General features: G+C 72.0%; 49 protein-coding genes, 1 pseudogene and 1 riboswitch (2 of these 51 cut by a window edge). Of the genes and pseudogenes, 25 read left to right on the forward strand and 25 right to left on the reverse strand.

Translation table 11 applies throughout. The annotated features are described in order from the left end of the window. Positions 1-486, reverse strand: the 5' end (the start) of a protein-coding gene (locus tag NDW01_RS30520) for a Vgb family protein (RefSeq protein WP_252827784.1). The gene continues 1,263 nt to the left of window position 1, outside the view; only the first 486 of its 1,749 coding nucleotides appear in the window; its start codon is at positions 484-486; the stop codon falls past the left edge of the window. A gap of 231 nt (positions 487-717) precedes the next feature. Between NDW01_RS30520 and NDW01_RS30525 the strand changes: the two genes are divergently transcribed. Continuing rightward, entirely contained in the window at positions 718-1,506 is a 789-nt protein-coding gene (locus tag NDW01_RS30525; protein ID WP_252827785.1) for a TetR/AcrR family transcriptional regulator, read from the forward strand. On the opposite strand, the gene NDW01_RS30530 is transcribed toward NDW01_RS30525, so the two are convergent. After that, positions 1,473-2,306: a TetR/AcrR family transcriptional regulator gene (locus NDW01_RS30530; protein ID WP_252827786.1), complete on the reverse strand. Its 834-nt coding sequence runs from the start codon at positions 2,304-2,306 to the stop codon at positions 1,473-1,475. The two genes, NDW01_RS30525 and NDW01_RS30530, sit on opposite strands and share 34 nt — an antisense overlap. Positions 2,307-2,736: 430 nt before the next feature. Between NDW01_RS30530 and NDW01_RS30535 the strand changes: the two genes are divergently transcribed. From NDW01_RS30535 to NDW01_RS30550, 4 genes are all read left to right on the forward strand, one after another. Then, positions 2,737-3,426 carry a glycoside hydrolase family 12 protein gene (locus tag NDW01_RS30535; protein WP_252827787.1) on the forward strand — a complete coding sequence of 230 codons (690 nt, stop codon included), beginning with the start codon at positions 2,737-2,739 and terminating at the stop codon, positions 3,424-3,426. Positions 3,427-3,522: 96 nt separating this feature from the next. Continuing rightward, on the forward strand, positions 3,523-5,001 hold the full coding sequence (locus tag NDW01_RS30540; RefSeq protein WP_252827788.1) for an MFS transporter: 1,479 nt from the start codon (positions 3,523-3,525) through the stop codon (positions 4,999-5,001). Between the two features lie 97 nt (positions 5,002-5,098). Continuing rightward, positions 5,099-5,356, forward strand: coding sequence for a hypothetical protein (locus NDW01_RS30545; protein WP_252827789.1), 258 nt, complete (start codon positions 5,099-5,101; stop codon positions 5,354-5,356). Positions 5,357-5,444: 88 nt separating this feature from the next. Continuing rightward, positions 5,445-7,991 (forward strand): ATP-dependent Clp protease ATP-binding subunit, encoded by a 2,547-nt coding sequence (locus NDW01_RS30550; protein WP_252827790.1) that lies wholly within the window; start codon positions 5,445-5,447, stop codon positions 7,989-7,991. Between the two features lie 76 nt (positions 7,992-8,067). Here NDW01_RS30550 and NDW01_RS30555 read toward each other — a convergent pair whose 3' ends face one another. Together NDW01_RS30555 and NDW01_RS30560 are read right to left on the reverse strand one after the other, a co-directional pair. Next, complete coding sequence (locus NDW01_RS30555; protein ID WP_406567773.1) at positions 8,068-9,348, reverse strand: RNA polymerase sigma factor; 1,281 nt, start codon at positions 9,346-9,348, stop codon at positions 8,068-8,070. A 264-nt stretch (positions 9,349-9,612) separates the two neighbouring features. Further along, positions 9,613-9,951 (reverse strand): YciI family protein, encoded by a 339-nt coding sequence (locus NDW01_RS30560; protein WP_252827791.1) that lies wholly within the window; start codon positions 9,949-9,951, stop codon positions 9,613-9,615. A gap of 296 nt (positions 9,952-10,247) precedes the next feature. On the opposite strand from NDW01_RS30560, the gene NDW01_RS30565 reads away from it, so the two are divergent. Beyond that, positions 10,248-10,703 (forward strand): DoxX family protein, encoded by a 456-nt coding sequence (locus tag NDW01_RS30565; RefSeq protein WP_252827792.1) that lies wholly within the window; start codon positions 10,248-10,250, stop codon positions 10,701-10,703. Positions 10,704-10,761: 58 nt separating this feature from the next. Here NDW01_RS30565 and NDW01_RS30570 read toward each other — a convergent pair whose 3' ends face one another. Further along, complete coding sequence (locus tag NDW01_RS30570; RefSeq protein ID WP_252827793.1) at positions 10,762-11,049, reverse strand: WhiB family transcriptional regulator; 288 nt, start codon at positions 11,047-11,049, stop codon at positions 10,762-10,764. A gap of 219 nt (positions 11,050-11,268) precedes the next feature. Here NDW01_RS30570 and NDW01_RS30575 point away from each other — a divergent pair, with 219 nt between their 5' ends. Then, entirely contained in the window at positions 11,269-12,276 is a 1,008-nt protein-coding gene (locus NDW01_RS30575; RefSeq protein WP_252827794.1) for a DUF5914 domain-containing protein, read from the forward strand. Positions 12,277-12,323: 47 nt separating this feature from the next. Here NDW01_RS30575 and NDW01_RS30580 read toward each other — a convergent pair whose 3' ends face one another. From NDW01_RS30580 to NDW01_RS30610, 7 genes are all read right to left on the reverse strand, one after another. Then, positions 12,324-13,877 carry an FAD-dependent oxidoreductase gene (locus NDW01_RS30580; RefSeq protein ID WP_406567774.1) on the reverse strand — a complete coding sequence of 518 codons (1,554 nt, stop codon included), beginning with the start codon at positions 13,875-13,877 and terminating at the stop codon, positions 12,324-12,326. Beyond that, positions 13,874-14,590 (reverse strand): class I SAM-dependent methyltransferase, encoded by a 717-nt coding sequence (locus tag NDW01_RS30585; RefSeq protein WP_252827795.1) that lies wholly within the window; start codon positions 14,588-14,590, stop codon positions 13,874-13,876. The genes NDW01_RS30580 and NDW01_RS30585 overlap by 4 nt, the downstream gene beginning before the upstream one ends. Then, a complete protein-coding gene (locus tag NDW01_RS30590; RefSeq protein ID WP_252827796.1) occupies positions 14,587-14,910 on the reverse strand; it encodes a lycopene cyclase domain-containing protein in 324 nt (107 codons plus the stop codon). The genes NDW01_RS30585 and NDW01_RS30590 overlap by 4 nt, the downstream gene beginning before the upstream one ends. A gap of 64 nt (positions 14,911-14,974) precedes the next feature. Next, entirely contained in the window at positions 14,975-15,316 is a 342-nt protein-coding gene (locus NDW01_RS30595) for a lycopene cyclase domain-containing protein (RefSeq protein WP_252827797.1), read from the reverse strand. Between the two features lies 1 nt (position 15,317). Next, the gene (locus NDW01_RS30600; protein WP_252827798.1) at positions 15,318-16,313 is read right to left on the reverse strand and encodes a phytoene/squalene synthase family protein; all 996 of its coding nucleotides are present in this window, start codon (positions 16,311-16,313) and stop codon (positions 15,318-15,320) included. Continuing rightward, complete coding sequence (crtI, locus tag NDW01_RS30605; RefSeq protein WP_252827799.1) at positions 16,310-17,848, reverse strand: phytoene desaturase family protein; 1,539 nt, start codon at positions 17,846-17,848, stop codon at positions 16,310-16,312. Before crtI ends, NDW01_RS30600 begins: the two co-directional genes overlap by 4 nt. 187 nt (positions 17,849-18,035) lie before the next feature. Further along, positions 18,036-19,232, reverse strand: a complete 1,197-nt coding sequence (locus NDW01_RS30610) for a trans-sulfuration enzyme family protein (protein ID WP_252827800.1) — start codon at positions 19,230-19,232, stop codon at positions 18,036-18,038. 111 nt (positions 19,233-19,343) lie between these two features. Here NDW01_RS30610 and NDW01_RS30615 point away from each other — a divergent pair, with 111 nt between their 5' ends. The 5 genes from NDW01_RS30615 to NDW01_RS30635 all read left to right on the forward strand — a co-directional run bounded on the left by NDW01_RS30615 (position 19,344) and on the right by NDW01_RS30635 (position 28,439). Beyond that, the gene (locus NDW01_RS30615; RefSeq protein WP_252827801.1) at positions 19,344-20,780 is read left to right on the forward strand and encodes an extracellular solute-binding protein; all 1,437 of its coding nucleotides are present in this window, start codon (positions 19,344-19,346) and stop codon (positions 20,778-20,780) included. A gap of 133 nt (positions 20,781-20,913) precedes the next feature. Then, positions 20,914-22,260 (forward strand): extracellular solute-binding protein, encoded by a 1,347-nt coding sequence (locus NDW01_RS30620; RefSeq protein ID WP_252827802.1) that lies wholly within the window; start codon positions 20,914-20,916, stop codon positions 22,258-22,260. Between the two features lie 37 nt (positions 22,261-22,297). Next, positions 22,298-23,218 (forward strand): carbohydrate ABC transporter permease, encoded by a 921-nt coding sequence (locus tag NDW01_RS30625; protein WP_252827803.1) that lies wholly within the window; start codon positions 22,298-22,300, stop codon positions 23,216-23,218. 2 nt (positions 23,219-23,220) lie between these two features. Beyond that, on the forward strand, positions 23,221-24,066 hold the full coding sequence (locus NDW01_RS30630) for a carbohydrate ABC transporter permease (protein WP_252827804.1): 846 nt from the start codon (positions 23,221-23,223) through the stop codon (positions 24,064-24,066). A gap of 17 nt (positions 24,067-24,083) precedes the next feature. Beyond that, a complete protein-coding gene (locus tag NDW01_RS30635; RefSeq protein ID WP_252827805.1) occupies positions 24,084-28,439 on the forward strand; it encodes a glycoside hydrolase family 38 N-terminal domain-containing protein in 4,356 nt (1,451 codons plus the stop codon). 57 nt (positions 28,440-28,496) lie between these two features. On the opposite strand, the gene NDW01_RS30640 is transcribed toward NDW01_RS30635, so the two are convergent. Both NDW01_RS30640 and NDW01_RS30645 read right to left on the reverse strand, forming a co-directional pair. After that, entirely contained in the window at positions 28,497-28,706 is a 210-nt protein-coding gene (locus tag NDW01_RS30640; RefSeq protein WP_252827806.1) for a hypothetical protein, read from the reverse strand. 545 nt (positions 28,707-29,251) lie between these two features. Next, positions 29,252-30,163 (reverse strand): DNA-processing protein DprA, encoded by a 912-nt coding sequence (locus NDW01_RS30645; RefSeq protein ID WP_252827807.1) that lies wholly within the window; start codon positions 30,161-30,163, stop codon positions 29,252-29,254. Positions 30,164-30,415: 252 nt separating this feature from the next. On the opposite strand from NDW01_RS30645, the gene NDW01_RS30650 reads away from it, so the two are divergent. Beyond that, complete coding sequence (locus tag NDW01_RS30650; protein ID WP_252827808.1) at positions 30,416-30,670, forward strand: hypothetical protein; 255 nt, start codon at positions 30,416-30,418, stop codon at positions 30,668-30,670. Between the two features lie 78 nt (positions 30,671-30,748). Here NDW01_RS30650 and NDW01_RS30655 read toward each other — a convergent pair whose 3' ends face one another. Next, entirely contained in the window at positions 30,749-31,546 is a 798-nt protein-coding gene (locus tag NDW01_RS30655) for an SDR family NAD(P)-dependent oxidoreductase (protein WP_252827809.1), read from the reverse strand. After that, positions 31,546-32,919: a cytochrome P450 gene (locus NDW01_RS30660; RefSeq protein WP_252827810.1), complete on the reverse strand. Its 1,374-nt coding sequence runs from the start codon at positions 32,917-32,919 to the stop codon at positions 31,546-31,548. Before NDW01_RS30660 ends, NDW01_RS30655 begins: the two co-directional genes overlap by 1 nt. Positions 32,920-33,118: 199 nt before the next feature. On the opposite strand from NDW01_RS30660, the gene NDW01_RS30665 reads away from it, so the two are divergent. Both NDW01_RS30665 and NDW01_RS30670 read left to right on the forward strand, forming a co-directional pair. Continuing rightward, positions 33,119-33,610 (forward strand): SPW repeat protein, encoded by a 492-nt coding sequence (locus tag NDW01_RS30665; protein ID WP_252827811.1) that lies wholly within the window; start codon positions 33,119-33,121, stop codon positions 33,608-33,610. 49 nt (positions 33,611-33,659) lie between these two features. After that, a complete protein-coding gene (locus NDW01_RS30670; protein WP_252827812.1) occupies positions 33,660-34,031 on the forward strand; it encodes a hypothetical protein in 372 nt (123 codons plus the stop codon). An 11-nt stretch (positions 34,032-34,042) separates the two neighbouring features. Here NDW01_RS30670 and NDW01_RS30675 read toward each other — a convergent pair. The 5 genes and pseudogenes from NDW01_RS30675 to NDW01_RS30695 form a co-directional block, all read right to left on the reverse strand. Continuing rightward, a pseudogene (locus tag NDW01_RS30675) lies at positions 34,043-34,728 on the reverse strand (class I SAM-dependent DNA methyltransferase). 11 nt (positions 34,729-34,739) lie between these two features. Beyond that, positions 34,740-39,686: a DNA repair ATPase gene (locus NDW01_RS30680; protein ID WP_252827813.1), complete on the reverse strand. Its 4,947-nt coding sequence runs from the start codon at positions 39,684-39,686 to the stop codon at positions 34,740-34,742. A gap of 7 nt (positions 39,687-39,693) precedes the next feature. Then, positions 39,694-41,769: a flotillin family protein gene (locus NDW01_RS30685; RefSeq protein ID WP_252827814.1), complete on the reverse strand. Its 2,076-nt coding sequence runs from the start codon at positions 41,767-41,769 to the stop codon at positions 39,694-39,696. A gap of 24 nt (positions 41,770-41,793) precedes the next feature. Beyond that, entirely contained in the window at positions 41,794-42,372 is a 579-nt protein-coding gene (locus NDW01_RS30690; protein WP_252827815.1) for a hypothetical protein, read from the reverse strand. 197 nt (positions 42,373-42,569) lie between these two features. Then, positions 42,570-42,779, reverse strand: coding sequence for a hypothetical protein (locus NDW01_RS30695; RefSeq protein WP_252827816.1), 210 nt, complete (start codon positions 42,777-42,779; stop codon positions 42,570-42,572). Between the two features lie 105 nt (positions 42,780-42,884). Continuing rightward, a riboswitch (M-box (ykoK) riboswitch) is annotated at positions 42,885-43,059 on the forward strand. A 309-nt stretch (positions 43,060-43,368) separates the two neighbouring features. Between NDW01_RS30695 and NDW01_RS30700 the strand changes: the two genes are divergently transcribed. The 6 genes from NDW01_RS30700 (at position 43,369) to NDW01_RS30725 (ending at position 49,085) form a co-directional block, all read left to right on the forward strand. Further along, the gene (locus NDW01_RS30700) at positions 43,369-44,718 is read left to right on the forward strand and encodes a magnesium transporter MgtE N-terminal domain-containing protein (protein WP_252827817.1); all 1,350 of its coding nucleotides are present in this window, start codon (positions 43,369-43,371) and stop codon (positions 44,716-44,718) included. Positions 44,719-44,822: 104 nt separating this feature from the next. Beyond that, the gene (locus tag NDW01_RS30705) at positions 44,823-46,043 is read left to right on the forward strand and encodes an NRAMP family divalent metal transporter (protein WP_252827818.1); all 1,221 of its coding nucleotides are present in this window, start codon (positions 44,823-44,825) and stop codon (positions 46,041-46,043) included. A gap of 116 nt (positions 46,044-46,159) precedes the next feature. After that, positions 46,160-46,609: a PH domain-containing protein gene (locus NDW01_RS30710; protein WP_252827819.1), complete on the forward strand. Its 450-nt coding sequence runs from the start codon at positions 46,160-46,162 to the stop codon at positions 46,607-46,609. Positions 46,610-46,676: 67 nt separating this feature from the next. After that, positions 46,677-47,312 carry a TetR/AcrR family transcriptional regulator gene (locus NDW01_RS30715; protein WP_252827820.1) on the forward strand — a complete coding sequence of 212 codons (636 nt, stop codon included), beginning with the start codon at positions 46,677-46,679 and terminating at the stop codon, positions 47,310-47,312. A 123-nt stretch (positions 47,313-47,435) separates the two neighbouring features. Then, positions 47,436-48,149 (forward strand): alpha/beta hydrolase, encoded by a 714-nt coding sequence (locus NDW01_RS30720; RefSeq protein ID WP_252827821.1) that lies wholly within the window; start codon positions 47,436-47,438, stop codon positions 48,147-48,149. A gap of 69 nt (positions 48,150-48,218) precedes the next feature. Next, positions 48,219-49,085, forward strand: a complete 867-nt coding sequence (locus NDW01_RS30725) for a class I SAM-dependent methyltransferase (protein WP_252827822.1) — start codon at positions 48,219-48,221, stop codon at positions 49,083-49,085. Between the two features lie 88 nt (positions 49,086-49,173). Here the strand turns inward: NDW01_RS30725 and NDW01_RS30730 are convergent, their stop codons facing one another. Then, positions 49,174-50,712, reverse strand: coding sequence for a S53 family peptidase (locus NDW01_RS30730; protein ID WP_252827823.1), 1,539 nt, complete (start codon positions 50,710-50,712; stop codon positions 49,174-49,176). A gap of 223 nt (positions 50,713-50,935) precedes the next feature. Between NDW01_RS30730 and NDW01_RS30735 the strand changes: the two genes are divergently transcribed. After that, positions 50,936-51,646 carry a nucleoside/nucleotide kinase family protein gene (locus tag NDW01_RS30735; protein WP_252827824.1) on the forward strand — a complete coding sequence of 237 codons (711 nt, stop codon included), beginning with the start codon at positions 50,936-50,938 and terminating at the stop codon, positions 51,644-51,646. A gap of 19 nt (positions 51,647-51,665) precedes the next feature. Here NDW01_RS30735 and NDW01_RS30740 read toward each other — a convergent pair whose 3' ends face one another. Continuing rightward, a complete protein-coding gene (locus NDW01_RS30740) occupies positions 51,666-52,262 on the reverse strand; it encodes a TetR/AcrR family transcriptional regulator (RefSeq protein WP_252827825.1) in 597 nt (198 codons plus the stop codon). A 111-nt stretch (positions 52,263-52,373) separates the two neighbouring features. Here NDW01_RS30740 and NDW01_RS30745 point away from each other — a divergent pair, with 111 nt between their 5' ends. The 3 genes from NDW01_RS30745 (at position 52,374) to NDW01_RS30755 (ending at position 54,435) form a co-directional block, all read left to right on the forward strand. Next, complete coding sequence (locus NDW01_RS30745) at positions 52,374-53,345, forward strand: N-acyl homoserine lactonase family protein (RefSeq protein ID WP_252827829.1); 972 nt, start codon at positions 52,374-52,376, stop codon at positions 53,343-53,345. A 224-nt stretch (positions 53,346-53,569) separates the two neighbouring features. Continuing rightward, on the forward strand, positions 53,570-54,349 hold the full coding sequence (locus tag NDW01_RS30750) for a helix-turn-helix domain-containing protein (protein ID WP_252827831.1): 780 nt from the start codon (positions 53,570-53,572) through the stop codon (positions 54,347-54,349). Further along, a complete protein-coding gene (locus tag NDW01_RS30755) occupies positions 54,340-54,435 on the forward strand; it encodes a DUF397 domain-containing protein (protein ID WP_252827833.1) in 96 nt (31 codons plus the stop codon). The genes NDW01_RS30750 and NDW01_RS30755 overlap by 10 nt, the downstream gene beginning before the upstream one ends. Before the next feature lie 24 nt (positions 54,436-54,459). On the opposite strand, the gene NDW01_RS30760 is transcribed toward NDW01_RS30755, so the two are convergent. Further along, positions 54,460-55,698, reverse strand: coding sequence for an amidohydrolase family protein (locus tag NDW01_RS30760; protein ID WP_252827839.1), 1,239 nt, complete (start codon positions 55,696-55,698; stop codon positions 54,460-54,462). Positions 55,699-55,869: 171 nt separating this feature from the next. After that, a protein-coding gene (locus tag NDW01_RS30765; RefSeq protein WP_252827844.1) for an SDR family oxidoreductase crosses the window boundary here: on the reverse strand, positions 55,870-56,485 show its 3' portion. The gene runs 128 nt beyond the window's last position; only the last 616 of its 744 coding nucleotides appear in the window; the start codon falls outside the window, past its right edge — the gene reads right to left on this strand; it ends in the stop codon at positions 55,870-55,872.

The following is a 56,485-nucleotide window of genomic DNA, read 5'->3' on the forward strand; positions in this document are numbered from 1 at the left end:
GCCGACCGCGCCGGCCGGGCCGCCGGCGAACCACATGGCGCCGTCCGGTCCGGCGGTGATGTCGGTGAGCTGCCCGCCCGCGAAGCTCACGTCCCCGGTGGTCGGCACCTCGTACGCGGTCACCGCGCCGGTCGTGGGGTTGACCTTCCCCACGCGCGGCACGGCCGTGGACGCGTCGGTGAACCACACCGTCCCGTCCGGCGCGGTCGCGGCGCCCTCCGGGACGGCCACCTCGTGCTGGGAGTTCGCCGGGACGGCGTACTCCTTCACGACGCCGAGGGCGTCGACCCGGCCGAGGCCCTGCGCGTGCTCGGTGAACCACACGCTGCCGCCCGGTCCGGCCGTCAGGCCCAGCGGCGTACTGTCGGGGATGCTCGCCGAGTACTCGGTGACCGTGCCCGAAGCGGCCTGCGCGGGAACGCACGGGAGGGCCACTGCGAGGGCGGCCAGCAGGAGCGTTCCCGCTCTGGATCCACGATGGCGCATGCCACCGCCTCCTTGGGATTCATCCCCCGAGGACGATGTTCGGTTCGAAACTTGTCGGTAACAAACGAGCTTCCTGCAAATAGAAACCGTACGGTGTCTCATGTCAACCGCAGCCGGGGTGACGGCCGGATCCGGCCGTCACCGACCCCGATCGGGCGCCCGGCGGCATTTACGCGCCCTCCGGCAGGCGGTAGACAGCCGGATGACGGTGCCACGGACGGGAGGTCACCCATGCGCGACGGAGCCTCGGGACTCGGGCACCCACGCGAGCCGCACCCGGACGGCGCGGCGGGGCGGCGGGCCCGGCCGGCGGACGCGGAGGCCGCCGCGGCACGGCGGACCGGCTTAACGGACGCCGGAGACGACGCGGACGGACGCGCGCCGTCGGCGGAGCCGGCCGAGCCCGCAGAGTCCGCACAGACGGCCGAGTCCGCGCAGCCGGCGGAGAGCGACGACGCGGACGCGCGGCGGGCCCGGTTGATGGACGCGCTCGTCACCGTGGTGGCCGAGCGCGGCTATCCGCGGACGACGGTCGAGGAGGTGGCGGCCAGGGCCGGGCTGCCCACCGGGGCCTTCCACGCCTGCTTCGGTGGCATCGAGGAGTGCTTCCTGGCCGCGTACGAGCGCGGGACCCGCCTTCTGCTCGCCCGGACGGAGGCCGCCTACCGGGCGGAGTCGTCGTGGCCCGCGGCGGTCCGCGCCGGGCTGCGGGCGGCCCTCGAGCTGGCCGCCGCCGAACCCGCCTTCGCGCGGATGTGCGTCATCGACGCGAGCATGGTGGGCGCCCGGGCGCACCGGGCGCGGGTGGCGTTCCTGGCGAGGTTCCGCGCGTTCCTCGGCGGACCGGGCATCCCGCGGATCCCGGACGACATCAGGAACGCCATCATCGGCGGGGTCTACACGATGGTCTACAACCACGTGGAGTGCGACCGGACCGCGGAGCTTCCCGAGCTGGCGGACCCGCTCACCGACTTCCTGCTGGCCTTCTACCGGGAGGGCGGGTCGCCCGCGTCCAGCTGAGCCGCCGCCTCCTCGCGGCCGAGGGGCAGCAGCGCGAAGTAGACCAGGGACGGCAGCATCGCCGGCAGGCGGTCGCCCTCCCCCGCCTCCACCGCCCCGTAGACCGCTCCGTAGATCCCGCCGATGATCGCGTCGATGACGACCGTGGGCAGGGACGGAAGGTCGTACGCCGGGTCGGTGAAGAACTTTCGGAACCGCGCGAGGTGCTCGATCCGCGCCTTGCGCAGCCGGGGGCCGGCCGCGTTGACCTCCACGAGCGCGGCGCGGGCGAACAGCGGCTCGGCGGCGAGGATCTCCAGCATCGCCCGCAGTCCGGCGCGGATGCCCTCCGGCCAGGAGTGCGCGCCGTGGTACGCGTGCGCCATGCGGTCGAGGAGGATGCCGGTGCCCCGCTGGTACGCCGCGAGAAAGCAGTCGTCCATCTCGGTGAAGTGGACGTAGAACGTCTTCTTGGTCACCCCGGCGGCCTCGGTGATCTTGCTGATCGTCGTGCGGGTGTAACCGTGTTCGGCGACCACCTGGACGAAGCCGTCGATGAGCCGGTCCCGCTGGATGTCGGCGACGGTCTCCGGCGGCAGCCCGTGCCGCCCCGGTTTGATGGCCCGGCCGGGCTCCCGCGCGGAGCGGGATCCCGGGATGGCCGGCTCCGCGCCGGGCGCCGCCGGGAGGGCCGAGGCCGTACCGGCCGCCGGAGCCTGACCCGTCACCGGAGCCGTGCCGGTCGACGGAGCCGTGCCGGTCGACGCCGGAGGGGCCGGAGCTGGACCGGTCGCCGCCGGCCGTTCGGACTGCCTCGCCATGGAATCCGCGCGTTCCTCCGTAGAACCGGGGAAGCCGGTCGTCACCTACCGTCCGGCTCACATTACTCGGGGGTCTCGACGGCGAAAGGCTACCTTCCGGACCGAAGGAACGCACGAGCCATCGGTCCGTCCCGCTCGCGCGACGCGGTTTCGCGCCATTGTCACCGGAGCCGCATCCCATCGCGCGGCCGCGACGCCTCTGCCACGGTCGGGACGTCACCCACGCCGTACCCGGCACCGCGTTCACCCGCTCGGGAAGAGGCTCGGCCGCCGGAGGGGCGAAACACGTCGATGACACGCCTGTAAAGCTCCCGTTGCACCCCCGCAATTCGGCTTCTATCGTGTGGGGCACCGCGCGGTTTCCTCTTCCCCGTTCCCGTCGAATGACCGTCGAAGCGCTTCGACTCTTATTCGACAGAGAGGTCATCGAATGAAAGCGGCACGATTCTCGGTGCCCGCGTTGGTCCTCACGCTGGTGTGCGCATTGTGGTCCGGCACGGCCCGGGCCGCGACCTGGTCGTCCTCCGACCAGTGGGCGACCTGGTCCAACGGCGGCTACACCCTGTACAACGACGTCTGGGGCAGCGGCGCCGGCCCGCAGACCATCTGGGCCAACTCCTACAGCAACTGGGGCGTCTGGGCGAACCACCCGAACACCGGCGGCGTGAAGTCCTACCCCAACGTCACGAAATACGTCGGCAGGTCGCTGAGCTCACTGAACTCACTGAACAGCAGCTTCAACGTCACGGTCCCCGGCTCCGGGGCGTACGAGTCGGCGTACGACATCTGGTCGAGCGACAACGCGTACGAGATCATGCTCTGGATGAACAAGACGGGGGCCGTGGGACCGCTCGGCTCCTACCAGACGAGCGTGTCCGTCGGCGGGCACGCCTGGAGCGTCTACAAGGGCAGCAACGGCTCCAACCAGGTGTTCTCGTTCGTGCGGTCGGGCAATACCTCCTCCGGAAGCGTCGACATCCGCGCCGTGCTCAATTGGATCAAGAGCGCCGGATGGTTCGGCGACGTCACCGTCGGAAACGTGCAGTTCGGGTTCGAGATAACGTCCTCCAGCGGCGGCCTGAATTTCGCGACCAACAGTTACTCGGTCTCATTCGGCTGACGAAAGACCGGCGGGTGAGGGCCGGTTCCGCGCTCGGCCCTCACCCGGCGACCGCCTGAGTGGTTTGGAGCGATCTGTCCGGAGCACAGCAGCCTCATGCGGACGGAACCCCACTCCGACGACCCCGATTCCACCGTGCGACACCGCTGGCAGGCGCTGGCGGTGTGCCTCGTCGCGGCCTTCATGACCCTCCTCGACGTCAGCATCGTCAACGTCGCGCTGCCCTCCATCCGCGAGGGGCTGCACGCGTCACCGGACGGGCTGCAGTGGATCCTCAGCGGCTACGCCCTGACGTTCGGCCTCGTCCTGGTCCCCGCCGGGCGGCTCGGCGACGCGCGCAGCCGCCGGGCGGTCTTCATGGCCGGCCTGGTGCTCTTCACCCTGACCAGCGCCGCCGCCGGCCTCGCGCAGAACATCGCCTGGCTCGTCGGCGCCCGGCTCGTCCAGGGCATCGCGGGCGGCATGCTGAACCCTCAGATCGCGGGGCTGATCCAGGTGATGTTCCGCGGGCCGGAGCGGGGCCGGGCGTTCGGGAGCCTCGGCGCCACGATCGGCATCGCCACCGCCGCGGGCCCGATCCTCGGCGGTGCGATCATCGCGCTCGCCGGGCCGATGGAGGGCTGGCGGTGGGTCTTCTACGTCAACGTCCCGGTCGGCCTGATCGCGCTGCCGCTGGCGTGGCGGCTGCTGCCGGCGCCGAGCCGGACGCGGCGTGCGCAGAGCCTGGACCCGGTCGGCGTCGTGCTCCTGGGAGCCGGAGTGGTGGCCCTGCTCCTCCCGTTCGTCCAGGAGCAGCAGTGGCACGGCGCGCTCAAATGGCTGCTGGTGCCCGCCGCCGTCGTCCTGCTGGCGTCCTTCCTGTGGTGGGAGCGGCGGCACGACGAGCCGATGATCGACCTCGGCCTGTTCCGGCTCCGCTCGTACGCGCTGGGCTCGACGATCGCGCTGCTGTACTTCGCGGGTTTCACCGCCATCTTCTTCATCTTCACCCTGTATCTGCAGAACGGCCTGCACTACAGCGCGCTGAAGGCCGGCCTGGCGATCACGCCGTTCGCGGTGGGGTCGGGGGCCGCGGCCGCCGTCGGCGGCCGGGTCGTCTCGCGGTTCGGCCGGCCGCTCGTGGCGGTCGGCCTCGTGCTCGTCGGGCTCGGGCTCGGGGGCGTGCTCCTCGCCGTGCACTTCGACTCCGGCCGGCAGGTCGCCCTGGCCACCGCCCTCCCCTACCTCGTGGCGGGGATCGGCAGCGGCCTGGTGATCGCTCCGAACCAGACGATCACCCTGTCCGAGGTGCCGCCCGAGGGCGGCGGCAGCGCCGCGGGCGTCCTGCAGACCGGGCAGCGGATCGGCACCGCGGTCGGCATCGCGGCGGTCGGCTCCGTCTTCTTCGCCGCGGTGCGCGGTACGCACGGCGGCTGGGCCACGGCCTTCCAGCACGCGCTGTACGTCGTCCTGGCGTTCGTGGTCGCCGCGCTGCTCGCCGCCTTCGCCGACCTGCTGACGGGACGCCGTACGGTCCACCATCCCGGCCGGCACGCGCGTCACCACGCGGACCGCCACCCGGTCGCGGGCGGTTAGCGGGGATGGTCCCGGGTAGGGCAGCGCGCATGGCGGAGATCTACCTCCGCGTGAACGGAAGAAAGCACACCGTGAGCAGGGAAACCATGGAGTCGCCATGACCGAACGTGATCTGCCGGACCGGGGCCAGCCGGCGAACCCGGAGGAGGTCGTCCACCCCGATCCCCTGCCGGACGAGACGCCGGGCATCGAGGAGCCCGAGGCCGACTTCATCGAGCAGCGACTCGACACCGGCCGCGAGGAGGGCGCCGCGGAGCGCCCACCCGTCGAGGAGCTCCCCGCCGACGCCAACGAGGCCGACGTGATCGAACAGCACATCACCGCCGGGGACGACCTGGACGAGGACTACTCCTGACCCGCACGTTTCGGATTCCCGACTCGGGTAGGGGTCGCGCGAGCAGGCGAAACGCGCACGCCGGGGTACGCCGGGTGAGGAGGTCGACATGCCTGAAGAACGGAACGAGCGCGAGGAGTCGGACCAGTTCGAGGAGTTCCTGGCCCGGTTCTTCGGGACGGGCGCGCCCCGGCGGCCCACCAACCGCGTCAACATCGCGCGCTTCATGACCGAGGGCGCCCGCGAACTCGTCCGCGACGCCGCCGTCAAGGCGGCCGAGTGGGGCGGTCCCGACCTGGACACCGACCACCTGCTGTGGGCGGCGACCCGCCAGGACGTGACCCGGCACCTGCTGGACCGCGCCGGCACCGATCCGGAGACGCTCGCCCGGCAGGCCGAGCGGCACGTACGGCGCGGCCCGGCCCGCGAGGACATCTCCGCGCGGCTGACCCCCTCCGCCAAGCGCGCGCTGCTGGACGCCCACCAGATCTCCCGCGCCCTGGACGCCTCCTACATCGGTCCGGAGCACATCCTGTTCGCGCTCGCGGCCAATCCCGAGTCGGCGGCCGGCCGCCTGCTGCTGGCCGCGCGGATCACGCCGGAGGCCCTGCGGTCGGCGATCGGCAGCGTGCCCGGCGGCTCCACCGCCCACCCGCCGTCCGACACGCCCACCCTCGACCAGTACGGACGCGACCTGAGCGCGATGGCCGGCGAGGGCAAGGTCGATCCCGTCGTCGGCCGCGACGAGGAGATCGAGCAGACCATCGAGGTGCTGTCCCGGCGCACGAAGAACAACCCGGTCCTGATCGGTGACCCCGGTGTGGGCAAGACCGCGATCGTCGAGGGCATCGCCGAGCGGATCGTCGAGGGCGAGGTGCCGGAGATCCTGCGCGGCAAGCGCCTGATGCAGCTGGACCTGGCCGGGCTGGTCGCCGGAACGCGCTTCCGCGGCGACTTCGAGGAACGGCTGAAGAAGGTCGTCGAGGAGATCAGCACGCACGCCGACGAGCTGCTCGTGTTCATCGACGAGATCCACACGATGGTGACGGCCGGGGGCGCCGAGGGCGGCATGAGCGCCGGGAACATGCTCAAGCCCGCCCTGGCGCGCGGCGAGCTGCACGTCATCGGCGCGACGACCGTGGACGAGTACCGCAAGAACATCGAGAAGGACGCCGCGCTCGAACGCCGCTTCCAGCCGATCCTCGTGCCGGAGCCGAGCCCCGAGGACTCCGTCGAGATCCTCTGCGGCCTGCGGGACCGCTACGAGGCGCACCACCAGGTGCGCTTCACCGACGAGGCGCTGGTCGCGGCGGTCGACCTGTCGAGCCGGTACCTCACCGACCGGTTCCTGCCGGACAAGGCGATCGACCTCATCGACCAGGCCGGCGCCCGCGTCCGGCTGCGCACCACGACGCCCGGCCGCAACGTACGGCGCCTGGAGGAGGAGCTGGACCACCGCCGGCGGGAGAAGGACCAGGCCGTCGCGGACGAGAAGTACGAGAAGGCCGCCGCCCTCCGCGACCAGATCGTCGAGCTGGAGGAGCGCGTCGCCGCCACGTCCGGCGAGGACGACGAGACCGCGACGGTGCCGGAGGTCACCGCCGAGGACATCGCCGAGGTCGTCTCGCGGATCACCGGGATCCCCGTCGCCCAGCTGACCGTCGAGGAACGCGAACGCCTGCTCCGGCTCGAGGAGCACCTGCACGAGCGGGTCGTCGGGCAGGACGAGGCGGTGGCCGCGGTCGCCGAGGCGGTCCGCCGCTCCCGCGCGGGGCTCGGCGACCCGGACCGGCCCATCGGCAGCTTCCTGTTCCTCGGGCCGACCGGCGTCGGCAAGACCGAACTGGCCCGCGCGCTGGCCGAGGCCCTGTTCGGCAGCCAGGACCGGATGGTGCGCTTCGACATGAGCGAGTTCCAGGAGCGGCACACGGTCAGCCGGCTCACCGGCGCGCCGCCCGGCTACGTCGGTTACGAGGAGGCCGGTCAGCTCACCGAGGCCGTACGCCGCCGCCCGTACTCCGTCGTGCTGCTGGACGAGATCGAGAAGGCGCACCCGGACCTCTTCAACGTCCTGCTGCAGCTGCTCGACGACGGGCGCCTCACCGACGCCCAGGGCCGTACGGTCGACTTCCGCAACACGGTCGTCATCATGACCAGCAACCTCGGCTCCGACGTCATCGGCACCGGCGGGCTCGCGACCGGATTCTCCGACGCGGGCGGCGGGGAGGACGCGTCACTGCGCGAACGGGTCATGCGGCGGCTGCGCGAGGCGTTCCGCCCGGAGTTCCTGAACCGCGTCGACGAGATCATCGTCTTTCGCCGGCTCGACACCGAGCAGCTGCGCCAGATCACGGACCTGCTGCTGGACGAGACCCGGCGCCGCCTGCGCGCACAGAACCTGTCGATCGAGTTCACCAAGGAGGCGGTGGACTGGCTCGCGCGCCGGGGCCACCAGCCGGAGTTCGGCGCGCGGCCGCTGCGGCGGACGATCCAGCGCGAGGTCGACAACCGCCTGTCGAGCATGCTGCTGGGCGGCCGGCTGGGCCCGGGCGACGACGTCCGGGTGACCGTCCACGACGATCGGCTGGAGTTCGCGGTGACGAACCCGAACGGCGACCACGCCACCATCGCCGCCCCGGCCCACCGGCAGGCCTGAGCCGCCGCCACGGGAGGCGGGCGCCCGGCCGTGCCGCCGAACCGGCACCGGGCGGCCAGGTGATCCGTCCGGCCGGTCAGCCGGCCGTCGTGACCGTCGCGTCGCAGGCGGCGGCCCGGTCCAGGAGCAGCGTGCGCTCCCGGTCGTTCCGGGTCAGCGACGCGGCGCGCTCGAACTCGGCGCGGGCCTCCGCGCTCCTCCCCAGCCGTGCCAGGAGGTCACCGCGCACGCTCGGCAGCAGGTGGTAGTCCTTCAGGGCGGGCTCGCCGGCGAGCCTGTCGACGATCCGCAGTCCCTGCTCCGGCCCGTACGCCATGGCGACCGCGACCGCGCGGTTCAGCTCGACGACGGGGGACGGCGTGACCGTCCCGAGCGCCTCGTAGAGGGTGGCGATCCGCGCCCAGTCCGTGTCCTCCGCGGTCGGCGCCTGGGCGTGGCAGGCGGCGATCGCGGCCTGCAGCATGTACGGGCCGATTCCGCCGCCGACCTCCTCGGCCCGCAGCAGCGCCGCGAACCCGCGGCGGATCAGCAGGTGGTCCCAGCGCGCGCGGTCCTGGTCGAGGAGCTGGATCGGCTCCCCGGAGGGGCCCACGCGCGCGCGAAGGCGGGACGCCTGGATCTCCATCAGCGCGACCAGGCCGTGGACCTCCGGCTCCCTGGGCGTCAGCTCGGCGAGGACCCGGCCGAGCCGCAGGGCCTCCTGGCACAGCGCGGGCCGCGTCCAGTCGTCCCCGGCCGTCGCGGAGTACCCCTCGTTGAACACCAGGTAGAGGACCTCCAGAACGGAGGACAGACGGGCGGCCCGTTCCGCCTCCGGGGGCACCTCGAACGGGACCTTCTTCGTGGCGAGGGTCCGTTTCGCCCGGACGATCCGCTGGGCGACGGTCGCCTCGGGAACGAGGAACGCGCGCGCGATCTCATCGGTCGTCAGCCCGCCCAGCAGCCGGAGGGTGAGCGCGACCCGCGCCTCCGTGGACAGCACCGGGTGGCACGAGATGAACATGAGGCGCAGCAGATCGTCGCCCAGGTCCTCCTCCAGCGCGGCCTCCAGCTCCGCGTCGGTGGGGTCCTGGCGCGTCTCCAGGTCGCGGCCGATCTCCTGCTGCTTCTGCTCGAACCGCTTCTCCCGGCGGATCCGGTCGATCGCCCGGTGCTTGGCGGTGGCCATGAGCCAGGCGCCCGGGTTGTCCGGGACGCCGTCCTGCGGCCACTGTTCGAGGGCGGCGACGAGCGCGTCCTGCGCGAGCTCCTCGGCGACGCCGACGTCCCGCATCATCCGGGTGAGGCCGGCGATGATCCGCGCCGACTCCAGCCTCCAGATCGCGTCGATCGTCCGGTGCACATCGGGTGTCGTCACGGCCCGATCAGAGCACCGCCGCCCTCCTCGGCGCAACCCGTCAGCGACGCTCCGCGATTCACGGACGCGGCCACGCCGCGGTGCCACAGGACCTACGGGCGGCCCCGCCCTGCGATGGACGACCCGGGCGACGCGCCGTCGCCGACCCCGTACCCCTTTCCCAAGTTCCCCGTACCTTTGCTCTGCTCACCTCCGGTAGGCACCGGACCGTTCCAGGTGCCTACTCGGGGTGAGCAGAGCAAAGAGCGGCGGAAGCGCGGGGGGCTACTGGCCGGGGCCGAAGACCTCGCGGATCTCGCCCTCGCCGTCGCCGACGATCTGCCAGAACCGCTTCGACAGCTCGATGGCCTCCTCCTTCGAGCGCACCTCGATCAGCGCGAAGCCGACGACCGCCTCCTTCGCCTCGGTGAAGGGCCCGTCGGTCACCGTGATCTTCCCGCCCTCGGACTTGATGTAGGTGCCCGCGGGGTTCAGCCCGCCGGTCGCCAGCAGCACGCCCGCCCGGGTCATCTCATCGATGAACTTGCCCATCTCGACCATGAGCTTCTCGTCGGGCGGGCCGCCCGCGGACTGACCGTCCTTGGTCATCATCAGGAACCGCATCGTCGTGTCTCCTTCGTCTCCGGGCGAGGGTCTTCTCCGGGCGGGCCGGATGAGCCGGTCGGCTCTTCTCGCCTCCGCCCACACGTCGAACGGGGACCGGCCCGATCGACACGTCGGGCCGAGATTCTTCTACGGACCGCCCCGCGTCGTCTCGGACGGCCGCCGGACGGCGCGCTGAGCAGGGACGAAAGGAATCTCGGAAAAAAAACTCGGACGAGGTGTCGATCCGGCGGGTCGCCGTTCGACGTGTGAGCAGAGGCCGGGAAACGCCGCGGTCCGACTGAGAGGAAGACGCCATGGTCGCCACCCAGACCACCACCGCCCGCACGGCCACCGTCGCCGCCCGCACGGCCGGCGCTTCGCGCCCGGCCGACAGGCGCGCCGTGAACGTCGCCCTGTGGACGATTCAGATCCTGCTGGCGGCGTTCCTGCTGATCGCCTCGGCCGCGCCGAAGTTCGCGGGCCAGCGTGACGCGGTGGAGACGTTCGCCAAGATCGGCTGGGGCCAGTGGTTCCGGTACGTCACCGGCGTGGTCGAGGCCGCCGGCGGGATCGGCCTGCTCGTCCCCCGGCTCGCCGCCTGGGCGGGGCTCGGTCTGATCGGCCTGATGATCGGCGCGGTCATCACGCAGGTCTTCGTGCTGGTGCCCGCCTTCGCGGTGCTCCCGGCGGTGTTCGGCGTGCTGTTCGCGGTGATCGCCCGGGTGCGCATGCCGCAGGCCGTCTCCCCGGCCGCCCTGTTCAGGCGCTGAGATCACCGCCCCCACCGACGGCCGCCGGCCCCTCTGGGCGCCGGCGGCCGTCGGCTCGTCAACGGGCCGGTCGGCCGGGCCCCTGCCGGGCGGCTTCGAACGACCGGCGGGCGCCGGACCGCATGAGCCGGCGTTCGTCCTCGTCGATTCCGCCCCAGACGCCGTGTCCCTGCCCGGTCTCCAGCGCGTAACGCAGGCAGTCCTGACGCACCGGGCACCGTCCGCAGACCACCCGCGCCTCGGAGACCTGGACCGGAGTCAGACTTCCGCTCCCGATCGGGAAGAAGAGCTCCGGATCCACCTTCTGGCATTCAGCGCGGTTCATCCACGAGACGTCGAAAAGCATGAGGAAATCCCAACGGTGTGCTTGGGGCGTATCGGTACTTGGGGATGTATCGGCGGTCGCGGCCGCCGCCTGACTGAGACCGCCCTACTGCCCGCCCGATTCGGGGTCATGCACGCGAGCACGAAGAGTAAGGCATCTATAGCTGACAGGTAAGGACCGATTGCCGCCGGTCCGGCATGGGGAGGTACGGCCGAGGACGACTCGGCCGGAGGAGGACGGGTGGCGAACCGCGATGACCAGGGACGACGGCCCGAACGGTGGCCGGTCCGGCGGCGTCCGCGGACGCGCTGGGCCGAGCAGGAGCCGACCGTCGGCCAGGCCGACGCCGCGGTGATCGGCGCGGCGCTGAAGCGGGCGCGGGCGCGGCCCTCCGGGAACTGGTTCGCCGTCGCCCCGAGCGGTGAGGTACGGGCGGACCGGCCGCTGGGACTCCGGGTCCTCGGCAGGGAGCTGGTCGCCTGGCGGGACCGGGCCGGCGCGGTGGTGGCCGGGCCCGGTGCCTGTCCGCACCTGGGCGCGCCGCTGGCGCATGGCCGGATCGTCTGCGGCGACCTGGTCTGCCGATGGCACGGACTGCGGCTGACCCCGGACGGCGGAGCGGGCTGGCGGCCGCTGCCCTGCCATGACGATGGCGTCCTGACCTGGATCCGGCTCGACCAGGCCGGTGAGGAGCCGTCGCCCCGGCCGGTGCTGCCCGTCCGGCCGCGGCCGGCGCGCAGCCTGCACGCGGTGATCCGGGCGGTGGGCGCGTGCGAGCCGGAGGACGTGGTCGCCAACCGGCTCGACCCGTGGCACGGCGCCTGGTTCCATCCGTACTCCTTCACCCGCCTGCGCGTGACCCGCGTCCCGCCCGACGGCGCCGGGGACATCGACGACCGGTTCCTGGTCGAGGTCACCTACCGCCTCGGCCCCCGGCTGGGCGTGCCGGTGCTGGCCGAGTTCACCTGCCCCGAGCCCCGGACGGTCGTGATGCGCATCGTCGAGGGCGAGGGCGCCGGCAGCGTGGTCGAGACGCACGCCACCCCGCTCGGGCCCGGCCGGGACGGCCGCCCGCGCACCGCGGTGCTCGAGGCGACGATCGCCACCTCGGAGCGTCCCGGGTTCGCGGTCGCGCGGGCGGCGGCCCCGGTCGTACGGCCGCTGATGCGGCGTGCGGCGACCCGCCTGTGGCGCGACGACCTCGCCTACGCCGAACGCCGCTACGCCCTGCGCGCCGGAGCCCTCTGACCGCGCGCGGAATATCGCCGCCGCCCTCGACCGGCGACGGCGCGCCGTCAGTGAGCCGGTGCCAGGTCGGCGAGGCGGCGCAACACGGCCACGCGCCCGCGCAGCGGGACGGTGGTCAGCGGATGTCCCGCCAGGCCCCAGCGGGTCAGCAGCCGGTTCGCGGCGTGCCAGCCGGTGGTGGCCGCGCGTTCCATCAGCGCGACGGGCAGGTCGACGCGGACGCCGTCGCCGGCCAGGACCAGCCCCGGCACCGGCCCGTCCACGGTCGGCCGCCGCGTGAACGTGCCGGGCGCGAACAGCGGGCAGTCCCGCCGCCACTCGGTCACGTCGCCGACGATCGCGGGGTCTCCGGTCTCCGGATAGACCTCGTGCAGGCGGCGCAGGAGACGCGCGGAGGCCGGGCCCCGCGCCCCCGTCACCGCGTACGCGTGCAGTTCGACGACCGACCCGCCGGTGGCGCGGGCCCACGACGCGGCCTCCTCGTCGTAGCGGTTCAGCACGCTGACGTTGTCCAGCGGCGGGAGGCCGCCCGTGGCCAGGAACGCCGGCCGGTGCGCCGCGACGGGCCGGTCCAGCCAGAGGCGGCGCACGAGGTACGGCGGCGCGGTCTCCTGGCCGGCGACGCGACGCCGCCACTCCGGGTCGCCGAGTCCGGGGGACGCGGCGACGAGATCGCGCAGGCCCGGCACGTCCAGGGCCAGCACGACCGCGTCGGCGGGGCGGCCGCCGTACGAGGTCTCCACGGTGAACCCGCCCGGCCGGGGCCGTACGGCGTCGACCGCGGTGCCGGTGCGCACGTCCGCGCCCAGGTCCGTCAGGTGGCGGCCGGCCGCCGCCCACAGGTCCCCCAGCGGACGGCACGGCACGTCGAACAGCAGGCCCTCGGCCGAGCCGAGGAAGTACAGGTGGAACATGACCGCCAGTTCGGCTGCGGACAGCCGGTCCGGCGGCGCGAAGAAGCTGCGCGAGAACACGTCGAACGCCAGGTGCCGGGCGGCTGCCGGGAAGCGCAGCCGGGCCAGGAACTCGGCGGCGTCCAGGTGGTCGAGCCGCCGGTAGGTGCCGGGGACGGTGACGTTCATGAGCGGGAGGGCCGCGCGGGCGTTCAGGCGCAACAGGTCCCGCGCCGTGAAGGTGGGGCTGCGCAGGGCGAAGGCGAGGGCGTTCCACGGCGGGACGGCGGGCAGGCCGCGGAACGTGTCGATGCGCCCCGCCGCGTCGACCAGCGGATAGTCCGGCAGCGCCGTCAGCCGGTCGAGGCCCGGATCGGTCCGGCGCAGCAGGGCGCGGAGGTTGTAGTACTGCCGGAAGAACGCGTGGAAGCCCCGGCTCATCCCCACCCGGTCGCCGCCGGGCAGCGTCGCGGTCCAGCCGCCCGCCCGCCCGCCGAGATGGTCCTCGCGCTCGTACAGTTCGACGGCGACGCCGCGTTCGGCGAGCGCGGTCGCGGCGGTGAGACCGGCGATCCCGCCGCCGACGACGACGGCGCGGGGCCGCTCGGCGAGCGCGTCGGCGTGCGGGCGCCCGGGCGGCGGCGGGTGACGCACCCGCCTGCGATCCCGGCTCGAGTGCTCATCGATCCGGCTCCTCCGCTCGCTCACGGGGCCTCCGCGCGGAAGGTGTGGACGATGCCGCGCTGCCAGCCGCCGGCGGTGCGGGTCCGGACGCCGGTGAAGCCCGCGCGGCGGAGCCGGCCGGCGAGCGCCTCCGGGGAGTCGAAGTCCAGCGCGCTGCGCCACAGGTAGCGGTACAGGCCGGCGTCCCCCGTCAGCAGCCGCCCCGCCGGGATGATCACGCCCCAGCAGACGGCGTGCCACACGAGCCGCGCGGCCGGCCCGTCGCGCAGCGCGTAGTCGTGGACGACGAGGACGCCGCCGGGGCGCAGCAGCGACCGCAGCGCCGCCGGCGCCGCGTCGCGGGCGGGGAGGTTGCGGAGGAGGTAGGCGGCGAAGACTCCGTCGAACGGCCCGCCGAGGTCCTCGGCGGACAGGTCCTGGACCAGGCCCTCGACGAACCGTACGGTGACGGGCCACGGTTTGGCGCGGGCCCGGGCGAGCATCCCCGCCGACGCGTCGATGCCGACGATCTCGGCCCGTGGAGCCATGGCGACCAGCGCGGCGGTGGAGGCCCCGGTGCCGCAGCCGGCGTCGAGCAGCCGTGTCCCCGCACCACCCTCGGGCAGCGCGAACGCTCGGGCGGCGTGGCGCAGGCCGGCGTGGTAGCCGGGGTTCGCGCCGACGAGCCGGTCGTACGCCGCCGCGTGCCGGTCGAACGCGGTGGGGACCTCGGTCCGGAGCAACCGCCCGCCGCTCATCGATCCGCCGTCTCGTCCGGCCGCTGCCGCTCCCAGGCGAGGAGAGTGGCGGTGACCAGCGCGAACCCGAACAGGAAGTCCTCGACGGGGATGTCGAACGGGAAGCGCAGCCCGGTGATCCCGCGCGGGTCGTACACGACGACGGGCGACGGCAGCCGCGTCAGCCGGCCGTCGACGACGACCTGGAAGCCGAAGACGATCAGCATCGTCAGCCAGTACGCCGGGCGGCGGAACAGCCCGGTGCGCAGCCACCAGCGTTCGAGGGCGACGACGGCGGCCACCGACAGCAGGGCCGGGACCGTGTACCCCGCCCCGGTCATGAGACCTCCTTCGTCGGCCCCATGACCAAGGTGCTGTGCTTCTTGACTGCCTCGCTTCGCTCGGTCATCGCCGCCGCTCCGTTCGCGCCCGGACCGGTGCCCGCAGGAGCATGCGCCGTACGGTCTCCAGGGTCAGCACCGCGCAGACGGGCACTACGAGGAAGAACAGGGCCTCCTCCAGCGGCACCGACAGCGGCAGTCGGACGCCGACCAGGTAACGCCGGTCGTACCACCAGACGCCGGCCGCGATCGCGACCGCGTCCCAGGCGAGGAAGGCGGCAGCCACGGGCAGCACGGCGCGTGCCAGCCGGGCCGGGCGCCGGTACACCCGGCTGCCGGACAGCTCCAGGGGCAGCGTGACCGCCAGGCAGCCGGCCAGGAGAAGCAGATAGCGCAGATGGTCCACCTCACCGCCTCCGGGCGGGAGGCGCGTGCACCGCCCGCGTCCACAGGGTGCGGCCGAACGCCGACCCGGCCAGGGCCAGCCGCCGGCCGGTTCCGACGCTGACCCGGCCGGCGAAGACGTTGTGACCGCGGTCCTCGATCCGGTCGAGGATCCGGGAGTACAGGGCGTGCGCGGTCGCGATGCAGGGCCGCGAGGCCGGGTCCAGCAGGGCGATCCCCGGACGGGCCAGCCGGTAGATCGCCCGGGTGCGGCCGATCTGGTCCGCCAGCGCCCGCCGCACCCGCGGGTCGACGCGGCCGGTCCGCCGGCACCAGGCGAGCAGGTCGCGGTCGACGCCGTAGGCCGCGAGTTCGTCGGCGGGCAGGTACACCCGGCCCCGGTCGAGGTCCTCGCCGACGTCGCGCAGGAAGTTGGTCAGCTGGAACGCCCGCCCGAGGGCCGTGGCGGGCGGCACGGCCTCCGCCGGATCGCCGACCGTGCCGAGCACGGGCAGCATCTGCAGGCCGATGACCTCGGCCGATCCGTACATGTAGTCGCGCAGGGCCGCACGGGTCGGGTAGCCGGTGACGGCGAGGTCCATCCGCATCGAGCGCAGGAACGCGGTGAACAGCGCGCCGGCGATGCCGTACCGGCCCGCGGTGTCCACGACGGCGGCCAGGACCGGGTGGTCGCTGCGGCCGGCCCGCAGACCCGCGGTGAGGGCGGCGGCGACGTCGTCGAGCAGCGCGGCGACCCGGTCGGGTCCGTGCCCCGGAGCGGGCTCGTCGACCAGGTCGTCGGTGTGCCGGGCGAAGCCGTACAGGGCGTGGACCGCCGGTCGCCGGGACGGCGGGAGCAGCCGCGTCGCCAGGAAGTACGTCCGGCCGTGCCGGGCGTTGAGGGCCCGGCACCGGCGGTACGAGGCGCGCAGGAGCGGATCGGTGATCCCGGCGGCGTCCAGTTCGCGGCGCGCCACCACCGCCTCCCGCCCCTCCCGGTGCTCGGCCCGGCCCGTCATCGCGCGCCGTTCGCGGGGACGAGCCGGCCTCCCGGGTCCGCGACGAGCGCGCGCCGCTCCCGTGGAACGCCGGTGATGCGATCGGCCGCGAGCCGTCCGGACATCAGGGCCGACGGGACGCCCACGCCGGGCACCGTGCCGCAGCCCGCGAGCACGGCGTTCTCCGCCGAGCGCGGGACGTTGCCGGGCCGGAACGGCCCGGTCTGCCGGAACGTGTGGGACAGGCTGAAGGGCGTGCCCGCGACCAGGCCCAGCCGGTCCCAGTCCGCCGGAGTGATCAGGTGGAGCGTCTCCACGGTGCTCGGCGCGAAGCCGAGCCGGCCCGCCACGACGTCGAGCATCCGGCGGGCGTACGCGGGACCGGTGCCGTCCCAGTCGGCGGGCCGGTCGGCGAGGTTCGGGACGGGGGCAAGGAGCGACAGGAGCTCCCGCCCGGGCGGGGCGAGGGAATGATCGGTCGCGGTCGGCCGGGTCAGCAGGAGCGACGGGTCGCGCATCAGCCGGCCGGAGAGGACCAGGTCGTCGAACACGCCCTCCCACGCCTGCCCGAACAGGAGATTGTGGTGCAGGGTCCCCCTCCACACGCTGGGCGCGGACAGGTGCAGGACCACCGCCGAGGGCGCCGGCCGCAATGCACAGACGCGGTGCGGGGAGCAGCCCAGCAGGCGGTACGCCACCCCGAGCTCACAGCTGATCACGACCGCGTCGCACCCGATCCGGTCCCCTTCCTCGGTGCGGACCGCGATGACGCGGCGGCCCCGGCGCTCCAGCGACGCGACGGTCGTGGCGTAGCGGAAGGTGACTCCGGCGGCCGCGGCCGCGGCCGCCAGGGCGTCCGGCAGCGCGCGCATCCCGCCGTACGGGAAGTAGACGCCGCCGATCGTGTCCATGTAGGCGATCACGGCGTAGAGCGCGAGCGCGCTGCGGGGCGCGACACCGGCGTACAGCGCCTGGAAGGTGAAGACCCGCTGCAGCCGCTCGTCGTGGATGAACCGGCGGACCGCGCGCTCCCACGGGCCGAACCCGCCCAGGAGCGTCAGCTGCGCCAGGTGCGGCCCCAGCAGCCGGAGCGGCGAGTCGACGTTGGCGCCGATGAACCTCTCGAACTCCACCTCGTACAGCCGGAGCAGCCAGCGCCGGAGCCGCCGGTAGCCGGCCGCCTCCTTCGGCCCCGCGAAGACGCGGATCTCCTCGGCCATCGCCTCCGCGTCGGGGCGGACGTCGAGGACGCTCCCGTCGGCGAAGTGGGCCCGGTAGGCGGGGTCCAGCCGGATCAACCGAAGCCGGTCCCCCATCGACGCGCCGACCGCCGCGAAGGTGTCCTCGACGACGCCGGGCATGGTCAGCACCGTCGGCCCGGTGTCCAGGAGATGGCCCGCGACGTCGCGGCGGCCGGCCCGGCCGCCGGGCACCGCGTGACGTTCGACGATGGTCACCTCACGGCCGCGTCCCGCCAGGTGCAGCGCGGCGGACAGACCTGCGAGCCCGGCACCGATCACTACGATCCGGTCGGTGCTCCCCGCGACGGTGCGCATGCCCCTCGGGTACCCGCACAGCCGCCTCCCAAGCCCCTCCAGCCCAGCATCGCCGCAGGTCAGGCTGATAATGCGGGGTTTGACGCGGAAAATCCCGGCGCATCGCACCGCCCGGATTCCGGCTCGCGAGGGCCGGCCTCAGCGCCTCGGCGAGGGCCGGCCTCAGCCGCCCTGACAGGAGCCGGCCTCAGCCGGTCTTGGCGAGGGCCTGTTCGAGGTCCGCCCACAGGTCGTCGGGGTGCTCGACGCCGACGGCGACCCGGATCGTGCCGGCGCCGAAGCCCGCCGCCCGCAGCTGCTCGTCGCCGAGCATCCGGTGGGAGGTGCTCGCTGGGTGCAGGACATAGGTCTTCACCCCGCCGAACGACGGCGTGAGGGCCGCCAGGCGTACCGCACCGGCGAAGGCCGCGCCGGCCTCGCGTCCCCCGGTCAGGTCGAAGGCCAGCACGCCGCCCTGCCCGTCGGGCATCAGCCGGACCGCGACCTCGTGGTCCGGGTGGTCCGGCAGGCCCGGGTAGCGGACGGACGCCACCGCGGGATGGCCCGCCAGCCGGGTCGCCAGGTCGAGGGCGTTGTCGCAGTGCCGCCGCATCCGCAGGGCCAGGGTCTGCATCCCCCGTACGGTGAGCCAGGACGCGAACGGGTCGGCGGAGGCGCCGAGTTCGGCCGCGTAGTGCCAGACCTTGCGGTGCAGCTCCTCGGCGGCGAACACGGCGACGCCGCCGAGCACGTCCGAGTGCCCGCCGAGGTACTTGGTGGCCGAGTGGACCACGACGTCCGCGCCGTGCGAGATCGGGCGGCACAGGATCGGGCTCGCGAAGGTGTTGTCGACCACGCTGAGCACGGCCGCCTCCTTCGCCACGGCGATCAGCGCGGGCAGGTCGACGACCTGGGTGGTCGGGTTGGCGATCGTCTCCAGGTAGAGCACGCGGGTGTTCGGGCGCAGCGCGGCGCGGACCTCCTCGGGGTCGGTGCCGGAGACGTACGTCACCTCGACGCCCCATCGCCCGGCGAGGTCGTCGAGCATCCCGATCGTTGCGCCGTAGAGGCAGCCCTGGGCGACGACGTGATCGCCGGAGCTCAGCACCGCGAGCAGCACCGCGTTGATGGCGCCCATCCCGGAGGCCGCGGCGAGCCCCGCGACCCCGCCCTCGAGGTCGGCCACCGCCTCCTCCAGCACCCGGACGGTCGGGTTGCCGAGCCGGCTGTAGAAGAACGCGCCGTCGGGACCGCCGAACGCCTCGGCCATCACGTCGGCGTCGTCGAAGGCGAACAGGTGCCCCTGGTAGATCGGCACCCCGACCGGGCGGCTGCCGGTCACCTCGACGACGGGCGGGTGGACGGTCCGGGTCTCGGCGTGCGGTTTGTCCTGCGGTGAGGTCATGCGTCCCATCTTCGGCCCCGAACCGCCCGATGGCCAAAACGTCGCTCCACAGGTTATTTGTCGTCTGTGGACGACAAATATGCTGGGCCTGATCCCCGACCGAGGACGTCCATGGACATCGCGCAGCAGCCTCTGCCCGCCTACTACCGCCTGAAGCGGCGCCTTCTCGCCGACATCGAGAGCGGTCACTACGGCGCGGACGGCAGGCTGCCCACCGAGCACGCCCTGTGCGCGGAGTACGGCCTGAGCCGTACGCCGGTGGCGCGGGCGCTGTCGGAGCTGGCGGCCGAGGGGGTCGTCGTGCGGCACCGGCGCCGTGGCACGTTCGTGAACCCGGAGTGGATGCGCGCGCTGCGCGCGGCTCCGGAGGTGTCGGTGATGACCTGCGACCAGGCGTGGGAGGACCAGCTGAGGGAGGCGGCCGGCAACGACCTGCGGCTGTCGATCACGTCGGCGCCGCTGAGCGAGCTGCGAGCGATGTTCCGCCGGGCGATCGCCGAGGGACGGGGCCCGGACCTGGCGCTGGTCGACTCCGTCTGGGTGGCGGAGTTCGCCGAGTCCCACATGCTCACGCCGATCGGCGAGCTCGACCCCGAGTGGGTCGCCGAGCACGACGCCGACTTCCTGCCGCCGTTCGCCGACGCGTACCGCCTGGCCGGCGACGGCATCGTGGCCGTCCAGGCCCAGGCGGACGTCACCGGCCTGTGGTACCGCCGGGAGGCCCTGGACGCCGTGGGCGCCTCCCCGCCCGGCACCTGGCGTGAGCTGCGCGCCCTGGGCCGTGCGCTCGCCGCCGGCCTCCCCCGCGACCGGTACGCCCTGGTGATGCCCGGCGGCCCGGCCGCGACGGAGACGGCGACGTACGCGCTGGTCGGCCTGCTCGCCGCGAACGGCGCGACGATCTTCACCGCCGACGCGGTGACGCTCGACTCCCCCGCCGCCGTGGAGACGCTGCGGTTCCTGCGCCGGCTCGTCGACGACGGGGTCCTGCCGGCCGAGGTGGTGACCTACGACCGGCACCGGGCGGCCCGGCTGCTGGCGGCCGGGCGCGCGGACCTGTTCGTCGGCGCGAGCTACCACGCCGAGCTGATCGCCGCCGAGACCGGCACCGCGCTGCCCGAGGTGGGCGAGCGGTTCGGGTTCGTTCCGCTGCCCGCGGGCCCGCACGGGCCGCCGGCGATCCTGTGCGGCGGGATGGTCTACTGCATCCCGCGCCAGGCACGGAACCCTCGGCTGGCGATGCGGCTGCTGCGCGCGGCGACGGCTCCGAAGCGCCTGGCGGACCTGTGCGCGGAGACCGGCCAGCTCCCGCCGCGCCGCAGCGTGCTCGACGCCATGGCGCCGGTCTCGCCGTTCCACGCCCAGACGGCGGCGCTGCTGGAGCACGCGGTCATGCGGCCGTCGGCGCCGGTGTACGCCCTGGTCTCCGCGCAGCTCCAGACGCTGCTCGAAGGCGTGCTGACCCGGCGGTGGAGCCCGGCGGCGGGCGTCGCCCTGGCCGCCGACCGGATCAGCGCGATCACGGGCCTCCCCGTCGTCCGCGCCTGACCGCCGATCCGCACGCGCCCGACCGGCCGACGTAACGCGTTCGTAACCCATTCGCCCGCCCCTCTTGACGTGGAACGCTCCAGCTTTCACATTTGCCACAGCACAGTGGCAAATCCCCCTGGAGGGAGCGCACATGCGGCGGAAGTCAGCCCTCGTGATGACGGCGGTCATGGTCGCGGCGACGGCGAGCGCCTGCGGCGGCGGATCCTCGGACAGCAAAACGATCAAGGTCGCGTACCAGAAGTTCGGCAACTTCATCGGTGCCGACGAGCTGTTCAAGAAGATCAAGCCCGTCTTCGAACAGCAGAATCCCGGCCTCAAGCTCAAGCTCATCCCGATCGAGGCGGATGAGAACTCCTACTACACGAAGCTCAACCTCATGCGGCGGTCTCCCAAGACCGCCCCGGACGTCGCCTACGAGGACACCTTCTTCGTGAACTCCGACGCCGAGGCGCGCTTCCTCATGCCGCTCGACGACGATCTCAAGTCCTGGCCGGACTGGTCGCAGTTCGTCGACGCGGCCAAGGCCGCGGGCCGGGCGGCCGACGGCCACACGTACGGCGTTCCGATGGGCACCGACACCCGCGGCCTCTGGTTCAACAAGCAGATCTTCGCCAAGGCCGGGCTCCCGGCGAACTGGCAGCCGAAGACCTGGAACGACATCCTCGCCGCGGCCCGGCAGATCAAGGCAAGGGTCCCCGGCGTGATCCCGCTCAACGTCTACGCGGGCAAGGGCGTCGGCGAGGCGTCCTCCATGCAGGGCTTCGAGATGCTGCTGTACGGCACCGACGACAAGCTGTACGACGACCAGACCAAGAAGTGGGTCGTGCCGAGCAGGGGCATGGGCGCCGCCTTCGACTTCCTCAAGACGGTCTACTCCTCCGGGCTCGGACCCACGCAGCAGCAGGCCCTCGACCCGCACTGGAGCGACAACGTCGGCGGGCAGGAGCTGCCGAAGGGCAAGCTCGCCATCGCCCTCGACGGCTCGTGGCTGCCGCAGGCGTGGATCCCCGGCGGGGCGAACGCCTGGCCGCAGTGGTCCAGCGTCCTCGGCACCGCGGCCATGCCCACCCAGAACGGCCAGGCTCCCGGCAAGGTGTCGCTGTCCGGCGGCTGGCTGCTGTCGGTCGGCGCCCGCACCAAGAACCCGTCGGCCGCCTGGAAGCTCGTGCAGCTCGCCCTGAACAAGGAGAACTCCCTGTTCTTCTACATCAAGGCGACGCAGGTGTCGGTGCGCAACGACGTCGCCGCGGACCCGAAGTACCTGGAGGGCAACCCGACCCAGAAGTTCTGGACCGACCTGGTGTCCGTCACGCAGTACCGGCCCGCGTACAGCGTCTACCCGCAGATCTCCAACCAACTGCAGGCCGCGACCGAGGCCGTCGTTACCAACCAGGCCTCCCCCCGGTCCGCGATGAACGACTTCGCCGGTCAGGTCAAGCAGATCGCCGGGCCGGACAAGGTGGAGGCGAAGTCCTGATGCGCCGCACGCGCTCCCGCACCGAGGGGACGCCCTGATGGTCGCCGTGGACCTGCCCGAGCGCACCGCCACCCGCCGCCCGCCCGCCCGGCGCGGGCGGCGGGCCGCCGGACGGGCGCTGCCGCTGGTGCCCGCCTTCGGCCTGCTCGCGCTGTTCTTCGTCGGGCCGATCCTGTGGTGCGTCTACGCGTCGTTCACCGACATCGCGCTGACCGGCGCGGGCGCCAGCACGCCCCACCTGGTGGGCCTGCGCAACTACCGGCAGATGTTCTCCGACCCGACGTTCACCAAGTCCCTGTGGCTGACCGTCGTCTTCCTCATCGGATCCGCGATCATCGGGCAGAACATCGGCGGTCTCATCCTGGCGCTGCTGATGAACGGCCGGCGCCGGATCGTCCGCACGGTGGTGGGCATCATCGTCGTCGGCGCCTGGGTGCTGCCGGAGCTGGTCGCCGGGTTCATGTGGTACGCGTTCCTGTCCGACACCGGCACCCTGAACGCGATCCTGCACGCCGTCGGCCTGCACGGGAAGAGCTGGCTGTACTCGATGCCGCTGGCCTCGGTGACCATCGCCAACATCTGGCGGGGCACGGCGTTCTCCATGCTCGTCTACTCGGCGGCGCTGTCGAACGTGCCCGATGAGCTGCTGGAGGCCGCCGCGGTGGACGGCGCGTCGGCATTCGCGCGGCTGCGGCACATCACGCTGCCGCTGATGCGGCGGGCGATGCTGACGAACCTCATGACGATCACCCTGCAGACGCTGGGGGTCTTCACCCTCATCTTCGTGATGACGGGCGGCGGCCCGGGGACCAAGAGCCAGACGCTGCCGATCTACATGTACCAGGAGGCGTTCAAGTTCTACCACCTCGGCTACGGCGCCGCGCTGGCGATCGTCCTGCTCGCCGTCGGCGGGCTCTTCTCGATCGTGTACCTGCGGGGCATGCGCAAGGAGGTGTGACGATGCCGGTTCCGTCTCCGACGGCTCCCCGACGACGCGCCGTCGCGGCGGTCGCGTACCTGATGCTCGCGCTGGTGGGGCTGGCCTTCCTGCTGCCCTTCGGGTGGCTGTTCCTCGCCTCGATCTCCGAACAGCCGACTCTGAGCACGTCCATCCCCGACCGGCTGACGCTGCGGAACTTCACCGACGTGCTCACCGGCGACAACCTGCACGCGCTGGCCAACAGCCTGGTGCTGTCGATGGGCGCCGCGCTACTCACCCTGCTCCTGGCCGCCCCGGCGGCCTATCCGCTGTCGCGGTACAGCCAGCGGTTCGGGCGTCCGATCCTGTTGGGGCTGATCTTCGCGACGTGCCTCCCGGTCACGGCGATCATGGTTCCGGTGTACGGCCTGTTCGTCCAGTTGGACCTGCTCGACTCGATTCCGGCCACCACACTGTTCCTGACCGCCACGGGGCTGCCGATGGCGATCTGGATGATGAAGAACTTCATGGACGACGTGCCGATCTCCCTGGAGGAGGCGGCGTGGGTGGACGGCGCCTCCGGCCTACGGGCCCTGCTGCGGATCGTGCTGCCCCTCATGGTGCCGGGCACGACCGTGGTGTTCACCTTCACCTTCGCGCTCACCTGGGGCAACTTCTTCGTCCCGTTCATCCTGCTCATCGATCCCGCGAAACAACCGGCCGCCGTGGCCATCTACCAGTACTTCGGAACCCAGGGCGGGTACGCCTCCTACGGGCTGCTGGCCGCCTTCTCGATCCTGTACTCGCTGCCCGTCGTCCTGCTCTACGCCGTCGCCCAGCGCACGCTGGGCAACGCGTTCGCGATGCAGGGCGCCGTCAAGGGCTGAGCCGGAGGAAAGCCTTCATGCGCATCGCCGCCATCGAGCCGACCGACCTGTTCGCCGGTTCGACGTCGCATCCCCGTCAGATCGTCCGCGTGACGCTGACCGGGGCCGACTCCCCCCTGACCGAGATCCGGGTCTCGCTCACCGGCCCGGCCGTGAGCACCCCCGAGCCCACCGTCGTCACCCGCCTGGACCCCGGCGAGACTTTGGTCGCCGAGGTCGGCGTACGCCTCGCCGAGCCCGTCACCGAGGGCGCCGTCCGCCGCGTCACCGCCGTCGCCGAGACCTCGGGCCAGGACCGCGCGACCCTCGACGGCGAGATCGTCGCCGCCGTCACCGGCTGGACCATGTGGATGGTCTCCCACTTCCACTACGACCCGGTCTGGTGGAACACCCAGGCCGGGTTCACCGAGACCTGGTACGACCTGCCCGCCGCCGAGGAACGCCGGCCGACGTTCGTCAGGACCGCGCTGGACCTGGTCCGTGCCCATCTGGACGCGGCCCGGCGTGACGAGGACTACAAGTTCGTCCTGGCCGAGGTCGACTACCTCAAGCCGTACTGGGACGTGTACCCAGAGGACCGCGCGGACCTGCGGAGGTTCCTGGCCGAGGACCGGATCGAGATCGTCGGCGGCAACTACAACGAGCCGAACACCAACCTCACCCACCCCGAGTCCACGATCCGCAACGCCGTGTACGGCATCGGCCACCAGCGCGACGTCGTCGGCGGCGACCCGCGCTCGGCGTGGATGCTCGACGTGTTCGGGCACGACCCCGCCTATCCGGGGCTGATGGCCGACGCCGGGCTCACCTCCTCCGCCTGGGCGCGCGGCCCGTTCCACATGTGGGGCCCGAACCGCCACGTCGGCGACAACGAGCGCATGCAGTTCCCGGCCGAGTTCGAGTGGATCTCCCCGAGCGGCCGGGGCCTGCTGACCGCGTACATGGCCAACCACTACAGCGCCGGCTGGGTCATGGAGGAGCAGGCCCGCACGCTGGAGGAGGCCACGGACCTGGCGTACACGCAGTTCGGCGAGCTGCGCCCGGTCGCGGCCACCCGCAACGTCCTGCTGCCGGTCGGCGGCGACCACGTGATCCCGTCCCGGTGGAGCACCGAGGTCCACCGGGACTGGAACAAGCGCTACGTCTGGCCGCGCTTCGTCGTCGGGCTGCCCAAGGAGTTCTTCGCCGCCGTCCGTGCAGAGTTGGGCGAACGCCGCGCCGTGCCGGTGCCGCAGACCCGCGACATGAACCCGGTCTACACCGGCAAGGACGTCTCCTACATCGACACCAAGCAGGCGCAGCGGGCCGCCGAGGTCGCGGTCCTCGACGCCGAACGCCTCGCCACGCTCGCCGCGCTCACCGGCGCGGCGTACCCGGCCGAGGCCGTGGACAAGGCGTGGCGGCTGCTCGCGTACGGCGCCCACCACGACGCGATCACCGGCAGCGAGTCCGACCAGGTGTACGTCGACCTGCTCGGCGGCTGGCGCGAGGCGTACGAGCTGGGCGACACCGTCCGCGCCGCCGCCCTCGACCACCTCGCCGCGCGGGCCGACACGACCGGTCCGGGCCGCCCGGTGATCGTGGCGAACACCCTGTCCTGGGCCCGCGACGGCATCACCACCGTGCGGCTGACCTTCGACGAGCCGCGCCCCGGGCTGCGCCTCGTCGACGACGCGGGCGAGCCGGTCCCCTGCCTCGCCGAGGGTGTACGGACCGCGGAGGGCGGCGGCGTCGAGGAGGTCACGCTGACCTTCCTCGCCCGCGCGGTGCCCTCGCTCGGCTACCGGATCTACCACGTCGTCGACGCCGGCGACCTGCCCGCGGGCTGGACGCCGTCCACCGGAGCCGAGGCGCGGAACGCCGCGTTCGCGGTGACCGCCGACCCGGAACGCGGCGGCGCCCTGACCTCGATCCGCGATCTGCGGACGGGCGACGAGCTGATCCGGCCGGGCGGGCTGGGCGGCGAGCTCTACCTCCAGGAGGAGCATCCGACCCACCCGACCTGGGGCGAGGGCCCCTGGCACCTGCTGCCGGCGGGTCCCGGCCACGGCACCGGCGCGCGCTCGGCGTCCGTACGGGTCGAGGAGTGCCCGATCGGCCGCCGGATCGTCACCGAGACGACCCTGGACGGGCTGACGATCACCGGTGAGGTCCTGCTGTGGGACGGCGTCGACCGGGTCGACTTCCGCACCCACGTCGGCGGCTCGATCGGGCGGGACCACCTGCTGCGCGTGGGCTTCGACCTGGACGTCCCCGGCGGCCGCCCCGTCGCCGAGGTGGGCTTCGCCGCGATCGGCCGGCCGTTCGGCTTCCCGGACGCCGACACCGCCGAGAGCCTGTGGACGCTGGACAACCCGGCGCACACCTGGACCGCGCTCAGCGCGACCGTGCGGATCGCGCTGACCGGCGACGACGGCTCCCGGGAGGAGCACGCGGTCGGCGTCGCCGAGGTGATCGGCACCGACGAGGGCGCGCCCGCGCGTACGGTCCTGGCCGCGCTGGCCGCGCAGGGCGTGACCGCGACGTTCGGCCGCCCGGACGGCCCACGCTACGGCGCGCTCGACGTCGACTCGAACCTCCCCGATACCCGCGTCGTCCTCGGCGGCCCGGACGAGAACGCCTTCGCCGCCGAGGTCCTGTCCGCCGCGGACCCGGCGTACGCGGCGGCGCTGGCCGAGCACGGCCGGGTGTTCGTGCCCGCCGCCCGCCCCCTCGCCGAGGTGTGGGTCCCGGACACCGACGTGCGCGGCGCACGCGACCTGCCCGTGCTGATCGTCGCCGGCGACGTCGCGGACCTGTGCGCCGACCTCGCCGACGCGACCATCGACGTACGGCGCCCGGCCGGAACGGCCGGGAGCGACGCGCCGTACGCGGGCCGGTCGGTCGCGCTGTTGAACGCCGGCCTGCCCGGCACGGTCACCACGCCGGACGGCCGGGTGTACCTCAACCTGATGCGCGCCTGCAGCACCTGGCCGAGCGGCGTGTGGATCGACGGCCCGCTGCGCACGGCGCCCGACGGGTCGAGCCTGTCGTGGCAGCACTGGAACCACACCTTCGGCTACTCCCTGACGGCCGGAGCGGGCGACTGGCGCGCCGCCGGGTTCGTCCGGGCCGGCCAGGAGTACAACCACGCCGTCCTGGCCCGGCCCGCCACCGCCCATCCCGGCGAACCCGCCCCCCGCGGCGGCCTGGTGACGGTCGAGCCGGACAACGTCCTGCTGTCCGCGCTCAAGCCGGCCGGCAACCCCCTCGCCGCCGCCCGCCCGGACCAGGCCGACCCCGCCGACGGCGTCACGGTCCGCGTCTACGAGTCGGCCGGCCGCCCGGCCACGGCCCGGATCGGTCTCTTCACCGGCATCACGGACGCCCACCGCACCGACCTGCTGGAATCCGACGACGAGTCGGCGCCGGTGGCCGGAACCGCCCGCGTGGACGGGGCGGCAGGGGTGGGCGGCGCGGCGCCGGTGAACGCGACGGCCTCCGTGGACGGCGCGGCGCCCGTAGGCGAGGCGGCGCCTGCGGACCGGGTGGCGCCCGTAGGCGAGGCGGCGCCTGTGGACGGGGCGGCCGAGATCCCGCTGGGCGCCGCCGACGTCGCCACGGTCCGCCTGCGCCCGGCGTCCGGCGCCTCCGGGCCTGCGCCGCTGGGCCCGGAGGCCGAACCGGTCCAGCCGGTGTTCGGCCGCTACTGGCTGCACAACAAGGGCCCCGCCCCCCTGGGCAGCCTCCCCACGGCCGTGCACCTGTCCCCCCAGCGGATCGCCCTCACGGGTCCCGAGCTCATCCGCCTCACCGTGGCCGCCTCGGGCCGGGAGGCGACGGGGCGCGTCGAGCTGGACGTGCCGGAGGGGCTCACCGTCACCGGCCCGGCGCCGGACTACCGGCTCGCACCCGGCGAGTTCGCCGAATACGAGCTGACCGTCGACGCGCCGGGAGCCGCCGCGGGCACCTACTTCGTAGCCGCCCGCATCCGCGACGACCTGGGCCAGATCATCGAGGACGTCGTCACGGTCCAGGTGGGGGCCGCTCCGGCCGGGGACCCGCTGCACGTCGAGCTCGCCCCGCCCCCGCCCCGTCTCCGGCCGGGGGACGACGGTGAGATCACCGTGCGGCTGCGCAGCTCCGCCGCCGCTCCGATCCGCGGCGAGGCCCAGCTGATCAGCCCGTACGGCACGTGGGGCCCGGCGTCCGACGTCCTGATCACTCCGTGGACGGCGGGCTTCGAGGTCGCGCCGGGCGCCGAGACGGTGGTCCCCTTCCGCCTCCACGCGCCCCGGACGGCGAGACCGGGGGCCTGGTGGGCGTTGGTCCGCGTGACGTACTTCGGCCGCCTCACGTACACGGAAACGGTCGCGGTCGAGGTCACCCACTGATTTACGCCGAGGGTTCTCGCGGTCCCGACCACGAGAACCCTCGGCGCTCACGGTCGCCTAGATGTCAGGGCAGACCGCTCCGGTCCAGGGGCAGATCAGCGGGTCGAAGTCCCTGTCCGCGAGGTCGTTGACGAACCTGCGGTTGTCGGCGAAGTCCTCGTTGATCCACCGGGCGACCACGAGTACCGAGATTCGATCGGCACCGGCCTTCCGCAGCGCGAGCGCGGCCGACTGCGCGTGCCCCCCTCGCGCCCAGGTGTCCTCCATCACAAGCACGTGAGAGCCACGGGGAAGGGTGGTCTCAGCGATGAAGTGATCCGGGTCCACCGCTCTGGGATCAGGGACCTTCGGGGAGGCGATGAGAGGGATCTCTCTCCCGGGTGCCGTTCCTTTGGCCAGCCGGTGCAGAGGATGTTCCCCAGGTCTCGCGGGCAACGACGGCACGGTCGTCCAGTGCGTGACCGTGACTCCGAGAAGCGCGCCGGCACATCTCGCATGAGCGGACAGTCCGAGGAGGAGGAGCATGGCCACGATACGGCGGTGTTCCTCGATGGGCGGCCGCGCCTTGTAGCCACGCATGAGGTAGCCGGACTGACGGTGGCCGATCGCGTAGGTCAACGGGGCGACGGCGTCGGCTAACCCGGCATGAACGCGATGGGCATTGCACGAGAAGCAGTACCGGAAGCCTGCGACCGGCGTCGTACAGACGGCGCAGGTGGCGCCCGCCTGGCGTATGGGGTTCCGCAGGTAACCGCCGGCCGTTGCCACGAGGGCAGCGCGGAGTCGAGCCTCCGCATCAGGGGGAAGCACGCTCAAGTGGACACCAGCCTGAGCAGCTCGGCGTCGATCCGCGCACTCTCCGTGATCAGCTCTTCGATGACCGACAGAACCTCGGCCGGCCGCACGGCGACGTGCACGCCCGGGCGGCCGATCAGCGCCTTCGCCCACTCGTTGCGCTGGACGACCAGGTCGGTGAGGATCACCGGGCGACCGTGCTCCACGGCCAATCGTGCCTGAATCCGAGCGCCGCTCTGCTCGCCTGCCTCGACCACGACAGTGGCGATTCCGTAGCCCGACATGGTGGCGTTTCTCATCGGGAAGGTGGACTTCTGGGGCGGAGCGTCGGGCCAGAACTGCGACAAGAGGAGGCCTCGCGATCCGATCTCCGCCTGCAGCCCACGGTTCGTCGCCGGATACGCCCTGTTGATGCCCGTGCCGATGATGGCGACGGTGCGGCCGCCGGCGTCCAGGGCTGCTCGATGGGCGGCCGTGTCGATGCCGAGCGCCAGCCCGGCGAGCACGGTCACATTTCGGGCGACCAGCTCTCGCGCCAGGTGAGCGGCGATCTGCAGTCCCCGGTCGGACGCCCGACGGGAGCCGACAACCGACACCGCGACCTCGTCGGGAACCAGACGTCCACGGGCGAACAGCACCGGCGGCGCCTGGTGGATGCCGCGCAGTCGCGCGGGATATCCGGCATCGAGGATCGTCAGCAGTCGATGCCCCTGGCTCGTCCACCGCTCGATGTCCTCGGCAGCCGCCCCAAGCGGATCATCCTCGCCCGGCACGGCCATCAGCGTGGCCGGCCTGGCCTGCTCCCACACCTGCAGGGCGCTGCCCGATTCGAGGACATCGGCAGTGATCTCCGACCAGCTCATACCGCCGGGCCGATCGCGTAGCAGCGCGACCAGCGCCGCCTGCTCGCCGCGTGCGACCCCGTCCATGGAGCCAGGGTACGAGGGTGATCTTGGTATATCCACATCACGTCTTTCGGGATCGCACACTCGTTCGAATCTATCAGCCCTGAGCTGGGCGGTCACGCGGGTCCTGACCGAGGCCCGCGCCACGGGGGCGGTGCGGTCGTCTCCCGCAGCCGTCGTCCGAGGCGGTCGGATCCGGCCGGGCGCGAACCGGGCCGAGGACACCGGCGTCACACCAGCGACCCGAAATCACCACCCCGCCTTGAGGAACGCCCCTTGCTCACCAGCCGCATCCTCGCCCGCCTGGCTGTCATCGGCGGGATCGCCGCCGCCTCGGCCCTGCCCCTCGTCATGACCGCCGACGCGAGCACCAAGGTCACCCGGCACGTCACGGTCCGGATCTCCACCCAGGACCAGACGATCAAGCTCTACCAGCGCACGTCCGGCGGCGGCTGGACGTTCACCTCGCGTCTCTACCGGTGCGGCACTCACCCGCGCCAGACCCTCTTCGCCTGCTACCTCGACCGCTGACCGCCGACCGCGCCGCCATGGCGGGCGGTTCCGCCCGGAACAGCCCGCCGTGGTGGTCGGTCCGGAAACCGCCGGTCGTCAGTCGGCGGAGCCGGGTTCGGTGAGTTTGCGCTGCATCTCGGCCTTCACGGGCTCGGACATGACCCTGGAGGCGGTGGTCTGGACCTTGTTGCGCAGGGAGCCTCCGACCACCTCGGGCTTGCCCGCCATGAGCGCCTCGAAGCCCTGGCGGGCCACCTCCGCCGGGTCGTCCTTGTTCTCCATCGCGCCGAACCTGGTGTCCTCCATCTCCGCCCGCTCGAAGAACCCGGTGTCGGTCGGGCCCGGCATGAGCGTCGTGACGGTCACGCCGGTATCGCCGAGCTCCTCGCGGACGGCTCCCCCGAAGGAGCGCAGGAACGCCTTCGACGCCGCGTACGTCGCCTGGAACGGGCCGGGTCCGACGGCGGCGATCGACGAGGTGAGCAGGATGCGGCCCGCGCCCCGTTCCAGCATGGCGGGCAGCACCCGCCGGGTCAGGTGGACGGCGGAGGTGACGTTGAGGTTGACCAGGCGGAGCTCGTCGGCCAGGTCGTTGTCGGCGAACGGCCCGGAGACGCCGACGCCCGCGTTGACGGCCAGTGCCTCGGGCGTACGGCCGGTGGCGCGGATCGCGTCGTACAGCTCCTCCACGCCGTCGTAGGTGGCGAGGTCCACGCGGACGGCGGTCACGGCGGCGCCGGTGCCTTCGAGCTCGCGCGCCGCGGCGTCGAGCTCGGCGTCCTCGGCGGCGATGAGCACGTCAAAGCCGTTGCGGGCGAACCGGTCGGCGAGTTCGCGGCCGATGCCGCTGGACGCTCCGGTCACGACCGCCAGGGGCCGGGTCGGTGCGGTCATCATGAGATCCTTTCCGCGTTGCGGCGACGGACGTCGAAGCGCAGGTCGAAGGGGTTGAGCGTGCGCGGCAGCGGCCGGTCGGGCGTGAGCGGCCGCCGGGACGCCAGGCGATGGTCGTGGTCCTCGAGCAGGACGGCCAGGAAGGTGCCGGCGACCAGCTCGACGAGGTTGCGTCCCGGGCACTCGACCGGCCCGCCGCTGAACGGGACGACCGACCAGTTCTCCTTCGCCGTGCCGTCGAGCCAGATCTCCGGGACGAAGCGGTCGGCGAAGGGCAGCGTCTCGTCGTCACGCTGGACGAACGCGGTGAGGATGGCCAGCGCGGTTCCCGCGGGCAGCGTCGTGCCGCCCCAGTCGGTCTCGGTCGTGGTGTCGCGCAGGATGGCCAAGGTCGTTGGCCACAGCCGTACGGACTCCTCGACGCAGGCGCGCAGGTAGGGCAGGTCCTGCGGCCGGGACAGGTCCCGGCCGTCGATCTCGGCGCGGGCCCGCGCCGCCTGCTCGGGATGGCCCGCCAGCACGGCCAGGGTCCGGAAGACCGCCATGCCGGCGGGTTCGAAGGCGAACAGCCACTGGGGCACCTGGTCGGCGGGTTCCGTGCGGGGCGTCGTGGGCATGCCGCCGACGAGCGCGGCGAGGCTACCCGGCTCCTCCCGCCGCAGGTGCTCGCGCAGCCGGCGCTGGAAGCGCTCGCGTACGATCCGGCGGCCGGGGTGGAAGAAGGACCAGTTGGCGTCCATCCGCAGGCGGGTCAGCAGGTCGGTGAGCTCGGAGTCGTCGCGGGCCGCGTCGCCCAGGACGATCCGGCGCACCAGCCGCCACCAGGTCCGCCGGAACCCGTCCCACGTGAGGGTCCCGTCGGCGTCGGCGGCGGCCAGCAGGTCTCCGGCCTCCTCCTGGATCTTTCTCGTGATCGCGTCGGCCATGCGGTGCACGGGGCGGGCCGTGTCCAGGACCGCCTCGTTGAACCGGCGGCGGTCGGCGCGGTCCGCCCCGGTGGAGATCAGGACGCCGTGCGGCTGGAAGCGTGCCAGCGCCGCGCGCTTCTCCCGGTTCGCGGCGGCGAACGGCTCCGGGGACCCGGTGAGGACCCGGCGGACGTCGCCGGCCGAGAGGACCAGGGCGATCGAGCGTCCGGGGATGCGCAGCAGCAGGGGCCCGGGGCCGTACCGGGCCCGCATCCGCCGCAGCAGCCGGGCGGCCCTGCGGTCGGCGTCGAGCGCGTCGGCCATCGCCACGATCCTCGGCCGCCGGGCGAGCACCCCGCGCGCGATGGTCGGCGCCAGCACGACGGCCCCGATCCGCAGGGTGTCGAGTACGGACGCGCGGCGCGGCGGGGCCTGCGCACGCGGCGGGCTCTGGGTCGTCGTCATGCGTCCTCCTTCACTCCTCGCCCCGACGCCATGTCCCGCGGACGCGGCGATAAACCCCCAGGTGCGGCGGGCAATGCGATCAACACCCGAAGATCACCCGATTTGACGAAACCGTTGCGTTCGGCCGGAGTTGCCGTTGTTACAGCGGGCAAATCGCGAATTAGGACTTGATTAGCCCCGAAAGAAAAGGTGGTGTCACATGTCCACGCGTCCCATGGCCGGCATGGAGGAACATCCCGACATAGCCGCACTCCGCGCGCGTTACGACCGCGTCGCCGAGACGACGTCCGCCCACACGCTCGACGGCCTGACCTTCCTGAGCGGCCTGTACCTGGCCATCTCGCCGTGGGTCGTCGGCTTCCACGCGCGTACGACGTCGCTCACCATCAACGACCTCATCACCGGCATCGCGATCTCGCTGCTGGCGCTCGCGTTCGCGTCGGCGTACGGGCGCACGCACGGCCTCGCCTGGCTCGTGCCGCTGCTCGGCATCTGGACGATCATCGCGCCGTGGGTGGTCCGCGGGGCCCGTCCCTCGACCGGGAACATCGTCAGCAACGTGCTCACCGGCGCCCTGATCACTCTGTTCGGCCTGGGCGCGGTCGGGATCGGGATGATGACCAAGAAGCAGCGGGGAGAGATGCAGGCAGGCATGCCCGGCAGGCCGACCCCGCGTCGCGGAATGATCTGAGCGAGCCCGTACGTCCCGTACGGGACGACGGGGGAAGAGAGGCCCGACGATGCCTGAGTCAGGCCGCCCGATCAAAGGCGAGCACAAGTACGAACAGCATGTGACCTCGCCCGAGCAACACGAGGAACGTCCCGGGAAGAGCCTGGTGACCACCGACCACGAGGTGATCCGGCACTGGGCCGAGGAACGGGACGCCCATCCGGCGACGCCGCCCGGGAGCGAGTACGAGGGCAGGCCGGGGCGCCTGCTGCTCGACTTCCCCGGCTACGGAGGACAGGACCTGGAGAGCATCTCCTGGGACGACTGGTTCGCGACGTTCGACGAGCGCGGGCTGAACTTCATCTACCAGGAGCACCGGGCGGACGGCTCACCGAGCAACTTCTTCCGGCTGGAGAACCCCGAGCGCGACGACGACTCCTGACCCGCCGCCGGTCAGGCGTCTTTGCGCCAGACCAGGGCCGCGGAGATCGGGTGGTTGCGGTAGCGCTCCCACTTCGGTTTCACGGCGAGCCAGCGATCGTCGATGACGCCCTCGCGCATCTCGACGAGACGCCGGCCATGACGTGGTCGCTCAGCAGGTGCACATGCGTCGTGATGGCGATCGGCTCGCCCGACGCGCTCGTGAAATGGGTCGGCATCCCGGACGCCATGATGAAGTGCGGGTGGAAGGCCACGATCACGCACAGCGCGCCCGGCTCCGCCAGCCGCCACGCCTCGGCGTAGAACGGCGCCAGGTCGGCCAGGTGCTCGTCGATGAGCGACGCGATGATCAGGTCGTACGTGCCGCCGCCGAGGCCGGTGGCCGTCACGTCGGCCTCGAACAGCCGGTCGTGCCCGCCTTTCGACCGCGCGACCGCGAGCATCTCGGGGGTGAGGTCCACCCCGTCGATGGCGGTCACGCCGTGCCGTCGCAGCCAGGCGGCCGTCCGGCCGGTGCCGCATCCGAGATCCACGGCGCGCCGCACGGATCCCCAGGCGGGCTCGGTGAGCCGGTCGAGCAGCGCGAGGTCCATGACGTCCTCGACCGTCTCCTCGTACGTGCTCACCCACTGCCCGTAACCGGTCCGTACGTCCACCATCCGGTACCCGCGCGTGTCGAAGTCGGCGAACCGCACCATGGGGCCAGTATTCATGATCGTTCAGCCGGTCCGTCAATCGCTCGGGTGATGGCGGACTCCACGGCGGCGACGCGGTCGGCGAGGAGACCCAGCGCGCCCACGGCCCGGGTCATCGGGTCGTCCTCGGCGCCGCCGAGGGCCTGCGCGCGCCGGTAGGCGGCCTTGACCGCCGCCCAGCGCTCGGCCCGCTCGGCGGTGAGCGTGCCGCGCAGCTCGGCCAGCTTGAGCAGGTTCTCCTCGGCGCCGGAGGCCAGGGTCTGGGCCTCGCCGAGGTAGTGGTCGTCGATGACGGCCTCCAGCTCGGCCTCGTTCATCACGGGCACGATCCGCTCGGCGAGCCTGTTCATGTTCCGGTACGAGCCCTGGAGCCGGAACGGCGGCTCCGTGCGGGAGGCGTCCGCCTGGGCGGCCGAGGCGATGTAGGCGCGGTTGGCGGCCAGCACGACCTCCCGCACCCGCAGCAGCCGGCGCAGCACCGCGGTGATCTGCTCGACCTCCGGGCCGGAGTACGGGTGCGCGAGCCGGTCCGGGGACACGGTCGTGTCGCCCTGCGCGAGGCGTACGAACAGCTCGACGTCGGCCCGGTCGCGGGTGGACAGCGGCGCGAGCACGGGGTTGGAGGTGAGGGCGTTCTCCAGGTAGCTGAGCGCGAACAGGTCCTCCCGGCCGGACAGCACGTCGCCGAGGTTCCAGACGTCGGCGCGGTTGGCCAGCATGTCGGGGATGCGGAAGCGCTGCCCGGACTCGGTGTACGGGTTGCCGGCCATGCAGACCGCGAACCGCTTGCCGCGCAGGTCGTACGTGCGGGTCCGGCCGTCCCAGACGCCCTCGATGCGGCGCTGTGCGTCGCACAGCGAGATGAACTTGCCCAGCAGCTCCGGCGAGGTGTGCTGGATGTCGTCGAGGTACAGCAGCACGTTGTTGCCCATCTCCAGGGCGAAGTTGATCTTCTCGACCTCCTGGCGTGCGGTCGCGTCGGGCGCGTCCGCGGGGTCGAGGGAGGTGACCGACGGGCCGAGCGCCGGGCCGTTGACCTTGACGAACATCAGGCCGAGCCGGCCGGCGACGTACTCCATCAGCGTCGTCTTGCCGTAGCCCGGCGGGGAGATGAGCAGCAGCAGGCCCATCTGGTCGGTGCGCTTGGCGTCGCCGGCCGCGCCGAGCTGCTTGGCGAGGTCGTCGCCGATGAGCGGCAGGTACACCTCGTCCAGCAGCCGGTTGCGGACGAAGGAGCTGAGCACGCGCGGCCGGTACTCCTCCAGCCGCAGCCGCTCGCGTTCGGCCGCGACCAGCTCGCCGCGCAGGCGCTGGTACGCGCGGTAGGCGGGCACGCGTTCGGCGCGGAACCGCCGGGTCCGGGCGACGCTCTCGTCCAGCCGCAGCTCCAGGCGGCGGCCGGTGATCCGGGGGTGCGCCCCGAGCAGCCCCTCGACGGTCGCGGTCAGCGGGGCGGAGGAGTCGTGGCGGCCGAGCCGGCCGCACAGCTCGATCGCGACCGCCTCGGCGAGGTCGTCGGCCGGGCCGCCGGTGGTCGCGAGGTACGAGCCGAGCCACGCCTCGATGAGCTGGTGCCGGGCGGCCAGATCGTCCTCCGCCAGGGCCGCCAGGTCGTCGCGGTACCCCGGTGAGCCGCCGAGCGCGGTGCGGAAGCCGTCGAGCAGCGAGCGTGCCCCGGCCCCGGTGACGAAGCCCGCGGGATCGGCGGCGAGCTCCTCGAACAGGTACTCCCCGATCAGCTCTCCCGTGTCCTCGGGCGGCAGGATCCGGGTGGCCGCGCCGGGCCCGTGCAGGCCGTTGCGGGTGAGGAAGGCGAGCGCGGCGGCGGTCAGCTCGGCGCGCAGCGCCCCCGCCGCCGGGGACTCGCCGAACGCCGCGCGGGCGCGGGCCAGCGAGGCGGCACGGGTCGTCCAGGACCGGCGGGACCCCTCGTCCGTACCGTGCGCCCAGAACAGCTGGGCGGCGGCGCGGGCGGCCGGCGGGTAGCGCAGCAGGCCGGCCTCGGCGCGCAGCCGCAGCAGCGCCTCCAGGATCAGCGCGGCGTCGTGGTCGTGCACGCCGCGCTCGTACCCCTCGTCGTAGCGGGCCTCGGCGGCGGTACGGACGAGGGCCGGCAGTCCGCCGTCCTCGGCCGCGCGGCGCAGCACGTCGGCGGGCGTCCCGGCGATGATCTCCGCCGCGAGGTACTCGGCGCGGTAGACCTCGGGCGTCTCGGAGACGAGCGTCTGCTCCCAGTACGGCCGGGTCGCGGCGAACGCCGGGTCGCGGACCGGCGACCGGTAGTCCGTCCCGGTGACGGCGTAGGCCATGCCGCCCTCGTGCGGGACGAGGGTCAGGTCGATCGGCTGGGTGTTGACCGCGAACCGGTGCGCGCCGAGCCGGATGCTCTCGCCGCCGTCCTCGTACAGGTCCTCGCGGTCGCGCAGCGCCCGGCCCGCCTCCTGGCGGGCGGTCTTGAGCAGGCCGTCGAGCTCCTCGGCGCGTACGGCGTCCCCGGCGGCGCGCAGCCGCCCGACGACGGAGCGGACCTTGTCCACCATGGGGTCGGCGGCGAAGTAGGCGTTGATCTCGTCGAGCGAGCCGAGCGCGGCGGCCCGGCGGCGTACGCCGGTCAGGATGCGGGTCGCGGACTCGGCGAGCCGGTCGGCGCGGCGGGCGCGCTCGTCGAGGAGCGTCTGCTTGCGCGCGGAGAACGCCTCGTAGACCTCCTCGCGCTTGGCGGTCAGCTCGGCCACGAAGTCGTCGAACTCGGCGAACCGCGACTCAAGGGTCTCCAGCTGGAGCATGACGCGGCCGAGCTGGTCGTCGCAGGCGTCGGGCGTGTCGGCCATCGCGAGCGCGCCGGTGACGGCCTGCCCGAGCAGCGCGAACTCGGCCGCGTACGCCGCGCGGCCCTCGGCGTCCAGGAGCTCCCGGCGGCGGGCGTCGAGGGTCGCCTGCGCCCGGTTGATCCCGGCCAGCACCTCCCCGACCCGTTCCAGGATCGAGGTGCGCACGGTCGCGTCGCCGATGTCGAGGGTGCCGACGACGTCGGTCACGACCTCCAGGCCCTCGTACTGCCCGGCGAGCCGCTCGCGGATCGGGGCGGCCTCGGCCGTGGTGGTGATCTCCTCGATCGCGGCGAGCAGCCGGTCGATCTCCTCGTGGTAGGCGGTGAACGCCTCGGACTCGCGCAGGAACTCGACGGCGCGCCGCCCGGTCGACGCGAGTTCCCCGCTCAGCCGCTCGGCCAGCTCGTCGATCTTCGCCAGGTCGGCGTACCGCATGTCACGGAGCGTGACGAGGCGGCCCTGCGCGCGGCGCAGCCCGGTCAGCCGGGTCACCCAGCCGTCGGCGCTGTCGGGTGAGTCGCCGCGGGTGAGCCGGATGAGCGTGGTGATCTTCTCGTCGGTCTCGGCGAGCGCGGCGGCGGCCTGGGCGGTGAGCCGCTGGACGGTCTCGAACTCCTCCAGGACCTGCCCGGCCGTCGCCCGTACGCCGGCGAGCGGGACGCTCAGGTCGCCCAGCTCGGGGTCGCCGAGCCAGTGGTACGTGTCGAAGGCGCGCTCACACCCGGCGATCAGCGCCTCGAACACCCCGGCCGACGGGGTCGTCTCCTCGACCATGCGGGCCACCGACAGGCAGTCGGAGATGCCCCGGACCAGGTCGGCGTTGCCGACCCGCTCCAGCGGCCCGGTCCCGGCGGGCTGCGCCGCCGCGTACACGTCCGACAGGTACGGCGTCTGCCACACCTGCATCGCGTGCACGCGCGTCGGCTCGCCGGAGTCGGCGCGGAAGACGACGAGCGTGCCGTCGTCGAACAGCGAGTAGCCGTGGCAGGAGATCGGGGTGGCGACCTCCTTGCGGATCACGTTGTACGGCAGCAGGAGGTACCGGCCGGCCTCGCGGGCGTGGAAGACGTACAGGACGTCCTCGCCGTTGGTGGAGCGGATCATCCGCTCGTACTCCAGCCCGTCGACGTCCGTGTCGAACGTCTTGGCCGCGCCGGTCACCAGGTAGTAGCCGCCGGGGAAGATGACGCCGTGGTCCTCCGGCAGCCGCCGGCAGGCCTGCCCGATGCCGTCGAGGCGCACGACCGTCTTCGTACGGGTGTTGAAGACGAGGTGGCGCCGGGCCTCCTCCTTGTACGGGCGGATCCGCAGGAGGATGAGCGCGCCGACGCGGGCGTACTGGACCTCGGCGTCGGCCAGGCTCTGCAGCGGCTCGTCGACCGGCTCGCGGTAGATGCCCTCGCCGGTCTCGGTGTTGTTCTCGATCTTGACGGTGAGGTCGCCGCCGACCGTCTCGACGAAGACCTCGTCCTCGATCGAGATGTGCGGGTGACGGCCGAGGACGTGGTCGTCCCGGGTGGTCTCCACCCACGTGAAGTCGTACGGCGGCGGGAAGACGTGGTCCTGCTCCCCCAGGTTGTCCTCGTACGCGGCGGTGCCGTCGGCGCCGACCGTCCAGCGCAGCACCCGGTTGTCGTGCTCGGCGGCCAGGCCGGTCTGGAAGACCGCCAGCAGCTTCGCGTCGACGCGCCGCAGCTGCAGCAGCCGGGTGTCGCGGTAGTAGCGGTACAGCTCGCCGAAGTCGCGCTCGAAGCGCGGCTCGCGCAGCAGCCCCTCCGGCCCCTCGGTGGCCTCGAACCGGAACGCGTCGCCGTCCCGGACGAACCGGTACAGGGCGAACACGTCGCCGACGGCCGTCTCCGGCCGCAGCCCGATGAACACGTTGAAGCCGAACAGCATCAGCCCGCCGACCGCGACGATGTCGCGCGGCACGCAGTTGTGCTCCGTACGGATCCGCTCGGTGCCGACCAGCCGCAGTTCCGTGCCGCCGAACACCTCCAGCCGCCGGGCGTTCAGCGCCTCGGCCCGCCGGACCAGCTCCTTGGCCTGCTCGCCGAGCCGGGCGCGGAGCACCTCGTAGGTGCCCGCGTCCAGGCCCGGCCCGGCAGGCGTCTCCCCGCCCTCGGTCACGTGGTTCCTATTGCTCGATCACGGCCATGTTGGAGATCGCGGCGTCCGCGACGCCGAGGCGCTCGGCGTGGTCGAGCAGCTCGCGGGCCTTGTCGCCCTCGGCGCCGCCGGCCTTGATCCGCTGCATGAGCAGCGCGGACAGGGTGAGGTTCTTGATGTCGTCGGTCTTGATCGAGCCGACGAGCCGGGCGAGGTCGTCGGGCAGGCTGCGCGAGCCGTTGAGCCACGGACCGGCGAGCCCCTGGGCCACCTCGGAGTGCTCGACGAACCCGTCGACGCTCTTGCCGACGGTGATCGCGCCGACGATCTTGTCGAAGAAGGCGCCGTCTCCGCCGACGATGTCGATGTCGGCCTTCTCCAGGCCGGCCGCGAGGACCGTCGCCTGGGCCTCGGCGACCTCGCGCTGCACGTCGAGACCGGCGAGCCGGATCTCCTTCTCGGCCTGCAGCCGCAGGCGGTACTCCTCGTGCCCGCGGGTGGCGTCGTCCATCGCGGCCATCCCGGCGGCCTTGTCGGTGAGGCCCTCGGCCTCGGCCTTGAGCTTCTCGCGGATCCCGTCCGCGTCGGCGAGGGCCTGCTCGCGGTTGGCGACGGCCGCCGCGCGGCCGGCCTTCTCGATCGCCTCGGCCTCGGCCAGGGCCTTCTCCCGGTTGACGGCGGCCTCGGCGCGGCCGACCTTCTCGATCGCCTCCGCATCGCGCTCGCGGACCTGGACCTCGGCCAGGCCCTCCGCGGCGGCCTCCGCCTGGATGCCCTCGGCGAGCCGAATCTTGGCCTGCGCGTCGAGCTCGGAGGTCTTCTGCCGGGCCTCGGCCAGCAGCAGTTCCTCGCGGGCCTTGAACTTGGCGGCCTCCTCGGCGGCCTCGGCGGCCTTGATGCCCTTGACCAGGTTCTCCTGCGCCTCGGCCTCGGCCTGGATGATCACGGCCTGGCGGGTGCGCTCGGCCTCCTCGACGACCCGGAGCCTCTTGATGCCCTCTTCCTGCTCGGCGACGGTCTTCTCGACCGCGATCCGCTCGCGGACGACCTCGGCGATCTCCCGCTTCTCCGCCTCGACCTCCTTGTCCTTGGCGATGCGGGACAGCTCGGTCTCCCGTTCGCGGGCGATCACCTCGAGCATGCGGTCCTTCTCGATCCGCTCGTTCTCGACGGCGATGACGCGTTCCCTGTTCTTCTCCGCGACGGCGATCTCACGGTTGCGGTTCTCCTCCTGGACGCCGAGCTGCTCGTCGGTGCGCAGGCGTGCCATGTGCGAGGTCAGCCGCTCCTCGGCCTGGACCTTGGCGATCTCGGCCTCCTCGCGGGCCCGTACGGTCTCGATCTCCCGCTTCTTCTTGACCTCCGCCTCGGCCTGGCGGCGTTCGAGCTCGAGGATGGCCTCCCGCGCGTCGACGTTCTGGCGGGTGATCTCCTTCTCCTCGTTGCGCTGGTACTCGTTGGTGCGCACGTGCTCGATGGCGGTCAGCTCGGTGATCTTCCGGATGCCCTGGGCGTCGAGGATGTTCGTGGGGCTGAGGCTCTCCAGCGGCGTCTGCTCGAGGTGGTCGATGGCCGCGTCCTCGAGGTGGTAGCCGTTCAGGTCGGTGCCGATGAGCGCCACGATCTGGTCGCGGAACTCGTGCCGGTGCGTGTACAGGTCCACGAAGTCGAGCTGCTTGCCGACCGTCTTCAGCGCCTCGGAGAACTTCGCGTTGAAGAGCGTCTGCAGCGTCTCCTCGTGGCTGGCCCGCTGGGTGCCGATCGCCTGCGCGACCTGGATGACGTCCTCGACGGTCTTGTTGACCCGGACGAAGAAAGTGATCTTGATGTCGGCGCGGATGTTGTCACGGCAGATCAGGCCGTCCCGGCCGCTGCGCTCGATCTCGATGGTCTTCACCGAGATGTCCATCACCTCGGCCTTGTGCAGCACGGGCAGCACGATCGCCCCGGTGAACGTGACGTCCACCTTCTTGATCTTGGAGATGATGAGGACGCGGCCCTGCTCGACCTTGCGGAACAGCCGGCTGAACAGGTACCAGGTGCCCAGAGCGACGATCAGAATCGCGGCGACGAGCACGGCGATCGCGATGCCGATGGAGTCCATCAGTGGTCCTTCTCGCGGGGGAATTCAGTTGATTCGACGGTGCGGATCGAGCTCGGCGTCATACGGCATCACCCAGAAGAACTCGCCGTCGGCGTCGTAGTCGAAGATCAATGCGGTACTGCCTGCTTTGAGGATCTCTTCGCCCGGCTGGTTCCCGTGCTGGCGAACCTGGATCACGGCGGCCGAGCCATCGGCGGCGCGCACCTCCGCCTGGCCGAACGTCAGGTCGACCCGGCTGGTGCGGATGACGCACATCCGGCCCACGAAGTCGCGCCGCGAGGGCAGCACCTCTTCGGGGAGCATGTACCGCAGCGGCCGCATCAGCAGCCTGGTGACCAGGAAGGACGCCAGGAGCGCGGCGGCCAGCACGCCGATCGCCGGTCCGGTCCCGGTGTGGTCGTCGCGGCGCAGCAGCACGGTTCCGGCCACGCCGGCGAACCACGCGAGCACCGCGAACAGCGACAGCGCCACCGCCGTGACGATGGTCGCGGCCGCGTCCAGCAGCCCGATGACGACCAGCAGCCAATAGACGAGGACGACGGCCAGGAGGGCGCCGAGAACGACGGCCGGAAAGGCGAGCGCCGCACGGGTGAATTCGGTCACCGGCGCCTCCCCGCGGGCATGGCCCTATCGACGTTGCCGACCAGGCTTCCCGGCGCACCATAAGCGGTCGAATACCGCTTATGCGGCGAAATACGTTCGCCGCGAAAAGCACCGTACCGCATCCGATCCAGGGTGATGCGTGACATAGGACACACAAGCCCTGGCCGGCCACGTAAGGGCACCGGGCGAAACCGCTGTCAGCGGCGTCGCCGGTTGGTGCGGACGGCCGCGATGACGGCCGCGATGATCATGATGGCCAGGATGCTGAGGCCGATGGTGGCGGCCTGGTGACTGTAGTGCGGGAAGCGGGCGACCACGGTCCGGGCGATGGAACGCGCGGTGACGGCCGGAGCGGCGAGCCGGATCTGGACGGCCGCCGCCGCGATCCCCGCCGTCGGGAGGGCCATGACCTCATCGTCACGCCGCCTCCGTATAGGCAGGGTTATCGCTGGGCTAACGATGTATGGGGCAGGTTGTCGCACTTGCGGGCGGCGACTTACGCTTTGGGCAAGCAGGCACCTCGTTAGGTGAGGCGTCTGTCCGGATACAGGCCGCTGACCCCACGACGTCGAGAGACGCCCAGGGTCAGGACACCTCTCCCCGGCTTAAGGGGACAGGCCAAGTGGCTTCCCTCGATGGGAGGGATACGCCGGGCAGTGCCAAAGCTCTTACGAGACGCGGAGGGGTGCGGAGCGTGGCCCGACGGGCGGCACCCTGTCATGGATGCGGCGGCGTGTGGACGCACGCCGCCTGGACCGGGCGGAGGTGAGGACATGTCCGGCAGTAGTCCGGGGCGAGATCAGCCCCCTCACGGCGTGTCCCGCATTCGTTCCGGTGCGCGGTAGCGCTTCCCGATCGGGCATGGCCGCCGGGCGGGAAGCGGCTGACGTGTGCCCTTGATGGTCCCGGAACGGGACCATGGAGGGAGTCGTTCGTCATGGTCGAACAGGAACCGGCCCTCGCCGGTCGCCGGCCCGTCGGGTCCGGAGGCCGGTGATGGGGCGCCAGGGTCTTCTCGCGGCGGTGCCACGGGCGGTACGGCAGCGCTACGGGCAGCGCAACGGCCGCCTGACCCGGAGGCATTCGGTGCGCCAGGCGCTGATCCCGCTGGCCGGGCTGGTGGGCCGGCCGGTGGTCAACCAGGCCGGCCAGCAGATCGGCCGGCTGGTCGATCTGGTCGCCCGCTGGAACGGCCGCGAGACGTATCCCGCGGTGACGGGCCTGGTCGTCCAGGTCGGCCGACGCCGGTCGTGGGTGCCGTACGAGGTCGTGAATCAAGTGGAGCCGCAGGCCGTCACGTTGCGCAGCGCACGTCTCGACCTGCGGGAGTTCGAGGAACGCCCCGGCGAGGTCGCCCTGGCGACGCACGTACTGGACCACCAGCTCGTCGACATCGAGGGCGTGCGGGTGGTGCGCCCGTCCGACCTGTACCTGACACCGGTCGAGGGCCGGTTGCGGCTGGTGGGCATGGACACCGGGCTCGGCGCTCTGGCACGCCGCCTGGGGCCCGCCCGCTGGCGCAGGCGTGCCGTCCCGGAGCAGGTGATCGACTGGTCGGACGTGCAGGCGTTCGGCGGTCCGGCGGGCCGGGGCGGAGCCCGGCTGGCGGCGCCCCGCGCGGAACTTCGCCGCCTGCACCCCGCCGAGCTGGCCGATCTCCTGGAGGACCTGGGCCGCCCCGAGCGCCGTGAACTGCTCGATCTGGTCGGCCCGGACCACGCCGCCGACGCCCTGGAAGAGATGCGCCCCGACCAGCTGGAAGAACTGCTGACCGAGGCCGATCCCGGCCAGGCCGCCGGGTTGGTGGCCCGGATGGAGCCCGACGAGGCCGCGGACGCCCTCCGCGACCTGGACGCCGAGCGGCGCGCGCTCCTGCTCGCCCGGCTCCCCGAGCAGACCAGGTCGACGGTGTGCGACCTGCTCGCCCGGCAGGAGGACTGCGCGGGCGGGTTGATGACCACGACGATCATCCGGGTGCGGCCCGAGCAGACCGTCGCACAGGTCCGGGACCTGCTGACGGCCGAAGGCGTGCACATCGCCGACATCGACGCCGTCGCGGTGGTCGACGAGAACGACCGCCTGCTGGACGACGTCATCCTCGGCGAGCTGCTGCTCGCCGATCCGGGCACCACGCTGGGAGAGCTGGTCGGCCCGCCCTGGCCGATCACCCTCCGGCCCGAGGCGGGCCCGGCCGAGGTCGCGACCCGGCTCGCCGAGTCACGCCGCCTGTCGGTGCTGGTCGTCGATGAAGAGGAACGCCCCCTCGGGCGGATCCTGGCCGATGACGTGGTCGACATGCTGCTGCCCGAACGGGGCCGCCTCCACTTCCCCCGGGTGCTGTCATGACCGCCCGGCACACCGCACCCTCCACGACCGGCCCCGGCCTCCGGGCGCCCGCCGGCCGGGCCGCCCCGACCGGCGGGAACCGGCCCCGCAGGAGCCCTCGGCGGATGCTGATCACGGCGCTCGCGTTCGCCGGGCCCGGGCTGATCGCCGCGAACGCCGGCAACGACGCCGGCGGGATCGCCACCTACGCCTCGGCCGGCGCGCAGTTCGGCTACCGCACCCTGTTCGTCATGCTGCTGGTCACGGTCGGACTCGTGGTCGTCCAGGAGATGTGCGCCCGGCTCGGCGCCTACACCGGCGAAGGACTGGGCTCGCTGATCCGCGAGCAGTTCTCCATCCGGGTCACCGCGTTCGCGCTCGTGGCGTTCCTGGCCGCCAACGTCGGCCTGGTCGTCTCCGAGTTCGCCGGCATCGCCGCCGCCTTGGACCTGGTCGGCGTCGGCCGGTACGTCTCGGTCCCGATCGCCGCCGTGGTGATCTGGGCCCTGGTGGTCTTCGGCTCCTACCGCTACGCCGAACGACTGTTCCTGATCCTGTCGCTGGCGTTCCTGTCCTACCCGATCGCCGCCGCCCTGGCCCATCCCCAGCTCGGGAAGGCCGCGAGCCAGACGATCTGGCCGCACCTGCTCGGTTCCAAGGCCTTCCTGCTGCTGACGGTCGCCCTGATCGGCACCACCATCACCCCGTACATGCAGTTCTATGTCGCCGGAGCCGTCGCCGACAAAGGGATCGGCCCCGCCGACTACCGGGCCGAACGCATCGACACCGTCGGCGGCGCGATCTTCGCCGACCTGATCAGCATGTTCATCATCATCGCGACCGCCGCCGCCATCCGCACCCGCGCCCCACTGGACACCGCCGCCCAGGCCGCACACGCGCTGGCGCCGGTCGCCGGCCGCTTCGCGGAGCAGCTGTTCGCCCTCGGCCTGCTCGGTGCCTCCGCCCTGGCCGCCGCCGTCGTCCCGCTGTCGACCGCCTACGCCATCAGCGAGGCCGCCGGGGTCGAACGCAGCGTCGGCCGCCGATTCCGCGAAGCGCCCCTGTTCCTCGGCCTGTTCACCGCCCAGATCTTCATCGGCGCCGCCATCGCCCTCATCCCCGGCAACCTCATCCACCTGCTGATCAACGCCCAGCTCCTGAACGGCATCATCACCCCGATCCTGCTCACCTACGTCCTGGTCCTCGCAGGCCGCAAGCGGCTGCTCGGAGACGCCGCCAACGGGCCCGTCCACCACCTCATCGCCACGATCTGCGTCGCCGTCGTGGCGATCATGGCGGCGACCGCGCTGATCATCACCGTGCTCGGCTGGTTCGGCATCGCATGACCCGGGAAGCGCCTCGGCCTGAAGGCGCGTGACATGGGACACACCGGGTCTTCTCCGTCGGCCGCGATTACTGGCTGGCTGTACAGTCAACATCCTTCCCACGAGAGGAGCCGCGCATGGCCGCGCGTGACTGGGCCGTCAAGAAGGCCGCGTCGAAGATCCTTGGCCCCGACGAGAGGCTCGCCGCCAGCTGCATGGCGAACCTGCCGGGCACCCTGAAACGGGAGGGCTACTACGCCGCGCTGCAGAACGTCGTCGGCATCCGCTTCGTCGACGTCGCCGCCGACGGCGGGCTGCCCCCGAAGATGAACATCGCGGTGACCGACCGGAGACTCCTGCTGTTCGAGCAGTCGATGCTCGGCCGGGCGAAGGAGCTGGTCGCCGAGGTTCCCCTGCAGCAGATCGCCGGCGCCCGGGTCACCGAGTCGGGCCGCGCGCAGATCTCGGTCAAGGTCCACAACTTCGTGATCACCTTCGCCGGCGGCACGGACCTCGCGCTCGAGTCGGCCGACAAGGGCGGCGTCACGAACCTGGTCGGCGCGATCAACGGACGGGTACGGCACTGACCGGCGCACCGGGGGGCGGCAGGCGGCGGGACAATGGTGTGTCCGTCATCGATGCCCGGGGGTCCGCTTGTCGCCACGTTCGGCCCGTGCCAACCAGGAGCTGCGCGAGCAGTCCCGCCGCCGGATCCTGGAGGCGGCCCTGACGCTGTTCGCCGAACGCGGGTTCGAAGGCGCCACCATCTCCCAGATCGCCGAGCGCGCGGGCGTCGCCCGGGGCCTCGTGTCGTACTACTTCCCGGCGAAGGAGGAGCTGCTCCACGAGCTGCTCGGCCAGGCCCTCGACGGGCTCCTCGCGGGCACCGACCCGGCCGACGGGGAGGTCACCGCGGACCAGCGGCTCGCCGGCGTGATCGACCGCACCCTGACGATGGCGCGGGAGACGCTCGGCGTCCAGCGGCTCGTGCTCTGCCTGATGCTCCAGCCCGCGAGCCGCGAGATCTTCATCAAGGTGGAGTCGGCGAAGGCGGACGTCATCGAGCGGTTCGAGGACCGCCTCCGGCAGATCTTCGCCGACCGCGGCGCCGAGGACCCGGCCCTCGAAGAGGTGATGTTCCGCAGCGTCCTGGAGGGCGTCATCTTCAAGATGGCGGTCTATCCGGGGGCCTACCCGCTGGCGGCGGTCCGCCACCGGCTCTTCACGATGTACGGGCTGCCGGCCGGTGACCCGCCGACCGAGCCGGTCGGACGCCTTCGCGCGCACTGACCCCCGGACATCGGGCCGATCGCGAGGTCGGTCCGGTGCGCGCCGCGCGATCCCGATGAGTTCCGCGCGGCCGGGCGGTCGGCACAGGGTGCCCCATCCGTCCCAGCGAGAGGACTCCCCGACATGGCGACCTTCGTCCTGATCCCCGGCGCGGGGTGCGACTCGTGGTACTGGCAGCCGCTCATGGCCGAGTTGCGCGGGCGCGGCCACGACGCCGTGAACGTCGACCTGCCCGCCGAGGACGACGCGGCCGGGCTCGCCGACTACGCCGACGCCGTGGTCGAGCAGATCGGCGACCGCACCGGCCTGATCGTGGTGGCGCACTCGTTCGGCGGCTTCACCGCGCCGCTCGTCTGCGAGCGCGTGCGGGTCGATCTCCTGGTGATGCTCACGGCGATGGTCCCCTCCCCCGGCGAGGCCCCCGGCGAGTGGTGGACCGCCACCGGGCACGCCCAGGCGATGCGCGAGGCGGCCGGGCACCACGGGCCCCCGGAGGAGGACCACGACTTCGACCCGGTCTACTACCACGACGTTCCGGCGCACCTGGTCGCCGAGATGCGCGAGCACCCGCGCGGCCAGTCGGAGACCCCGGGGAAAGAGCCATGGCCGCTGCCCGCGTGGCCGCGCGTACCGGCGGAATTCCTGCTCTGCCGGGGCGACCGTCTGTTCCCCGCCGCATTCATGCGCCGGGTCGTGAAAGAGCGCCTCGGCATCGTCCCCGACGAGATCGACGGCGGCCACATGGTCATGCTCAGCCGCCCCGGCGAGCTGGCGGACCGCCTGGTCTCCTACCTGCGACCCGACCGGCCGGCGACCGGAAATGGTAGGGAGATGTAATTCCAGAAGCCTTTCATTAATTGCCATTTTGTGGTATGCTAGAGAAAAGCGCATATATGGTTCCGTCTCGTGGATAATGACGGAAAGCCCAGCCAGACCGCACTCACGGCCGCGGCGGCGCGCGCGGCCCACCTCATCGTCGACGACGAGCCGCGGATCTTTGCCGACACCCTCGCGTACACACTTCTCGGAGACGAGGCCGAGAACCTCGTCCGCTACCACCGTCTCCACGGCGACCACCCCATCCTCGCCGAGGCGAGATCGATGGCGACGGTACGGAGCCGGTACACCGAGGACCGTCTCGCCGAGGCCGGGGCCCGCGGCGTCACGCAGTACGTCATCCTGGGCGCCGGCCTCGACTCGTTCGCGTACCGCTGCGGCGCGGGCGGCCTTCGCGTCTTCGAGGTCGACCACCCCGGCACCCAGGAGTGGAAGCGCGAGCGGCTGAAGGAGGCGGACCTCGCCCTTCCCGGCACGGTGACGTTCGTCCCCGTCGACTTCGAGACCGCGGTCCTGCCCGAGGCGCTCGCCGAGGCGGGATTCGACCCGTCCCGGCCCGCCTTCGTCAGCTGGCTCGGTGTGACGATGTACCTGACCAGGGAGGCCGTCGCCGGCACCCTGGCCGAGATCGGCCGCTTCGCCCCGGGTACGGAGATCGTGACCGACTCCATGCTCCCCGCCGGACTGCGGGACGCCGAGGGCCAGGCGTACGCCGAGGCGGTCTCCTCGGTGGCCGCCGAGCGCGGGGAGCCGTGGCTGAGCTTCTTCGCCCCCGAGGACCTGTCCACGCTGCTGGAAGAGCACGGCTTCGGCCTCGTCGGGCACGTGCGCCCGTCCGACGCGATCGACGCCGGGCTGTGGAAGCGGACCGACGCCATCCGCCCTTCGGGCCTGAGCCTCCTAACCCACGCGACCGTCCTCGTACGGGCGCGCTGATCTTCCATGAAATGAGCCCCCGTCGGCGGCGGACCGCCGACGGGGGCTCGGTCGCCCGGACTCGCCGGGCGATGGGTCGATCCCGCGACTACGGCATGGCCGTCAGGGCGGACACGAGCGCGGTTCCCTTCGGGACGCCCCATCCGGTCGTCAGGTCATAGCCGGTCGTCGTCGGGTAACCGGCGGTCGGGACACCCCACATCTGGTTGTCCACGATGTCGCCCGCCGACTTGGACACCGTGCCGTCGACCCCGACGTCACTGCCGTCGAAGCCCTTGGGAGCGTCGCCGTAGTGCTGGGGGACGATGTCGGTGTAGGCGGTCGAGCCGAGCCCCGAGTAGAGGATCGGGTCGAGGAACCCGATCGGCTGCTTGCCCGCCGACCCGCGAGCGGCGTTCACCAGTGCCACCAGGGCGGCGGTCTGCGGGCTCGCCGCGGAGGTGCCGCCGTAGATGGTCCAGCAGCCGGTGGAGTTACCGCAGTTGTAGTCCGGGTACGCGGAGATGTACACCTCCACGCCGCCGTTGACCGCGGCGTTCCACGAGGTGTCGGGGACGAGCCGGTGGTCGCCGTAGCCGGTGGCGACGTTCTTCTGCCAGTCCGGTCGCGCGTAGACGCTGCTGGCGCCGCCGCCGGTGCCGATCGGCCCGAACGACTCGTTCCACGCCGCTTCGGAATTCCCGCCGTCGGTCCACTTCCAGTAGTCCGGGTTGCGGGCCCCGGTCGAGGTACGCGGCGCGTTGTCGGACGGGTCCCAGGTCCAGCCGTACTGCAACTGGGTGCCGCCGACCGACACGACGTACGGGGAACTGGCCGGCCAGCCGACGGTCGGCTGCGGGTAGGTCGCGCCCTCGTGCTGCTGCTTCGCCGCGCCCGAGGTGCCGTCGTCACCGGAGGACGCGAAGAAGTTGTCGTGCTTGGCCAGGCCCTTCTTGAAGACCTCGTCGAACTTGGCGGTCTGCGTGGCCGCCGCGCCCCCGAAGGTCTCCTCGGTGACCCCGAACGACATGGAGAACACCGTGCCGGCCGGTTCCGCGTCGACCTCGTCGGAGATCGCCTTGAACAGGTTCGGGAAGCCCTGCACGCCCAACGTCTCCGCCGGCGGAACCGCCACCAGGACGATGTGCGCCTCGGGAGCCACCGCGTACGCCCACTCGATGTCGAGCGTCGCCTCGCCGGACCAGCCGGCCGCGCCGGAGTTGCCGGACAGACCCTGCCCGTTCGCGTTGTTGTACTGCGGGTCGCCCTGGGGGAACTTCTGGGTGAAGTCCGGGTTCGGCAGGTCGGGGAAGAACGCGTCGTGGAAGCGCTGCAGGTCGGCCGCTGCGGTCGGGCTGCCGTACGCGTCGACGAGGACGATCGTCTGACCCTGCCCACGGTTGGGCACCGTCTTTCCGCCGACGGAGATCGACGGGACACCGCTGACGCCGTACGCCGAGCGGATCTGCTGGGGGGTGTAGCAGTGGTAGTACGAGACGTTGCCGCCGTCGGGCAGCGTGCACGCCGTGGAGGCCTGCTTGGTCGCGCTGACCAGGTCAGGAGTCATGGGCACGTGCACCGCCTGCGGCACCATGCCGCCGCCGGCCTGAGCCGCGACGCCGACCGTCGGCGCGAATGCGGACGCCACCAGCGCCCCCGCACCGGCAACCGCCGCGGCTACGGAACGTATGCGCACAATTCACCTCATCAATCTCGCTTGCCGGTGGGTCGCCGGAACCTCACCGCTGCGGCAAGCAGCGGTAATTGTGCTGGTATTCGCCCTAATACGCCAGAAGTTACGAGTGCTAATGAAATTCCGATTTGGTAACGTTTTCCGTGGTGAATAGGTCACAGTACGTCACTTAACAGCGTTGAACTGGGCGTTCTCCCGGGCGAAACGCGGCACGGCGTCCGCCGAGCAGGCGTTCGACCATCCCTGGGAGGATGGTCAGGTGCGCGTACGGCCCATCTCACCGTCCCTCCTGGTCGAGGAACTCGCCGACCGGATCGCGGCCCTCCCCGAAGCGTCGTGGGCGCGGGTCGCGATCGACGGCGCCCCACCCGCCCGGCCGGGAGACCTCGCGGACGCGCTGGTGGACCCCCTCCGGCTGCGCGGCCGCGACGTCCTGCGCGTCTCGGCCGGCGACTTCCTCCGACCGGCCTCGCTCCGCTTCGAGTACGGCCGGGAGGACCCGGACGCCTTCTACACGGACTGGCTCGACGAGGGCGGCCTGGTCCGCGAGGTGCTCGGCCCGCTCGACCCCGGCGGCTCCGGCCGGGTGCTGCCCACCCTCTGGGACAGCACCGTCGACCGGGCCACCCGCGCCTCGTACGTGACGCTGGCGCCGGGCGGCGTGCTCCTGCTCGACGGCGCGCTCCTCCTCGGCCGGGGCCTGCCGCTGGACCACACGGTCCACCTGTCGATGTCCCGAGCGGCACTGGCCCGCCGCACCGGACCGGACGAGGAATGGACGCTGCCCGCGTACGAGCGGTACGAGGACGAGACCCGGCCGGCGCTGACCGCCGACGTCGTCGTCCGCGTCGACGACCCGAGACACCCGGCCCTCATGGAACAGCCCTGACCCCGAAGACCGGCGGCCGTCACGCTGAGGTGAGGCCGGCGACGATGACCGTGGTCAGCCGGGTCAGATAGGCGTCGTCGACCGGTCCCCCGATCAGCAGCAGGCGCCCCAGCAGCGGCGAGATCAGCAGGTCGAGGCCGAGTTCGCGGTCGATGTCGGCGGGCAGTTCGCCGCGTTCGACCCCCCGGCTCAGCACGGTGGCGGCAGCGGCGCGGCGTGGTCCGGCCACCGTCTCGCGGAGCGCGGCGCCGAGGTCGGGACTGCGCGTGGTCTCGGCCGCCATGTCCAGCGCGATCCGCTTGATCCGCGGATCAGCGACCTGCGCGACGATCACATCGAGGAAGCCGCGCACATCGCCGGCCAAAGACCCGGAATCCGGCACCTCCGGTACGTTCCGGCGCACCGCCGTCTCGAGCAGGTCGAGCAACATGGCCTGCTTGGACGGCCAGCGGCGGTACACGGCGGCCTTGCCGACACCGGCACGCCGGGCCACCGCGTCGACGGACGTGCGCGCGTATCCGGTCTCCGCCAGCTCGTCGAACAGGGCGGTGGTGATCGCGCTGGTGACGGACTCCTGGAGGACGGCGGCGCCGGCCGGCTCGCGCTTGCGTGGCATGCCGCACAGTATAGACGGGACGGAACGGTTGCGTTCCATCGATCGCCGTGCCTACTCTTCGTCATTGAACGTCGGAACGGTCCCGTTCCGACGTAGGCGAAGGAGCCCGTCATGAACATTCACCCGCTGCGCATCGGCCGCACCAAGGTCCCGTTCGGCCAGTTCTACGGTGGCCTGGAGGGGTTCTCCCTCGGCGAGTTCGCCGCCGACAAGGATCACTTCATCTGGGTGCCGATCCACGCCTACCTGCTTGAGCACCCGACCGTCGGCCCGGTTCTGGTGGACACCGGGATCAGCCCGGCACAGGCCGCGCACGCCGACTACTACCGCGGTTCGATCATGGAGCACGTGATGGACGCGGACGAGTACGACCTGCCGGACGAGGAGACCATGCCGGCCCGACTCGCGCGGCTCGGCTACCGCCCGGAGGACATCCGCGCCGTGTTCATCACGCATTTCCACGAGGACCACGTCGGCGCGCTCAACCTGTTCGCGCACGCTCCGGTGTACCTGGGCGCGGCCGAGTACGCGGCGCGCGACGACAAGGTGCTCGGCCTCGTGCCGCTGGCCTACCCGCCGTCGATCGCGCCGATCACCGACTGGCGCCCGCTCGAGTTCACCGGCCCGGCCATCGGCGGCTTCACCGGTTCGGCGGACGTGTTCGGCGACGGCAGTGTCATCGCGCTGCCCACCCCGGGGCACAGCCCCGGCAGCACCAGCCTGCTGGTCGACCACCGGTTCCTCCTGACCGGCGACGCGATGTACACCATCCGGCATCTCGCGGTCGACCAGGTGCGCGCCATCCAGCTCGGTGGCGAGACCCGCTATGTCGACTCGATCCGCCGCATCCAGTGGCTGCGCCGGGAGCTCCCGGACCTGCTCATCCTGACCTCGCACGACCACACCGACTACGGCGAGCGGTTGATCGCCGGACTTGCCACCGGCCACCTGTCCGATGCGGACCTCGCCTGGGCCAAGTCCTACGAACGGGCCACCTTCGACGAACTCGCCAACATCAACCCCGCCCGGTTGCCCCGCTTCGTGCCCGCGGCGGACGGCGGCCCGGTCGGCCGCGCTGAGTGATCGACGCCGTTCAGGGGCGCCGACGCCGGATCGGAGATGATCCTTAACCCGGATGACGGGTTAATAGGGGGGCATACGAAATACCACGAGTAACGATCCTTCGCGGCGCGCGGGTTGTCGTTGATGACCCCCCGGAACAGCGCTTCATTCTGCTTATCCTGCCTGCACTGACCAGCGAGAACGTCAGGTCAACAGCACCCAGGACATCCCAGAAGGGCGGAAGAATGCGCACATCCCCCAGCCCCACGCTCATCACCCTCGGCCGTCTGGTGCGGCGTTATCGAGACGCGGGAAGCATCCTCCAGGCCGATCTCGCCAAAAGGCTCGGTTATTCGGATGGATGGCTGAGCAACGTCGAAACCGGACAGCTACGTCCTCGGCGCGAACAGGTCGCCGCCATCGAGCAGGCACTGGAGGTTCCGCCCGGCGTGCTCCTGGAGGTCTTCAACATGCTGGAGGGAGAGAGCCTGCCGGGCTGGATGCGCGACTGGCTCGCCGAAGAGCGCCGCTCGTCGGCGCTCCGGGCGTTCGAGCTGGCCGTCGTCCCCGGCCTGCTGCAAACGCCCGACTACGCCCGTACGGTCCTCGACGGCGACGAGGCCGCCGTCACCGCCCGACTCGACCGCCAGGCCATTCTCAAAAGCGAAAACCCACCTACACTCAGGTGTGTACTGGACGAAACGGTCCTCACTCGCGGCTTCGGCGATGCGGCGGTGATGCGTGATCAACTAGAGCACCTGGTGAATTGCGTGTCCCCTCGGCTCGCGGTCCAGATCGTCCCCTCCGGCGTCCGCTACGAAGGTCTGGCAGGCGCATTCACGATCGCCACCGTCAACGGCGGCGACGTTGCTTACATCGACACCGTCGTTCGCGGTCTGGTCACGAGCAACCCAGAAGACATCGCATGCCTGATCGATGTCTGGGAGTCGATCCGGACATTCGCCCTGTCCCAACGCGAATCAATCGAGCTCATCAAGAAGGTGGCGGAGGAACGATGGACCTGAACAACGTCGACTGGCGCAAGTCACGGCACAGCAGCACCAACGGCGGGAACTGCGTCGAGGTCTGCGTCACGGAGCAGGCGGGGTAACGGACCACGCCGAATGGCGCGAGTTCACCTCGCGGCGGGCGTCGGCGTCAGGGGTCCCGGTATCCCTCCGCGCCACACGCGCTGGACGGAGAGGGTGTCGCCGATGGTGGTGGTCGGGTCACCGGCGACCAGTGTGAGGTCGGCTCGGAGGCCGGGCTTGATTCGACCACGGTCATCGAGGCCGAACCGACGCGCCGGGACGGAGGTCGCCGCCCGCAGTGCCTCCATCGGCGTGAAGCCTCCCATCACCAGGAGCCGCAGTTCGCCGTGGAGGCTGGCGCCGTGGGCCATACCCGGTGCGCCGAGATGTGCGGCGTCCGTGCCCGCGAGGATGTCGACGCCGGCTCGGTGCAGCGCGGCGAGCGTCTCGAGCGCGTAGCCGAAGTTCTCGGCTGGACTCATCGCCATCGTGCCGGACAGATTGTCGAGCCATGTCGGCGTCAGCTTTGAGCTGACCCGCGGGTCCTGAGCGAGCTGGGCGCCGGCGGGCTCGCCGGTGATCGACGCGATCACCGTCAGCGTGGGGATCACGAAGATGCCGGCAGCGGCGATCTTCTCGATCAGCTCGTCGGTATGAGGCCGGTCGAAGAAGGAGTGAGTGAGTCCGTCGACGCCGGCGTCGACGACCTGATCGGCCGTCTCGATGGTCATCGCGTGCGCGAGGACCATCGTGTTGCGGGCGTGGCCCTCACGAACGGTCGCCGCGACCAACTCGGGAGCGAGGCGGGGCAGGGACGAGCCGAACAGGTGGCCGTCCTCCACCAGCACCTTGAGGTAGTCGGCGCCCTCGGCGATCCTGCCCTCGACGAATGCCGGGATCTCGTCCACGCGCGTGGCGGTCGGCCACGGTGGATCCCCTTCTCCTTGCCGGAGCTGATGCGGGTGCCCATCCGCAGGAGTGAGCCCGACGGAAGGGGAGCGCACGTCGGCGAGGTCACTCGACTCAGCGACCTGGCGGCGCAGCGGGATCATTCGCTCCGGCATCGAGAGCATGTCGAGCTCGGTGGTGATCCCGAACGTCAGGGACTGGCGGAGCGACTCCGCGTCGGTGTGGGTGTGAGCGTCGATCAAGCCGGGCAACAACGTGGCACCCGTGCCATCGATGAGTTCGACCCCCTCGGGACGCCTGCCCGCGACGCTCACGATCGTGCCGTCCGCGACTTCGACGTCGACGACCCCGAGCAGGTCCTCCCCATCGAAGACCCGCGCGCCTGTGATCACGAAGTGGTTCATGGCGCCGTTGGCCTCAGTCGTACGCAGCATCAAGCCTCCGGTTCGTGGTTACCAATGGTGACCACAGAACCGTAGGTGACCGCAATTGAGCCGCCAAGAAGGCACTTTCCCGCCAGGTGGTGAGGTCCAGGTGACCGGCCTCCTCGGGGGTATCGGACTTTCTCGCCGCGGTCGGCTGAGCCGTGGCCCGGGCGTGCGCGGCTATGCCCGGAGGCCGGCTCCACCGCCGACGGTGATGTTCTCGCCGGTCACGTAACCGGCCGCGTCGGAGGCGAGGAAGGCCACGACCTCGGCGACCTCTTCGCCGGTGCCGAGCCTGCCCAGGGGGACCCGGGCGGCCGTGGCCTTGAGGGTCTCCTCCAGCGCTTCGGTCGGGAGTCCGTGCTTGGCCCAGATCGGGGTCTCGATCGGGCCGGGGCTGACGGCGTTGACCCGGATCCGCCGGGGTGCCAGCTCAACGGCGAGGGACGGGACGAGGGCCAGAAGGGCTCCCCTGGTGGCGGCGGTGACGGACCCGCCGGCGATGCCCCGCGTCACGCCGATCCCGACGGTGAAGATGATGGAACCCCCGTCGTTGAGCAGCGGGAGGGCCTTCTGCAGGGTGAAGAACTGGCCTTTGAAGTTGACGTCGACCATGTCGTCGAACGTGGCCTCGTCGAACGCCTCGACCGGCAGGCCCCGTACGATCCCGGCGTTGAGGAACAGCACGTCGAGCGCGCCGAATCGCTCCCGGACCTGTTCCACGACGTGGTCGGTGTCGGCGAGGGACCGGGCGTCGGCGCGCAGCACGACGATCCCTTCGGGGAGTGACTTCTCG

Source organism: Actinoallomurus soli (assembly GCF_024055715.1).
GTDB lineage: Bacteria > Actinomycetota > Actinomycetes > Streptosporangiales > Streptosporangiaceae > Actinoallomurus > Actinoallomurus soli.

What these genes read in the sequence shown, in the direction of transcription:
- NDW01_RS30525 (WP_252827785.1), top strand. Translation starts at nt 718, where the DNA reads ATGCGCGACGGAGCCTCGGGACTCGGGCACCCACGCGAGCCGCACCCG.
- NDW01_RS30530 (WP_252827786.1), bottom strand. Translation starts at nt 2,306, where the DNA reads ATGGCGAGGCAGTCCGAACGGCCGGCGGCGACCGGTCCAGCTCCGGCC.
- NDW01_RS30535 (WP_252827787.1), top strand. Translation starts at nt 2,737, where the DNA reads ATGAAAGCGGCACGATTCTCGGTGCCCGCGTTGGTCCTCACGCTGGTG.
- NDW01_RS30540 (WP_252827788.1), top strand. Translation starts at nt 3,523, where the DNA reads ATGCGGACGGAACCCCACTCCGACGACCCCGATTCCACCGTGCGACAC.
- NDW01_RS30545 (WP_252827789.1), top strand. Translation starts at nt 5,099, where the DNA reads ATGACCGAACGTGATCTGCCGGACCGGGGCCAGCCGGCGAACCCGGAG.
- NDW01_RS30550 (WP_252827790.1), top strand. Translation starts at nt 5,445, where the DNA reads ATGCCTGAAGAACGGAACGAGCGCGAGGAGTCGGACCAGTTCGAGGAG.
- NDW01_RS30560 (WP_252827791.1), bottom strand. Translation starts at nt 9,951, where the DNA reads ATGCGGTTCCTGATGATGACCAAGGACGGTCAGTCCGCGGGCGGCCCG.
- NDW01_RS30565 (WP_252827792.1), top strand. Translation starts at nt 10,248, where the DNA reads ATGGTCGCCACCCAGACCACCACCGCCCGCACGGCCACCGTCGCCGCC.
- NDW01_RS30570 (WP_252827793.1), bottom strand. Translation starts at nt 11,049, where the DNA reads ATGCTTTTCGACGTCTCGTGGATGAACCGCGCTGAATGCCAGAAGGTG.
- NDW01_RS30585 (WP_252827795.1), bottom strand. Translation starts at nt 14,590, where the DNA reads ATGAGCGGCGGGCGGTTGCTCCGGACCGAGGTCCCCACCGCGTTCGAC.
- NDW01_RS30590 (WP_252827796.1), bottom strand. Translation starts at nt 14,910, where the DNA reads ATGACCGGGGCGGGGTACACGGTCCCGGCCCTGCTGTCGGTGGCCGCC.
- NDW01_RS30600 (WP_252827798.1), bottom strand. Translation starts at nt 16,313, where the DNA reads ATGACGGGCCGGGCCGAGCACCGGGAGGGGCGGGAGGCGGTGGTGGCG.
- crtI (WP_252827799.1), bottom strand. Translation starts at nt 17,848, where the DNA reads ATGCGCACCGTCGCGGGGAGCACCGACCGGATCGTAGTGATCGGTGCC.
- NDW01_RS30610 (WP_252827800.1), bottom strand. Translation starts at nt 19,232, where the DNA reads ATGACCTCACCGCAGGACAAACCGCACGCCGAGACCCGGACCGTCCAC.
- NDW01_RS30615 (WP_252827801.1), top strand. Translation starts at nt 19,344, where the DNA reads ATGGACATCGCGCAGCAGCCTCTGCCCGCCTACTACCGCCTGAAGCGG.
- NDW01_RS30620 (WP_252827802.1), top strand. Translation starts at nt 20,914, where the DNA reads ATGCGGCGGAAGTCAGCCCTCGTGATGACGGCGGTCATGGTCGCGGCG.
- NDW01_RS30625 (WP_252827803.1), top strand. Translation starts at nt 22,298, where the DNA reads ATGGTCGCCGTGGACCTGCCCGAGCGCACCGCCACCCGCCGCCCGCCC.
- NDW01_RS30630 (WP_252827804.1), top strand. Translation starts at nt 23,221, where the DNA reads ATGCCGGTTCCGTCTCCGACGGCTCCCCGACGACGCGCCGTCGCGGCG.
- NDW01_RS30635 (WP_252827805.1), top strand. Translation starts at nt 24,084, where the DNA reads ATGCGCATCGCCGCCATCGAGCCGACCGACCTGTTCGCCGGTTCGACG.
- NDW01_RS30640 (WP_252827806.1), bottom strand. Translation starts at nt 28,706, where the DNA reads ATGGAGGACACCTGGGCGCGAGGGGGGCACGCGCAGTCGGCCGCGCTC.
- NDW01_RS30645 (WP_252827807.1), bottom strand. Translation starts at nt 30,163, where the DNA reads ATGGACGGGGTCGCACGCGGCGAGCAGGCGGCGCTGGTCGCGCTGCTA.
- NDW01_RS30655 (WP_252827809.1), bottom strand. Translation starts at nt 31,546, where the DNA reads ATGACCGCACCGACCCGGCCCCTGGCGGTCGTGACCGGAGCGTCCAGC.
- NDW01_RS30660 (WP_252827810.1), bottom strand. Translation starts at nt 32,919, where the DNA reads ATGACGACGACCCAGAGCCCGCCGCGTGCGCAGGCCCCGCCGCGCCGC.
- NDW01_RS30665 (WP_252827811.1), top strand. Translation starts at nt 33,119, where the DNA reads ATGTCCACGCGTCCCATGGCCGGCATGGAGGAACATCCCGACATAGCC.
- NDW01_RS30670 (WP_252827812.1), top strand. Translation starts at nt 33,660, where the DNA reads ATGCCTGAGTCAGGCCGCCCGATCAAAGGCGAGCACAAGTACGAACAG.
- NDW01_RS30685 (WP_252827814.1), bottom strand. Translation starts at nt 41,769, where the DNA reads ATGGACTCCATCGGCATCGCGATCGCCGTGCTCGTCGCCGCGATTCTG.
- NDW01_RS30695 (WP_252827816.1), bottom strand. Translation starts at nt 42,779, where the DNA reads ATGGCCCTCCCGACGGCGGGGATCGCGGCGGCGGCCGTCCAGATCCGG.
- NDW01_RS30700 (WP_252827817.1), top strand. Translation starts at nt 43,369, where the DNA reads ATGGGGCGCCAGGGTCTTCTCGCGGCGGTGCCACGGGCGGTACGGCAG.
- NDW01_RS30705 (WP_252827818.1), top strand. Translation starts at nt 44,823, where the DNA reads ATGCTGATCACGGCGCTCGCGTTCGCCGGGCCCGGGCTGATCGCCGCG.
- NDW01_RS30710 (WP_252827819.1), top strand. Translation starts at nt 46,160, where the DNA reads ATGGCCGCGCGTGACTGGGCCGTCAAGAAGGCCGCGTCGAAGATCCTT.
- NDW01_RS30720 (WP_252827821.1), top strand. Translation starts at nt 47,436, where the DNA reads ATGGCGACCTTCGTCCTGATCCCCGGCGCGGGGTGCGACTCGTGGTAC.
- NDW01_RS30740 (WP_252827825.1), bottom strand. Translation starts at nt 52,262, where the DNA reads ATGCCACGCAAGCGCGAGCCGGCCGGCGCCGCCGTCCTCCAGGAGTCC.
- NDW01_RS30745 (WP_252827829.1), top strand. Translation starts at nt 52,374, where the DNA reads ATGAACATTCACCCGCTGCGCATCGGCCGCACCAAGGTCCCGTTCGGC.
- NDW01_RS30750 (WP_252827831.1), top strand. Translation starts at nt 53,570, where the DNA reads ATGCGCACATCCCCCAGCCCCACGCTCATCACCCTCGGCCGTCTGGTG.
- NDW01_RS30755 (WP_252827833.1), top strand. Translation starts at nt 54,340, where the DNA reads ATGGACCTGAACAACGTCGACTGGCGCAAGTCACGGCACAGCAGCACC.
- NDW01_RS30760 (WP_252827839.1), bottom strand. Translation starts at nt 55,698, where the DNA reads ATGCTGCGTACGACTGAGGCCAACGGCGCCATGAACCACTTCGTGATC.